Below are 56,148 nucleotides of genomic sequence, written 5' to 3'. Positions count from 1 at the left end.
GGCCGTCTTCCGCCTCGCCGCGGCCCGTCTCTAGTGACCCCAGGCAGCCCAGTTCCCCTTCCACCGTCACGCCAACCGCGTGGGCCACCTTCACCACCTCAGCAGTAACGGCTACGTTGTACTCATAGCTGGCCGGGGTTTTGGCATCTTCTTTGAGGGAGCCATCCATCATGACGCTGGTGAAGCCATTGCGGATGGCAGAGTAGCAGGTGGCGGGGCTGTTGCCATGGTCTTGGTGCATGGCCACGGGGATGTGGGGATAGGTTTCCACCGCCGCCAGGATCAGGTGGCGCAAAAAGTGTTCGCCCGCATACTTGCGCGCCCCTCGAGAGGCTTGCAGGATGACTGGACTGTTGGTTTCATGGGCAGCCTGCATGATTGCTTGGATCTGCTCCATGTTGTTGACGTTGAAAGCTGGAATGCCGTAGTCATGTTCGGCGGCATGATCCAGCAGGATGCGCATAGGAACAAGAGCCATCGCTTACCTCCTGAGGTGCTGACTTGATGCGTTTGAGATTTGCTTACTGTTAATCCTAAGGTATCTTTTACGTTTTGCGGGACAAGATCCCGGGATTTGGGGATCTCGCTGAACAATCCCTGCCACTGTTGGCTGCAATGCCCACGCTTAGGCGCACCAGGCGGCCTGAGAGACCCAGATACACTGGAGGAGTATTGCTTGACATTTTGCTTGCGTTCGCTTGTGCGGAGGCGTGAGAAAGTGGACTTCAATCCATGGCGGGTCTTGGGTGCCAAGCAAGGCAGGAAACTCGCCGGTCGAGATCCAAATCGCAGAAAACGGCGTTTGGCTTTGGGGGTAGGCTGGGCCCTCACCTGCTGGTCAGTGGGCCTTTCGGCAGTAGCTTGGGGGATCCCAGGGCAAGCGCCAAGTCAGGTGGCTAGCTGGGTAAAAGACAACCCGGTGCTGCGGCCCCGTCCAGGCGAGACGTTAAACATCCATCGGGTGGAGCCGGATGGATCCCGGTTTACTTTCTTGGCCTCAGTCGCCCCGCCAGGCCGGATCATCAACCCCCTGGATCGGGAGACGATCCGCTCGGAACGGATGACCTTTTTTCGCCCGCAAGGGCTGACGGCAGAGGATCTCTTTCGAGCTATTCGCGAGGTCTATGGCCCTGAGATCGCCGCCGATTTGGATCAGGCAGTGGAGGTCATCCGCTACCCGGCCCCTGCGGCCCTGGCTGGCAATCCCGGCTATAGCCTTGCCTTGGCCACGCAAGGCGTGGTGCTGCGGGGAAAGCAATTGGTGTATTGGCTAGAGCTGACGCAAAACCCCGATGGCCGCGTGCAGCAAGGGCAAGTGTGGGTGTTCCAAGAAGAATGGCTGCCTAAGGTAGAAGAGGAGCTGAGGCAGCGCTTCCCCTTGCAAGTCAAGGCCCGCTGAAGGGAGCAGCGGTGGTTTGGCTGGTTGGCCTTACGTTGTTTGCCAGCGCTTTCTGCCTCTTCTGGGGGCAGTTGTTGGTGGGCAAGTTGCTGCTGCCGCTGTGGGGAGGATCCCCCCTGGTGTGGAATACCTGCCTGGCCTTTTTCCAGCTTGTCCTGCTATTGGGCTACCTGTGGGCGGATTGGCTGGGGCGGGGCCGCCATCCCGAGCTGGGCGTGCTGATCCACGGGATCCTCATGCTGGCGGGGCTTAAGTTTTTGCCTTTTGAGTTCAGGAGCCACCCGCAGCCGGAGGAGGCCTTTCCTCCCCTAGCCCTCTTGGCCAACTTGGCAGTCGGAGCAGGGGTGCCGCTATTGCTCCTCTCGGGAACGTCGCCCCTGCTGCAACGGGGGCTGGGCAAGAGTAAGAGGGATCCCTACGGACTCTATGGAGCCAGCAATGCCGGCAGCTTGGCGGGACTGCTGGGTTATCCGCTGCTCTTGGAGCCGCGGCTGTCTTTGGCTGAGCAAACCCAGCTCTGGAGGGGAGCCTATGCGTTGGTTGCCGGATTGGTGCTCCTAGGCGGGGTGGGGCTGCTGCTAAAAAGACAGGGGACAGATCCCTCTGCCCTAGGGGAGCCAGTCGCAATCGGCAGAGCGGAGCCTAGCTTCTGGGGGAAGGGCTGGCGCTGGGCTGGCTGGGCCTTCTTACCGGCGGGTTTGGTGGTGGCAGTCACCACCCTCCTGACCACCGATGTGGCGGCGGTGCCCTTGCTGTGGGCCATCCCCCTGAGCATTTACCTAGTGACCTTTATGCTGGCCTTCGGCGGCATCCATCCCAACGAGTTGGCTTTGGGGACGACAGCTTTGCTGGCCTGCGGGGCGATAGGGGCGCAGGTCATGGGCTGGGTGAAGCCTTGGTCTGCAGTGTTGCCTCTACATCTAGGGGCTTTTGGCTTGGTGAGCTGGGCCTGCCACAGCCAGTTGGTCCGCTGTCGGCCGCCAGCCCAGCAGTTGACCCGGTTTTACCTGTGGCTGGCTTTGGGAGGGAGCTTGGGGGGCCTGTTTGCTGCTTTGCTAGCACCCCAGGTGTTTGAGGCGGTGCTGGAGTATCCGCTCCTCCTGAGCCTGGCGCTGGCAGCCTTGGCGCCCCAGGGAGGACGGTTGGGCCTAGGGCTGGGGTTGGGGTTGCTCCTGCCCCTTTTGCTGGTGCACTTTCGTTTCCAGGCGCTCTTTCACCTTGGAGCAGTCGTAGGGCTGGGCTTGGGCTGGGCGGTGCTGGCCCTAGGGGGAGAAGGCGGGAGGGGATGGCTGTGCCGCCTGGGGGTGACCATGGGTTTGGTTTTGCTGCTGGGACAGCTCTGGCTGCCGCCGGGGCTGCAGGTAGTAGCCAGCGAGCGCAGTGTCTTTGGCCTCCATCGCCTTGTGGAGTACCGCAACGAGGCGGGATCCTTCCGCAGCCTCCTGCACGGCACCACGCTGCACGGCAGCCAAAACCTGGATCCCCAGAAAGCCCTGGAGCCGCTCACCTATTTTTCCCGCCCAGGGCCGGTGGGCCAGGCGCTCCAGCGGTGGCGGGCGCAGCTAGGCTCTTCTCCGGCTCAGGTTGCGGTGTTGGGGCTGGGGATCGGCACCTTGGCCGCCTACGCCGAGCCGGGGGATGAGTGGACCTTTTTCGAGCTGGATCCCACCGTGGCCAACTGGGCAGGCCGCTACTTTGCTTACCTCGACTGGGCCAGCCAGCGGGCGCGGGTGCGGGTGATTCTGGGCGATGCCCGCCTCCGCCTGCAAGGGATCCCCGATGGCAGCTATGACCTACTGGTAATGGATGCCTTTAGCTCTGACGCTGTGCCCCTGCATCTGCTCACCCAGGAGGCCCTGACCCTCTACCTCAGCAAGCTTAAGCCCCAGGGCTGGCTACTTTTTAACATCACCAACCGCCACCTGAATTTGGCGCCAGTGTTGGCCGCCTTGGCCAGAGAATTGCAGCTTTCCGCCTGGCATCAAGCCCAGGAAGATCTCACCGCTGCCCAGCGCCAGGCGGGGCTGGCCCCTTCCCATTGGGTGCTGATGGCCAGAGGTTCCCTTGCTTTGCAGAGTTCCGACGGGGATCCCTGGCAGCCCCTTCTGCCCCAAGCCGGGGATCCCCTCTGGCGGGACGATTTTTCCAACCTGCTGCAGGTGCTCCGCTGGTCCTAGAGCTCTTGGTCTAGGAGGGGTGGAACTGGCAGAAATCGGGGAGGGACCACAGGACAGAGTTAGTATGAGTTATGATTGTTTGCAGCGTAACTGATATCTATCCGTGAGCACGGCTTATGTCTTCTTCAACTGGGCAAGCCCCCACCGCCGACTCTCAAACCGTCCTGACTGCAGCCTCTGCACCTTGCTTTGTGGCCATTGGTGGCAGCCTGCGGCCCAACTCCCTGACCTATCGGGCCCTGGAGGTAGTGCGGCGCGAGTTCGAGAAGCTGGGGATACCGCTGCACCTTCTTGATTTGCGGCAGATGAAGTTGCCCTTTGCCGATGGTTCGGAATCCTACCCCGACTATCCCGATGTGGAGGTTTTGCGGGCAACGATGAAGCAGGCCGATGGGATCATTCTGGCCAGCCCGGAGTACCACGGCAGCATCAGCGGCAGCCTGAAGAATGCTCTGGATCTGCTGAGCTTTGAGCACTTGGAGGGCAAGGTCTTTGGGCTCATCAGTGTCTTGGGCGGCGAGAGCAACAGCGACACCCTTAACCAAATGCGCCTGATTGTGCGGTGGCTGCACGGTTGGGCGATCCCAGAGCAAATTGCCATCGGGCGGGCTTGGAGTGCCTTCGATGAGCAGGGCAACCTCAGGGACGAAAACCTGCGGCAGCGCTTCCAGCGCTTTGTGCAAAGTCTGGTAACCAATACGTCCAAATTGCGCGGGATCCCTCTCGTAACCAGGCAGTGAGGACTGCAAGTTAGCTCTATTGACGGCACAATACCCTGCAGGGGCATCTCCAACTGCCTTGGAAATGTTGGCTTCCAAGAAACAGCAGGGTTAAGGTGAGCCAAGAGGTGGCTGGGCCTGCTTGCCCTCAAACCTGACCAGCCAATGCTTGAACTATGGTTCAGTCTGTTTCTCCTCACCCTAGTGGAGCGGGGGCAGTCTCTCCGCTGGTGGCCCTACAGGCAACCTTGCAGCAGATGCGGGAGCAGACCGACGCTAAGGCCCTGATTCAGCTCACGCTGGAGTATGTCAAGGCAGTGTTTGGGGCGCCGCTAATTTGGCTAGCCCTCTACGACCCTGCCAATCACCAGTTGGTGGGCCAAGGTGGCGTGACCCTGCGAGAGGAGGATCAACCTCTCTTGCAAGCTGCGTATCCCCTACAGCCGGGGGAGATTCTCGATCAGGTGGTGTTCGAGCAGCGGCCCATCAGCGTGCCCGACCTTTCCCAGGAGCCGCGCATGGGTCTTTGGCAGCGAGAAGCCAAGCGGCTGGGCGGGATCCAAGGCTGCTTCATCTACCCCTTCTCTACGGTAGGGCGGCGGCGCTGCCTGGGGATCCTGATGCTGGGATCCCAACTGTGGGGCGCTACTACCCACGAGGAGGAAAAGGCGCTCCTGGGGATTTTGCTGGGGCAGTTGGCAGCCTCTTTGCAGAAGCTGGAAGATGCCTGGAAACGGCAGGCCGAAAAGCGCTTTGAAGAGTCGCTCCTGAGATTGGGGGCGGCGATGTGCCAGGCGGGATCCTTGCAAGAACGGGTTAGCCTGGTTACCCAGGAGCTGCAGTCCTGCTTGGGCGCCGTTCACATCCAGGTGTACTGGCACAAGCCCAGGGAGGGACGGTTTGTTCCCCATGAAAGCGCCGCTAGGCCTACTCCTGCCCCCACTGCCAGAGGAACCAAAGCCGGGGTAATCCCGATGGAAGAAGGCAGCCTTGCGCTCCGGGAATTGGGAAACCTGTACTCCTCTCTTGCGGCAGGCCAGGTGGTGGTGGGCGACCTGGAGACAACCCGCGCCGAGGTTCCCCTCAAGTTGATGCAGCAGTGGCGAGCGCAGTCGGCTTTGGCCGCCCCAATCCGGCTGCAGCAGGAGCTGCTGGGGTTTATCTGGGTGCAGTCGGAGGTGCCCCGCACCTGGCAAGCTGCCGAGCGCCAGTTGGTGGCCGCTGCCGCCCATGGGCTGGCCTTGGCCACTCCTCTGGAAAATCTGGATCGTCGCCTCCGCCAGTTGGCCGACGACCAGGAGTTCGTGCACCAGGTAGGCCAGGCCCTCTCCAACCCGGCTCAGCTGCAGCAGGCTCTCCAGCAAGCGGTGGTTGGCCTGGGCCAGCGCCTGCAAGCCGCCGCGGTAGCGGTGTTGACGCTGGATCCCAACCAACCAATCCCCCGCCTCTTCTACGAGTACCGCAGCGAGGGCCAGCAGGCTTTGCCGCAGCAGTTTAGCTCCCTAAGCGAGCAAGATTGGCAGGATCTGTTGCGCAGCGAGGTGGTGGTGGCAGAAAACTACGACCAAGATCTGCGCCTGCTCTCCTGGCGGCAGGAACTGGCCCCTCTGGGGGTACGTTCCCTCATGCTCACCCACACGGAAGTCGGCGGCTCTGCCACTCCCGCTGCCCTTCCGCAAGGGCTGATCCTCGTGCTCCATCCCCAGCGGCGGGCCTGGAGCCGGGAAGAACGGCAACTGCTGCGCGGGATCGCCCAACCCGTGGGCCTGATCCTGAGGCAAATCCAACTGGAACAGCGGCGGCAACGGCAAGAGCAACTGTTCAACGGCCTGGTTGCTGCCTGTCTGACGCTGCAGAACCTGACTACCCTGCCGGAGCTCTACGCCGCCACCGTCCAACAGACGGCCCAAGCGTTGGGGATCCCCTTGGCGCTGGTGGTGAGTTGGCAGCCAGGGGAGAGCCGGGCCCGCTTGCAGCCGCCTTTTGCCGCCGCCCCCGCGTTTTACCCCACCGGCCCCACTGAGATCGATCGCCAGGATCCCTTGCTGACCCGCGCGCTGCAGGCAAGAGGACCCCTCCAGCTTTCCCAAGACCAGATCCCAGCTGCCAGCCGCACCTGGTTGAACTCGACGGGCCTGGGATCCTGGCTGCTGCTGCCGCTGGGCGAGGGCGGCCCCGAGACTGGCGACTCCCCTGGTCTGGAGCCACTGGGGGTTTTGATCCTGGGAGCAGAGGCAGACAAGGTTTGGGAGCCGGAGGAGCAGGCGGCAGCGACGGTGATTGCCCAAACCTGCGGCTGGACGCTGCGGCGCTTGCTTTGGGTACAAACGCTGCAGGAGCGGCAGGAGGTGCTCAGCGAGCTGAACTGGTACAAGCACCGCCGCCTGCTGGATCTGCAAAGCGCCTTGCTGGACAGCCTGCGCCGCCTAGGCCAGGTGCCAGCAACGCCAGGAGACGAGGCCACGCGCTGGCAAAAGGTGGTGGAAATTGCCAGAGGGCTGCGGGATCTGGCCGCCTCCGTGGAGCCCTTGTTGCAGGCAGAAACCTGGCAGGCGCAGCCGCAGTTGCAGTCGCTGTCTGTGGCTACTTTGGTGCGCAAGAGCCTGCGCCGGCTGGAGGGTCTGGCCCAGAAACGCAAGCTGTGGCCGCGCGCCCACGGCGACCTGAGCCTTACTGTTTGGGGGGATCCCGGACGCCTGGAGATGGTCCTCTGGGAGGTGCTGGTTGCCGCTGCTTTGCGCAGCCCGGAGGGGGGGCGGCTGGATCTGTGGAGCCGGGTCGCCGTTGGCGAGAGCGGTGCGGAGCACTCTGGCTATGCAGAACTGCTGGTGGTGGATCAGGGCCGCTTTGACCCCCACCTGCTGGCAGCCCTGCAAGGGGATCCCCGGCAGGTCGTCTCTGCCGATCCCTTGTTCCAGTCCCCGCTAGCGGCCAGCCCCGGCTTGGAGCTTAGCCTTTGCCAGCGGATTGTGCAGCGCCTGGGGGGGCAGCTGTTGTTCTACCTCTCCTCTGATGGGCGCTCGGTTTCCCAGCTGCTCCTGCCGCTATCTTTAGGGCGACAAAGCTCTCAGCAGCCAAAACAGGGGCAGGAGGGCCAGCGCTCCTCGATCTAGCCGCCGTAGCTGCAGACGGTGCCAGCGCAGAGGATGGTCGGGACCAGTTAGCCCTCGAGCTTGCATGGCCGCCGCTATCTCCTGCGCTCGCAGGAGCAGGTTTTCAAAAAAGCGCTCCACCAAAGCCAGAAGGGTTTGCATTCCACCCCGAAAGCTGAGGGATCCCCAACGCACATCGCGGGTGCGCACCGCCCGCACCAAGTTCTGGACTTCCTCCATCACCAGCGGCAGGAAGCGGAGGGCCAAGGTGAGGGTGAGAATCACCTCCGCAACCGGCCAGCCCCAGCGCTGGAGAGGCTGTAACAGCCGGGCAATCCCCGCCGTAATTTCCTCGGGGGCGGTGGTCAGCAAGAACAAATTGGTGGCATAGAGCAGGGTAAAGATGAGGGTACCCAGCCGCAGAGCTACGGAGAGGGAACGCCGCGAGACTTGAAACGTTCGCCCTAGCAGGGAAACCTGCAGCAAACGGTAGCGGTAGGGAACTGGCCAGGCACGGGTTTGCTGCTGCCAGGCCTGGCTGGCCGCTGCCCTCTCCTTCACCTCCAGGTTGGAGTTGGAGATAAGTCCATAGCCCACCACCTGCGCATCCTGCCGCTGCGGCTGGGGGAAGACCCCTAAGCCATCGGGGGCGAAGCTGGTGATCCCAAAAGCAAGCAGGCTGAGGGCCAACACCAGCGAAAGCTGGCCCGACCAGACCCGGCGCGGCAGACGGGCTGCTACCGTCAAGAGCAGGAGAACCGCCACCACGGCCAGCCGCCAGCCACTGCTGGCCAAAATTGGGCTGAGGAGAAAGCTAAGCAACCAGGCCAACTTCACCCGCGGGTCAAGACAGTGCAGCCAGGTGCGCGGCTCTTCCAGATAGATCCCTAGCGGGGCATTGCGCAGAATATCCACCACCGGAAAGCGGGAAACAAGCTATTGCCTGGGCAAGGCAAATGGCAGAAAAGGCTTAGAGTCGCTCGACCAAGCGAGTTGAGCCCGATTGAGCGGCAATCCACCCTCCTGGCGCCCCCTCTTGCTCGACGCGCAACCAGACAGGTACCCGTCCTTCACCTACTCGCACCTCTACCACCCGCAGTAAAGCTTGGCGGGGGGCCGTCCCGACAATGGTTCCGCTTAGGCTAGGCTGCTGGCGGATATTGATGCCATCGTTGGAGATCACCCGCACCCGTTGGACTCCTTGCCACTCAGCCAGGGGGCCAATCAACTCAGGCTCAGGCGAGGGCTTGGCCTGATCCGAATTCTCAAGAGCAACCGGTGGCTGCTCCAGTTGCACCTGGGGCTGTTCCAGCGGCGGTGGTGGGGTGAACAGGCTGCGCAGTATCTGCCAGCTAACCACGAGGGAGAGAATGCCCCCGCCGACCACGGCAGCCAAACGAAGGTGGAGGGAGGGGGCAGGACGCTCAGGCCGACTTCGTCTAGAACCCAAGTGGCTGCGGTGGTGACGCTCCACCTCCTGCAGCCCCCTCTTGTAGGCCTGAAGGCTCCCTTCTGATGGGGGAGAGCTGGCTGGCTCCCCGTCCCATGGAGCAGGCCACTTGGGCAAGTGCGACGGCTCTTGGGAAACTCCCTGCGGGAAGGGAGCAGGCGGGTGATTAGCACCCCCAGCAGCGGGCGGTTGGGATAGAGGCAGGGTAGGAGGTGGAGATAGGGTACCTGCTGGCGAGCTCTCGCGGCTAGGCATCTCGTCCAGGTAAGCCTGCACCTGAGGGTTGTCGAAGTAGGCTTTCAGGCTAGCCTGGGCAGGATCCAAGGCGTAAAACTCTGGGAATACCTCATCCTGGAACCACTTTTCCGTAAAGCGACAGAGGCCTGGCAATTGATCCGGGGATCCGGCAGAGTGCTCCTCAATAAACTGCAAGGCTTCGGTTTCCTGACTGGCGCGTAGGTGACTAAGGGCTTCTTCAGTTTGCCCCAACAACAAGCTGCAGATAGCTTGCTCCAGATGCACATCTTGCCGCTGGGCGAGGCGAATCAGGTAGCCGCGCGCCCGCCGCACTAGAGCTGGCCGTTTCTCCACGTAGCCCGCTGTCAGCAGCACCTGCGCAGCCAAGTAGGCAGCGACCAAGGAAGGGCGCTCCGCCTCTTGTTCAAAAAGCTCCTGCTGTTCTTTCAGGGTGAGGTAGCGGCGCACGCGCTGGATGAAGCGTAAGAAATCTTCCGTACTCAAGCCAGAGCCATCTTGCCCACCGCCCTCAATGCCGCCCCGCTCGTCGAGCATGGCCTTGAGGAGAGCCAGCCCCTGCTGCCGCGCCAGGGCAGGAGCTGCAGCTACTCCTTTGCCCATGGCAGCTGGGGCATTGGGGTCAAGGAGCTGCAAAATGCGGTAGGGGCGCAGCTTGCCCAGGTCGATGCGGAGCTCTGCCTGGAGCTGAGGAAAAGCCTGACACTCCTCCAGTTCGGCCAAGCCTGTCTGCAAAGAGTGCGCGGCTTCTTCATAGGCTCCTTGTCGCCAGGCTTCCCGGCCTAGCTCTAAACGGGCCACGGCCCGCCCCAAAATGGCATCAGAACGGGCGGGGTGTCCTTGATCAAGCATTTGCTGAGCCAAGCTTAAAGCCGCTGGGTACTCTCCAACTTCACAGCACAGGCACAGCACTCCCGGCAGAAGGGCCTCGTCCACCGTCAGGGTGGGATGCGCTAGGGTTAGGTGTTCGTCGTAGCTGCGCCGTGCCTCAGGGTCGAGCAGCACAGAAGCGGCCTCCTGGACAAGCTGGGCACGAGCCTCCACGGCCTGCGGCGAGAACCCCACTAGCCAAGAACGTTCGCCTGGCCTGAGCTCGCGGCGCTCTTGGTAAGCCTGTTCGATCTGATGCTTGTCTGCCCGTGGCGACAGCATCAAGATTCGGTAGTAGTCGAGGGGCACCCGCACCGTCATCATCTCTTACGTTGTTCTCCTGCTTGGGTCGTCGGGGTGGCGTTTTTGAACACCTGACCCGCCTCGACCTTAACTGTAGTCCTTTTCCTTAACAAAAGGGATCCCCCTGGAAGAGCTGGGGCAAGAGGCTGATCAACCCCTCAGCGCTTTGGTTTGGAGCTGGGATCGTGCCCTAGGCCAACGCTTGCCACGACAGCAAGAACGAGCTGACCAAAAGCAGGGATCCCAACAGCCGCCGCCAGCCCCTCCAGGGAATCTCCGCCAAGACACCGCCAGCGCTCAGGCACAAGAAGGGCAGGGCCACTAGGCCCCAGCGGGCGCTTTGTTGCAGGAGGTACAGGGGCGGCTCCCCCCGACCCTCCAGCCAAGTTGCTAGCAGGCCCATCCAGAGGGCATGGCCCAAGCCGGCCAGGCTGAGCAAAGTTTGTTGGCGTTCTTCCCAAGGCCAGCCCAGCCGCACCAAGGCTAGCCCTAGGGGCAACATCAAAGTAGCTAGCGTAGGCAGGCCAGTTGGGCCTCTGGGCGAATAGGATCCCATGGCTGGAGAGAGAGTCTCTGTTCCCCGGAAGCGATCCCCAAGCCCCTCCGCCCCCCCGAGCCAGGAGAGGCCCATCACCAACAGCAGCAAGGCTGATCCCTGCAACCCTTGCCGCGGCCGGTGTTGGCTAATCCACAGCAGCGCCCAGAGCAAGGCCAAGGGCCAAACTCGGTAGCTCAGCCCACAGGCCAGCGCCAACCCCTCCCAGCGCAGGCGGGATCCCGGCCTAATGCCGCTGCTAGTTAGTAAGACCAGGAGAGCGAGGATCTCGCTGCTCGGCTCCAACCCCTGGGTCAGCACCCAGGGGCTAAGCCCCCACAGGCCAGCGCTCCAGAAATTGCCCCAGCTCCAACACAACAGTAGGATGGCCAGACAGGCTAGGGTCGACAAGGTTGCCAGCAGTCCTTGCGGCGGGATCCCGCTTTTTTGCCCTAGCCAAGGCAAAAGTTTCTCTGCCAGCCAGTGGTAGAGGGGGAGTTCCAGCGGAGCAAGGGATCCCCCAGAGCTACTGGCAGGCAAAACGCGCCACCACGCTTCCTGAGCCGGTTCTGCTAGAAGGCGAAGCCGTTGCCCAAAGAGCAGTCCTACTCCCCCGCACAGCAGGCAGGGGCCTATCCAACTCAGCTTGGCCGGCTGCCGGCGCCGGAGTAGCCGTTTGCCCTGAGGAGGCATGGCGGGAGGAAACCTCACGGAGAAGAGGGCCTAGTCAACTCTAGATCGCCTGCTGAGGGACACCCCGACTGCTGCCAACGGCGGATAGCTTGGGCGGTGAGCCCGTTGGTAACATCGCGAACGGGGATCCCGGCTCCAGTTACTCGGAGGCGCACCAACTGCCAGGGATCTCCTGGTTTATCCCGCAATACACAGGCCTCATAGGCCAGATGCAGGGTTTCGCTGCGCCGTCCCGCTAGAGGGTTGTCCGGCTGCGGCGGCTGCCGAGGGAGAACCAAGCGGCGCTCCAGCGTGGTGAAGTAGAGGCAAAAGCCCTGGGCAGTGGAAGCGGCTGGGCTATCCGCCAACTCCTTGGCAGCAAGAGGCTCGACCTGCGGCTGGCCCACGAGCACCACCTGAAACTCTGAGCGGGAGCGGCTCAGGGCTAAATTGAGAAACAAAGGCAACTGGGCCGTCAGGGCCTCAGACCAAGTTTGGGGATCGCTGGCACAGACTTCTCCCCTGGCTAGTGTAGGAGCGAGGCCGGACAGTCCCAAAACCACTGCTAGAGCGGCTCCCCGCCTGCCTCCCAACGCCATTTCCCCAACCCTCAGCCCGCAGTCTCCACCAGCGCCTGGAAGCGTTGCCAGGCTGCCAGAGGATCGGCAGCGGCCGTGATGGGGCGACCCACCACCAGATAGTCCGCCCCCGCCCGCAGGGCTGTTGCAGGGCTACAGACCCGCCGCTGGTCGTCCCCCGCCTCTGGATCCCCCAGTCGGATCCCTGGGGTTACCAGCAGAACCTCCGGCCCCAGAGCTTGGCGCAGCCGCCCCACCTCCTGGGGAGAGCAGACCAGCCCCGTCAAGCCCTGTTCCAAGGCCAGCTGGGCCAACTGCAACCCATAGTCGCCGGGATCCCGCTCGATGCCCAGCTCCCGCCGCACCTGTTCAGGGCCAAGGCTGGTTAAAAGGGTAACTGCTAACAGCCGACAGGAACTGCCCTGGACGGCCGTTGCGGCTGAGTGCAACATGGCGCTCCCGCCGGCCGCATGGACGGTCAGCAAGTCCACCCCATGGCCAACGGCTACTCGGACTGCCCGCCCCACTGTGCGGGGAATGTCGTGCAGCTTGAGATCCAAGAAAATGCGCTTGCCCCGCTCCTTCAGGGCTTGCAGAATTGGAGGGCCAACTGCCGTAAACAGCTCCAGGCCCACCTTCCACCACTGCACCTGGGGTAAGCGCTCCACCCACTCCAGCGCCTCCTCAAGGGAGGAGGTATCTAGAGCAACAATAAGGCGGCTATCCTGCATAGCCCACGCCCTCAGGCCGGCTAGCGCGTAGAGCCCTCCTCCCGCGGCTCATAGTGAGGACAGCCCTTGCAAGGGCCACAGGGGTTGACGGCACAGCGCAGTTGCGGGGAAAGGGCATTGTAGCGACAGGTGGGATCCCCAATCCAGCCAGGCGGCGAAGCGATATAGGTATAGACAACTACGCCTCCAAATCCCCAGGGGCTGACGAAAAAGCGGCTGGTGCTAAAGGACTGCCCCTCGGCAGGGTTAGACGCTTCCTCTGGGCGCTCGGGTTCCTCCTCCAGCCGCCAAAAGGTTTCCCACTGCCTGAGGGTTTGCTCGATAGGGGTGGCCAGCTGTTCTCCCAGCTCCCTCAAGGCGGCTTCTAGAGCAGCAAGGCCTGCCTCTGCCGCCTGCCTAAAGGCTGCCACCCATTCTTCCGAGAGCTTCTCCCAATCCATTCTGCAGCGACCTGAGGGCTTCCTTTAATACCTTAGCCGCTTGCTTAGGCGATACGGCCAACTTTCTCCGGCAATTGCCCCTGCAGACATTGGCGCGGGTATGCCACTTCGCCTGCCTCTGCGCCGAGGGAATGCTGGGCTCGCGACTTGAATTCTTCTCAAGGTTCAGTTGCCGTACGCTGTCGCGGTTAAGGCCTGTCACAGAGGTCTGGGCTGCAGCTTCCCGGCCACCAACAAGCAAGAGGGACAAAACTATCCACGATAATCCCCTAAGGGCAGCACGGCGCATCTTGGGACTGGGCAGCGGGGGCAGTTCAATCGTAGCAGCTCTCTTGGGCAGCTGGCGGCTTGTCCAAGGCCGCTTTGGGCAGCCCAATCCCCGACCACTGCACGCAACGGCGGCCCTCTTCATCCTCCAGGGATCCCTCGCGGCGATAGGAAAAGAAATCCTGGGGCTGGCCAAAGGTGCAGTGGGGACTGATGGCAATGTGCTCAGGCGGGATCCCTTGCGCTTGGGCCTGGGCAGAGTTGACCCAGCGCAGATCCAGGCGAACCTTGCCAGGGATGGGATCAGGCCAGAGGGCAAGCTGCGGATCCACGCCTGCCGGCAGCGTCTGCAGCACCTTGTCAGCCACTGCTTGGGAAACTTGGTAGGCTGGCCCGGAAATGGCTGGCCCCAGGGCAATGCGGATTTCCTCGGCAGGGATCCCCCCCCCAAGAAAGACCTGGAGCACCTTGGGCAAGATGCCGGCAGCCGTCCCCCTCCAGCCAGCGTGAACTGCTGCCACCCACCGGCGACTGGCAACCAGAATCGGCACACAGTCAGCAGTACCAACCCAGGCAGAGTCTTCTGGGCAGCGGGCAATTACGGCATCGACTGCGGGACGCTGAACCCTGCTTTCTGCTTTCCCTGCCGGGATCGTGGTGAGGGCATCGGCCCACATCCACTGACAGCCGTGGACCTGGTGGCCCCAAGCTGCCCGTTCGGGGGTCAGCCGCAGCTGCTCAGCCAGTTCAGCCGGTTGATAGAAGGAGCTGCGCCGGCACCCAAAAGCATGCGGCCAGTCCGCCAAGAGCTGACACCGCAACCACCGCCACCCCCCTTGCTCTTGCCAAACCCAGCCCTCCGAACTGCTCATCGGCCCACGCCGCGAAAAGGGGATCTCTGGGCGTGCAGATGTCCCACGTGCTCCTCTAGGCAAAGTCGCAGCTCAACTGGGTTAAAGAGCATTGGCAGAAAGTGGATGCCTCGGCTTTCCCGGAAGAAGAAGAGAATGGGTACAGGTCGCCAGAAAATCTGCCAATCCTGCCATTCGCTGTAGGGGAACTCGCGGATGCGCCGGGAGCCGCTGTAGACTTGCAGGGCTGTGCGGGTAAAGGCCAGCCCGATAAGACAAGTCTGCACCAGCAAAAACAGGCCAAACAATCCCATGGCCAGCCCTGCCCAAAGCGAAAGCCAAAACAGCGGCACTGCCAAAACTAGCACTGCCAGACTGAGGCGAAAGTCGGGGGTCAACAAGTGGGCAGAGTAGGGTTTGATCACGCCTTGCTTCTCCTCCGGATCCCAGGGCTATTCTAGCCCCTCCCAACAGCGCTCCCTGGGGTTTCCCCACCTAATCTCCAAAGAGCTTGATGGCCGGCGGCCTGGGATCGAAGACCTCATTGGGATCCACCCGCGGCTGCCCCACCCCTTGCAGGGGATAGAGAGGACGACCCGTGTCGAATTGAAAGAGATAGATGGGCAACTGACTGCTCCCCAAAGACAAAAAGGCCATGGTATCGATCTGGGTGAGAGCATTGCGGCTGGCCGGTCGGGTGAGGTTAAAGGCGGCGATGCGGTCTTCCAAGGGGGTCTCTGCAGCAGTGCGTCTGCCCAGGCCAATTCTAAACTGCTGGTTCCCCTGCTCATCCACCCCCAAGACCTGCACATCCCCCAGCTCCAGTTGGGGCGTGCTCTCCGGCAGGCCGGCCACCACTGGCGGCGCATCCAGCGGCGGCTGCGAGGGCAAAAAGCGCAACTGCACTCCTTCCGGCAAGATGCGATAGTCCTGGTAGTCGTGCCGGATGGCAAGGGATCCCCTGAACACGCGGCGGGTCAGGCCCTCCAGCGTCCAAAACCCATAGCTCAGGTTGATGCGGGTGCTCTCCGGCAGCCAATAGCGAAGGCCTCCCTCGGGCGCGGGCACTGCCGTAAACCCCATGAGGACGTAGGCCTGTCCCCACACCCCTGACAAAAACAAGAGCACCTGCCGCGGCAGCCCCGACTCCGGATCCAGCCACAGCTCCCGCACCTGGCCCTCTTGGAGAGGCTCTAAACGCAGATGCTGGACAGGGGATCCCGCCAGATCCGCCCGTTCTGAGGAGAAGACGTGGTAGCGGGTGGGATCAGCCTCTAAGTGAAAGTTCACCGAGGGCAGGAGCGCTTCGGGCCGGCTCACGTACACCGAATACAGCCTGAGTAAGTCCGATTGGTTCACCGCTTCCAGTTGCCGCGAATCCAACAGGCGGACGCGATCCCCTTCGGCTACCCAAGCCTGCCAACTGCCGTCGCGGCGGCGGAGCACATCCAGGGTGGCTGTAAAGGTCTGGGATCCCTCAACCCGCACCTGCTGGCGGTACTGCAAGTTGGGCAAAGGGGGCAGTTGCTTCAAAGCAGCGTTGTAGCGCTCCAGCCAAAGCTGGGGATCCTGGTCAGAGCCTCTCGAGGAAATGAGCTCCGCTTGGGCCAAAGCCAAATCTGCTGAGGGTAAGCCAACTAGCCCCGCAAGCAAAAGCACAACTCCGCCAAGATAGCCATAGAGGGATCCCTGCCGTCGCCACCTTCTTACAGATTGTCCGGGGGGCATCAGCTCACCTTGGCCTACTTTGCTGAATGGGGAGGCTCTCTCCTGTCTCCATGCCTACTCAATGGCAATAGACTGGGGGCCTTGCGTGGAGGCCGGCGGATCCTCCACCCTCAAGCCCTGCGACTCTAGCCAACTGCGCAGCGGATCCTGCCTTACATCCAAACGCAGCAGGCCGCTGAGAAAGCCCCCGCAGAAGACAACAGGGTTGCTCAGAAAGGTCTTCCAGACCTCGTTGTGAGTAAACATAGTTGGCATCTCAAACCCTTCCCCATCCTAGCAGGGCCCACAGGGAAGAACCCCCTACCCTGCTAGACGGCAATCAATTTCTGGCGATCTATGTTTTGCAGGACACTGAAGATGTTGCTGCCGAGGTGCTGGAACTCCTTGCCGCTCTTGTCAGCAAAATGAAGTACCCAGGGAAGCCTACAGGCTTGGAACCCACTGGCAGGATGAAGCTGGGAAAGGTGGTAAGTCTGCAGGGCCAAGATCTCCAAAGGCGTACTGCCATATTCGTGGACAACTCGCAGGGGTCTTGCGCTACCAATGGAGCCCGTGCCTTCCCTGCTAATGGGCTGGCTTGTGACCAGAGTAAACGACTTTCGCGAGCGGTCGAAAACAACAGTACCTATTTTGGCATCTTTGTACTTACCTTCTTCCTCTATCCCCATCCTTCCTGTACCGCTTTTGCGTATTCCGACAACATCCACAGCAATCTTTTCTTTTTCTAACTCCTCAATTGTCTTTCCAAATTCACCTTCCTGCACTAAACCATCCCTCATTAAGAGAACCTTGGTGGGATATCGACTGAGCCTTTTATAAAACTTATTGACAAGCTTGGACACAGTCTGATAAATTGCATCACCAGAGAAGGTTTCTCCTCTTTGCACAGCAGGGAGCTCCCAACCTAAGCTCTGCCCATCAGCAAGAACAGCGAAGGCAGAGGCTCCGTAGTACAGCTGTCGATCGGTTCCCACATCGAAGCCAATGATCAGCTCAGGGCGTTCAGGATGGTCGAGGGGTTCCAGGAGTACGGGCTGCCATGCTGCCTTGCACAGAAGGCCTAGGACGACGTTTAGGGCTTTGTAGGAATCAGCGCCAGAGATCATAAACTGAGTTGCTATCCCCGCTTCGAGAGCCTCCACACGGATCTTTTGCTTGTCCTCATTGGGTGGCCACGGCATAACGACCAAAACGGTTTTGATCCCTTGCTCAGCCCAGCTTTGCCAGAATCTTTTTCGGGCGAGCTCGTTCTTAGGCAAGTAGTCCTGCCGAGTAGCATAGAAGTCTACTTCGACTTTTACTCCGCTTTTTTGGGCTACCTCAAGCAAGCACTTGTGCACTTCGCTAGGATACTCTTGCTTGTCGTCGCAGAGGTTTAGACATCCAAACTTAGTCTCGCCTACCTTCGCACATCCCTGGTACCTAACCCGGGCGGGATTTTGGACTTGCCTGTGACCCGATCCCAATAGCTTTGGCTTGGGCAAGATGTAGCCCTTAGTCTTCAGTGGTTCAATTTCCCTTCTGGTAAGGTTGTAGACGCTCTCTATAATAGTCTTTGCTGTCTTTTTAGACTCTTGCAGTCGTTCTTGTAAACTTTTTCTAATACGCTCGGTAACAGCGGCGCTAACCTTTTTAGCAAGGCTACTTCTGCACTCTAGACTGGCTAGTATTTCCAAGGTTAGGACAGGCGATAGTCTTCGAGAAAGATGGGGAAAACGCCCTTCCCTTGAAGCTACCTCGACTACCCAAGAGCTTTCCACCTCTTCTAGAGGAGCATTGTATTTTCGCAAATGAAACTCCGCCAGACTAATGTTCAGCCCTGCCAGCTGAACCTCCCGCGGCGACCGGTTGGAAAGAATACCCAGATATTTCCAAGTCCGGTGTTTATCGTATGTGTTCCGAACCAACTTGATTGGAACATCTGGATAGTTTTCCAGCCATTCATGCAAAGTCCACGGTGTGTAGAGACGGTAATGAATATCGACTTCTAAATAAAGCTTTCCGTCTGTTTCAACAGCAACATCTATCATTCTTCCTCTGTGGATTTCCCAGCCATCCCCGAAAAGTTCTACCCCTTCCTGACTAGTGATCCACCAGAGCAAGCCTCCCCCTGTTGATTCAACTTCAGTTTTTTTGAACAGAGACTTAAGGCGAGACTCTATCCTCTTGCGCTCAAAGCTTTCGAGAGCGCTTCTTTCTTGGACATCGGTACAGGTTAAAACCCTAGGCCCTAGCTCTTTTAACTCCCAACCCTCTGTCCTGAGCTTACTGATTGGAACTTCTTCCCGAGTTATAATTCGATTTCCCAGACGAACAGCTAGCACTTCTAGCTGATTACAGATCCTGGAGATTTTGGAAAAAGTTTTCCGCACATCCTCTGGCTCTGGGAGGGGGTTTAGCCTACAGTTGTACTCATAAAAGGTGAGGTCTTCCTGAGTTAGCTCCTTAACAAGAAAGCGATTGAGGATAACTGGGACTTCCTGCTGAAGCAGTCTCATTGGCAAACTCTGAGTTCAAGCTTCTCTCTAGAATAAGCCCTAATTTTCCCGATCGCGCCTTGGGGATCCCCCTAGGTTAGAGCTGAAACAACTCGGGCGGAGCCAGGTCGTGGCTAAGCGCCTCAGCCTCAAAGTGGCCGCTCATGCCCACCACCTGCCACTCAGCACTGCGATTCCCCTGACGGAAGCGCAGCCGTCGAGCCCGCAACGGCACCACGGCTACAACTTCTACTGGAAATTGTTGGTATTCGCCCAAGTACTCCCGGTAGTCCGGCGGCAGGTCGGCACTGCTTTCGATTTGAATCCAAAACACCCGCCCTGCCTGGTTGCCGTAAGCGCGGATCTGCTCCTGACCCTGGTACTGCTCCACGCCGCGTAGCCGCTGCCGCCCCACTTGCATAGACTGAGCCCACTCCGGCAAGGGATCTCCCAAACCAATTGGCCAGGCCGGCCCGCCCAACCCCAGCCAACACACTAGGAGCAGAACCCAGATCCAGGGCCAGCGACGTGCCCTTCTGCGCGCAGGGATCCCGTCCTGGGCAAGCATTGGTTTCCTCCCCAGTTCAACTCAAAACTTGGTCTCAACGCAGGCGAAAGCCAATCCGACCACGTTCAATATCGAAAGCAACGTCGGCGTTGAAAAACAGGGGCATGCCCAACAGTTGCACGCTCTGGTTGCCGTTGACAAAGATCCGATCCCGGCTGGGCGTTACCGGAAAGCCAACCCGGATGCGGTAGTCAAAGGCTCCTCCCAGCACAGCTCGCCACTCCGAGCCTGGGGGTAGGGTGGCGGTGGGAAAAGGAGCGGATCCCAACAGTCGAACGTTGAGGAAGATGTCGGAAGCGCCGCTGTCAAATACGGTGGGGCTGAGGACATTTTGGATAGAAGTATTGCTGATGCGGTAGGCCACTTGCAGAGCTTCATCCCGCCAGATGGGCGTGCCATCGGGAAAACTTCCCACCTGGGGCAGTTGCCGAAAACTGAAGCCAGCGGTGTTGGCCTCGGTCAGGCCGACGGTGAAAAGGCCCTGAGCAGACTCAAAGCCGCCGGTTTGGATGATGTACCCCGAGCGAAAATTGCCCGGCAGGCGAGTGAGAGGGCTAAACAGGTCGCGGTCAGGGCTGCGCTCGTCCAAAGAGGTGCCCAGGATCCCAGCAAAGGGCCGCCCTGGTCCAAATAGATAGTCGGAACAGCTGGCCACCAGCGGCTCCACACAGGTAATTTGGTCAATCAACTGAATCGTGACCGGCTCTCGGCTCTGGATCCCACCCAAGCTGAAGGGAGCGCGAGCCAGCACGCCAATAAATCGCGTGCCATCGGCGAAGGTTACCGTGGAAGGGATCCCCGTCCGCTCTAAGCCAAAGCGCCCTGCCACCGACGACAGAATACGCAGCCCTGCTGAGCCGGTATCCAGAAGCACTTCAGCCTCGCTTCCAGCCACACCCACTGTCAAGCCCAGCAACTTAAAGCGGCTGGTGCCCAGAGTGCGCACCGCTAGAGGAATCGACCGGCTGCCCGGCTCAGGCGGAGGAGGGATCAATCCAGGAGGGGAGGTCCCAGAGCCCTTGAGGCTAGAACAGGCGATCCCCAGCAGCACCGCCAGCGCCAGCACCAGCCCCCTTAGCCTGCGCCAGATTTCCACCGTCCAGGCTTTCCTCGGGAGCTGCGCTCCTGTCTGCATCAGATCCACTCCTCCAGCCACCAAGCGCTCGAGCAGGGAAAACCGGACTGTGCCAACCCCCCCTGCCCCTAGCTTGTCGAGGGGGCTGCCAAGGCGCGCAGTGCTCGGATTCCCGGCCAAGAACAGTGTAGCCAGAGCCCGAGGCGGGATCCCCCCCTCTGCTAGCGGGACGGGTTCTCGCCCTGCGGGCTAGCCTCCGGCATCAGACAGCCGAGGGCATCACACCCTGCTGGACCCTCTGCTATTAGGGCGAGGTTGCGGTCATAGCGCGCCAGCGCCTCGTAAAAGTTGTCGGTCTTTCGTCTTTGCTTGACCTCGGCCATCAGCCGCTCGTAGGTGGCCTTGTCGATTTTCTCGAAGGGCAAGCGGGGGAAGGGAGCGTCGAAGCGGGCCAGCAGTGCTGCGCTGATGTAGCCCTCGTCGTCGCGGATGGCCTCGTAAATGCGGGATCCCAGCGCTTCGATCTCGTCCTCGCGCAGCTCGATGGTGGCGGAGGTGTTGTGGGTGGTGTAGTACTTTTGCACCTGCATGTAGAAGTCAAACTGAGCCAGGGCAGAGAAGCGCTCAACCTCAATCTCCTCGGCGCCGGGCAAATTGGCCCACTCCACCTCCACCGGCAGCTCTACCAACCACTCGGTGCAGCGGGGATCAAAGGGGTCGTTGAGCAGGTTGCCGTGCTCATCCTTGTCAGACTGGGCGGGCACCACCGAGTAGCCGTAGTCCAGGCAGGCCAGGGCCACGGGGTCGTTTTTGGCAAAGGTGATGCGGCGAATGTAGCGCTGAGCCTTGGGCGGGTGCCAGCCGGGAGAGGCGTTAGTCAGGAGCGACTTGGTGCCGGCAGGTTGAACGGTGGTGCAGCGGTTGGGGCGGCGCAACCCGTGACGGTCGCAGTAGTCCCAAACCACGCGGTGAACGACCTCCTTCCAGAAGCTGAGGTATTCCCGCTCCTGCTGCTTAAACTCCCGCCCCAGAGGCGTATCGGGCCTCCCTTCCTGCCACCAGCGCAGCCAGTCCACCCCAAAGGCTTTGACGCAAAAGTCAAATAGACCAGTAAACGAGACGCCGACAATGGGATCCCATTCCCTTGAGCGCTGGAAGCGGGGCTCAACAAAGCGGTGGTGCAATAGCGCCGCAGCCGACAGGGCCCCTGCCGTAAAGGCCTCCTCTTGCTCCTGGCGGTTGTGGGGATCTAGCCGGTTGAGGTGGATCTCGGCCAGATTGCAGTGGAAGTCGCATCCGATGATCTCACCGCAGTTGTGGACAACCAACCCATTGGCATCAAAGCAGCTTGGGCCGGGCACGGTGCAGTCATAGACCGGTTCCACGCCGTCAGGCTCCAGGGCTGCAACTGTAACCGTAAACCGCTCCCGGTTGAGCCGGCGCTGGTAGCTGCCGAGCAGTTCACCTAGCTTCTGAGCTTTGCGCGGTTCTCGAAAGCCCACCACTGCCTGAAACTGGTGCAGGTTGTCCCCGCTAATGACCAGCTCGTGCTGCACCTTGTAGGCGTAGGGGGCTGGCTGGCGCTTGCTATCAGGCAGCAGACGATACCCAGCGGGACGGCGATTCTCGTAGATGACCGAGACAATCCCTAGACGCGCCAGCATGCGCTGCACAGCTTTGAGGGTGTCCAGGTTGCTTTGGGAAAGCCGCACACTAACTCCCTTCTCTTGACCGCCCTGCACACTGCCGTCTGCGTCAAACAGGCCGCACAAAAAGCCGCGGTGGAAATCAAAGCTTGTGGCTTCCAGTGCCGCAGTCATTTGCTTCTGTCCTGGAGCCATGCCGAACTTAGCTGCCAGCTTCGCCAAGCCGGTGGAATGGATAACCCGGCCCTTCAGCTTGGGGTGATAACAGGTCTCTGGCCGGCGAGGTTCGTACCCTACCGCAGCCTGCAACAACTGAGCCGCATGGAGGCTCATCTCCTGCTGCGTATCCTGCCCATAGCGCAGTACAGCCGTGTCATTCCACTGGGTTGTGGCAAGGCTGCCGTCGCCCAGCCAATTCCCCAAGAGCCAGCCTTCCTCCCAGGTCCCCTCACCATCCCAGGGGGTTAGGTCGCGATGGTTGTGCAGCAGAATGCGGTCGCCCGGGCGGAGCTCTTCTGCCGGCACCCATTCCGTGTATTGCGCCTTTGGAGTCTGGGCAATGACTTTGAGAACACGATGGTTGCCCGTCAGCCGAAGAGAGAATCCCTCCTGGGTCACCAGCTTGAGCACGGGCTTGGTGCCGGAGTAGAAAAACCCCTCTGGGGTCGTGCTGAATAGCTCGCCGTTGACGTAGGTGCTGTGCTGCTTGCCAATAAGGTCTTTCACCTGGCGCGGGCCGTCGCCCGTGTGGATCCAAGTGTCTGCGGTAACGCAGGGGTTCAGCCCATACCGTTGCACCCTATGCCACGTTGGCGGTTGGACAGACGGAGAGCTACTAGCTGCCTGCCGCTCCTCTATCCAGCGCCTAGCTCCCTCGGGTCCCTCCGAGGCATAGACGTTGAGGAACTCCCGCTTCAGCTCGGGGGTGTTGATTAGGTCGGCGTTGGCCCGCGCTACGGCTTCCCCAGCCCACTGGATAGCCCCCTCGCCGGAGTAAAACTGCTTGCGCACGGCAGCAATGCACTCTTCCCGCGTTGGCTTGCGGTGAAATACCCGGGTGTGGTTGGCCATGCGCAGGGCATCTCGCTCAGGGTCAATTCTCCAGTTGCCCTGCTCGTCCTGCTGCCAGAGATTGTCTTTGGCGCTAGATCCCAGCTCGTCGTCGGCGGCAAACTGGCGCATACCTGCACTACGGCGGATATTCCCCGCCACCACCGTTGCGGCCGCCTCATCAATGAGCAGGCAGCACTCCACCGAGTTCAGTTGCCTGCCCACGGCTTTGTTGAGGATGGCGGCACAGCGCTGGTACAAGCCGGGCAGCTTGATGGGGTTGGCCACGCCCCCAAACCCTTTTAGCCGCTCCCCAGCGGGGCGCACATGGCTGAGATCCACCGTCACCTCCACCTGACCCCCAAAACTGGGATCCGCCGCCAGCTCCAAGAGAGCTTGGTAAGACTCCACCCAGCCGCGGCGGCTATCGCCCACCTGGATGTGCACGTGAGAGCCCTGGCGCTGGATGCGGGTGTGTTCCTGCCGCGCTTCGGGGGGGGTGGCACCAATGGATCCTACTACCTGCACCTCTAGGCGGTTGAGGATGGGGGGCAACTGGCTGATGAACTGAGGCTCCAGCACCGCTCCCGTGCCACAGCCCATCATGGCCAGATCCATCATCAGGCCAAAGGAGCGCCAGTCCACCACGGTGAGGCTAGTGCAGTTGTAGGCGCCGGAGTAGTTTTCCGGCTTCTGGATCCACTCGGTGCCCATCACCCACAGGGCCCGACCTGAGATCAACGCTTTCAACTGCCGCTGCAGACGTTCCAACAGCTCCCGCTCCTGGGGAGTAAGGCGCCCTAGGCGGGCAATATCGGCCAGGGTGCGATCGCAGACGTCACTCCAAGTCTCGCGGCTGCCATCGGGGCGGCGCCGACTATAGGTGCGGTAGAACACTGGGGCAGCCGTTGGGGCTGTCGCGGGGAACTCGTCTACAAAACCTGGCACTTGTTCCTGGGGCGAGGGTACCGCTTTGCTCTGCTCGTAGGAGGAAGTCGATACCATAGCTGTTTCCGTCGTCCCCCAGAAAGAGGGACAAAAAAATAGGGTCACTGCGGCTAACCCGGCCGCTCTAGCAGGGTTGCCTGGTTTGCTGGACAGCTACCCAGGGTACCACAAGGATTCGCTGCGAAGCCCCGGAAAGGGCTAGAGTGGAAAGGAAGGGATCCCAAGGAGAAAGGTTGCCTGCTGTCCTAAAAGCCCTCCTGGGCAAGAGCTGTGTAGGAGTTAAGGCCATGACCAGTCGCCTGCGCATCGGGAATTTGTGGGGGATCCCCTTGTTCCTCGACTACACCTGGTTTCCAGCGGCTCTGCTGCTGGTGCTCTCCTACGGGGTGGTGCCAGCGGTGGGGCTTTTTCTTTCGCTATTGGCCCATGAGTTGGCCCACAGCCTAGTCGCCCGGGCCTATGGAGTACGGGTGAGCTCCATCACCCTGTTCATCTTTGGCGGCATGGCGGCCATTGAGCGAGAAGTGCCTCGCCCCCTGGGCGCTTTTTGGGTGGCTTTGGCAGGGCCCCTTCTCAGTTTGGGCTTGTTTGTCCTCTTCAGCGTGGCTGGAGCTTGGGCGGGGCCAGGGTCGCCGCTGACCTCAATGCTTGCCAGCTTGGCTGCCATCAACCTAGTGATTGCCCTGTTTAACCTGCTGCCAGGGCTGCCCCTGGATGGGGGGCAGATGCTCAAAGCAGCCATCTGGGGTTGGACAGGGGATCGGCAAAAGGGCATGTTGTGGGCAGCTCGAGCTGGCCAGGGAGTGGGCTGGGGCTTGGTGGGCCTGGGTCTAGTAGGGGTATTTTTGGGGAGCCTCAATGGCCTTTGGACGGGGCTCATTGGCTTGTTTATTTTAAGTAGCGCCCGTCGCTACGAGCAGTATGCGCAGCTGCAGCGGGTGTTGGCTCGCCTGAAGGCCGCAGATGTCATGAGCCGCCGCTTTCGCGTGGTGGATGCGGGCATGAGCCTGCGGGAGTTTGTCGATCGCTACCTGATCCCTGCCTCCCTCCAGCCAGAGACCGCAAGAGGCGTTCAGGAAGTGTACTTTGCCGAGGAGGACGGTCGCTACCGGGGCCTGGTTAGGCCGGAACTGCTCAACGACATCGAGCGCAGCCAGTGGGATCACCTCACCCTCAAAGCCATTCTCAAGCCGATGGAGCAACTTCAAGGGGTGCGGGAGGAAACTCCCATTGCCCAGGTCATCCAGATGATGGGCCAGGCGGAGCCGCGCCAAGTCTTGGTCTTCACCCCCAGCGGCGCCATTGCCGGCCTGATCGATCGGGGAGACGTGGTGGCCGTAGCCGCGCGGGAGCTGGGAGTGACCCTGCCTAAGGAAGTGGTGCAGCGGGTGCGCGAAAGTGAAGAATGGCCGCCTGGCTTTCAGGTAGAAGAGAGCCTAGTTGGCGAGGGATCCCCCAGCTTGTCGTGGCCAGGATCAACGGATACCCCTTCCCAAGACTAGTAAAGATAAACCCAATTGCTCCCTGAAGGCTCTCAGCGGCGGTTGTGCGGGTAAGATTAAGTTTGTTCTCTGCTGATTAAGAACTTTGACCTTGAGCCGCGCACCGCGTCTTCTTCCTGCTTACACCCATCGCCTAAACAACGGGCTAAGCGTCATTCTTCACCCCCTTCCCATTGCCGATTCGGCCACGGTGGACGTCTGGGTCCAAACAGGCGGGCGCAACGAGCCGTTGCAGTGGCTGGGCATATCCCACTTTCTGGAGCACATGGTCTTTAAGGGCAGCGAGCGGCTGGCCCCCGGGGAGCTGGACCGGGTTATTGAAGGGCGGGGAGGGATCACCAACGCTGCCACCGGCCAGGATTACACCCACTACTACATCACCGTAGCTGCCACCGACCTGCCGGATACCTTGCCCTATCTGGCGGAGGCAGTGTTGCGGGCTGGGATCCCTCCGGAGGAGATGGAGCGGGAGCGCCAGGTGGTTTTGGAGGAGATTCGCCGCGCTGCCGACAACCTAGGGCACACGGCCTATCAGCTTCTCCTGGAAACTGCCTTTGGGGTGGAGCACCCCTATGGGCGACCCGTGCTGGGCACGCCAGAAAGCCTGATGGGGTTGACCCCAGAGCTGCTACGCGCCTACCACCGCGGCTGGTACCGACCCGAGTACATGACGGTGGTGGTGACGGGAGGCATCGATCCGGACCAGGTGCTGGCGCTGGTGGAAAGAGAGTTTGGGGATCCTGCCAGCGGCTCTGCCTGGACAAGGCCCCCAATCCCGCCTCAGCCTCGTCCCCAAGGGATCCTGCGCCGCGAGAGCACCCATACCCGCCTGGAGCAGGCTCGTCTAAAATTGGCCTGGCCCACCGTCAGCCTCGAGGCCTGGGAGCAGGTTTGCGGCCTGGAGCTGTTGGCCGCGGTACTGGGGGGAGGCCGCACTTCGCGGCTGGTGCATCTGTTGCGAGAGCAGCGCGGCTGGGTGAGGAGGGTGGGCTGTTCTTCACTGGTGCTGAAAGAGGGGGGGCTTTTTTGCATTAGTGCTCGCCTGGAAGTGGAAAACCTGGAGCGGGTGGAGGCAACCATCTTGCGCGAGATTGAGAAGCTGCAGCAGGAGGGTATCGGTCAGGCTGAGCTAGATCGAGCGCGGCGCCTGCTGACCCACGAACTCCTCTTCTCTGCCGAGTCGCCTAGCCAACTGGCAAGCATCTACGGCTACTACGAGACCCTGGTTGGGGTGCAGCGCCTGCAGGAGTACCTGGAGCTGTTGCAAGCGTTTACCCCAGCCCAAGTCCGTGAGCTAGCTCAGCAGTACCTCTCTCCGGAGGCTTACGTGGTGGCCTTGCTCAAGCCGGCTGCCTCTGGCGCTGCTGCGGCTTCGGAGCTGCAACTGGCCTGCCGGTAGATCCCTTGCCCCTAGGAGCTTCCCTCTCTTTGCCATGCAACGGGGCCGTTTACAGCGCCTTCGCCTGAGCAACGGCATCACGCTGCTGTTGGGCCAGAATCCGGCAACGGAAATCCTGGCTGCTCACTGTTTTTTTCGCGGCGGCAGCCGGGTGGAGCGACCGCAGCAGGCAGGCTTGAGCCACTTGCTGGCGGCTGTCCTCACCAAGGGCACCCAGCAGCGCGACTCCCAGGCCATTGCTGCCTGGGTGGAATCCCTAGGGGCTGGGCTTGGGGTGGAAAGCTCTGCCGACTGTCTCGAGGTCGGGCTGCAGTGTGTGGCGGCTGATTTCCCCGAGCTGCTGAAGTTGCTTGCGGAAATCCTCCGGGAGCCCAGCTTTCCGGAAGCGGAGGTAGAGCGCGAGCGGGAGCTGCTGTTGCAGACCATTCGCGCCCAACAGGAGCGACCCTTCAGCCTTGCCTTCAACCAGGTTCAGCAGACCCTCTATGGGGATCACCCCTATGCCCTTCCCGAGCTGGGATGGTTGGAGACGGTGGGATCCCTGACCCGGGAGGACTTGCTGACCTACCACGCCACCTACTGCCGCCCGGAGGGAATGGTGATGGCGGTAATCGGTCCAGAGCCGCCGGAGACGATGGCGGCCCAAGTGGAAGCTGTCCTGGGAGATTGGGTAAGCACCAGCCCGCCTGCTCCTGAACTAGACCTGTCGCTGCCCCCTTTGGAGAAGCCGCAACTGCGAAAGCTATTCCAACCCACCCAGCAGACAACGATTGTGCTTGGCTTTCGCGGATCCCCCGCTGCTTCTGCGGATTATCCGGCCCTGAAGCTGCTGGCCACTTACCTAGGCAGCGGCCTGTCCAGCCGCCTGTTTGTGGAGCTGCGGGAGCGCAGTGGCCTGGCCTATGAGGTCTCGGCCTTCTTTGCCACCCGCCGGGATCCTGCCCCTTTTGTGGCCTACCTGGGCACGGCGGCGGAGAACACTCCAGTGGCCCTGGAGCGCCTGCAGGCGGAGATCCATCGCCTACACAAAACCCTCCTTAGCGATGAGGAAGTGGAGATGACTCAGCGCAAGCTCTTGGGCCAGTATGCCCTCAGCAAACAGACCAACGCCCAGGTGGCGCAGCTGGCCGGCTGGTACGAGATTTTGGGTCTGGGCATGGAGTTCGACCAGCAGTATTTGCAGAGGGTGAGGCAGCTCACACCTGCCCAGCTCCAGCAGGCCGCAAAAACCTACCTAGTTAACGCCGCCATTGCTCTGGTGGGGCCGGAAGAAGCTCTGGCAGCGGTTGAATTGTAGGCACGTGCCCCAATAAGGGGTTGGCATTCTCCCCAACCCTGGAGGTGGGATTCTTTACTTGCTCCCTGCAGGCTACACCAGTGCGCCGAGGTGGATGCCACCACCTACCCCTGAAGGGCGCTATTTTCCCGTTACCGAGGTCTGCACACCTCTTGCGCAGCGCGGGGAGACTAAGCCAAGTTCGGCGGGAACAGGATTGAGTTTTGGCAGCGGCTGTCTCTTCCAGGGCACAACTAGCGGAGGATTTCCGCGTCTGATGGTTCCTCCGCACCTCCCATCAAGGTCGTGTTTTTGAGGACAGCACGACGTTTACACCGGCTGGCGGGAAAGGCCGAGCAGCCTGCCCGCAACGGCATCACGCCCTATCCTCCACCGTAACCAAGCGATAGGGGTGATGGGGACGACCAACGGAGCGGTAGAAATCGCTGCAGACATTGTGAGTAAAGCGATTGCTGAGGCTGCGGGTAACCTGCTGCACCACTTGGCTGCCCACTTTCTGAACCAACTTGCGCGGCAGAACGTGCAAAAACTTGGGCAAATGCAGGCGCACATCCAGATGGAGATCCCAGTGGACACGGGTGGTGGCAGGGGATCCCGGCAGCTCCTCCAGCCGGAAGCTGGCCTGACAATCCACCCGATAGGGCAGGGCAGCATCCCCCGGCAGCTCAATGGAGGTGAGCCGAAATAGGTAATCTTCCTCCGGCCAAATCTTGATCCCAAAGCTGGGCTCCAGCTCAAATCCTAGGCCGCCCATGCGGAAGAACTGCAGCCTGTAGGTTTCAGCAGAGAGGGGCTCCACTCGCAACGGCTGGAAGCAGCGCTGGATCCACTGGCCATGGCCCCGCAGGTAACAAGCCAACGTCTCCCGATCGGTTTCCAGATCCACCTGGCCCCGTCGCCCGGCCTGCAACTCCAAGGGGGTCTTGGCTGGGGGCTGATCCATCTCCTCCAAAAGCGGCTCCCCTCCCTTGGACAGAGCACCTTCACTGAGGGGAACGACGGGCTTGGAGCTGGCGATAGACATCCCGAATATCCACCTGATAGTGAGCAAGAGCCACAAGGCAGTGGTACCAGAGATCCGCCACCTCGCGGGCCAGGGCTGTCTTGTCCCCCTCCTTTGCCGCCATCACCACCTCAGCCGTCTCCTCGCCGAGTTTTTTCAGGATGGCGTTGTCTCCCTTGGCCAGCAGGCTGCTGGTGTAGGAATCGGGCCGGGGATCCGCCTGGCGGGCTTTGACGACGGCAAACACCTGCGACAGGGTATCGGCTGCCGGAATGGGATCCCCTTGCAGCGTGCGGAAGAAGCAGCTCCGCGCCCCCGTGTGGCATGCCGCATCCCCCACCTGCTCCACCAAGATGACCAGCGCGTCGCTGTCGCAGTCGTAGCGGATTTGCTTGACCCACTGGACGTGGCCAGAAGTTTCCCCTTTGGGCCACAGCGCCTGCCGCGAGCGGCTCCAGAACCAGGTGCGGCCCGTTTCCAAAGTTTTCTGCAGCGACTCCCGGTTCATCCAGGCCATCATCAGCACCGTCCCATCCAGGTAGTCCTGCACGATGGCCGGGATCAAACCCTGTTCGTTGTAGCGGAGGCTGTCTAGACGAGCAACCTCTGCTTGTAGAAGAGGGCGGGGCAGATCTGCTGAAGCAGAAGAAGCCATAGGAAGCAGCAGAAAAGTATTGAAAGCAAGATAGCAAAACCAGCTTCAGAAAGGATATCCCTCCAGGTCCCAACCCCCCTTGGCCACTTTCAACAGTCGCAATCAGCCCGGCTGCTGTCAGAACCCAGGGGGTGACAAACTTCACCCCGCAAACCAAGGGAACCTGGCCTAGCTTTGTTGGCCTCAGCTTGAGGTTAAATGCTGCGCTCACCGACTCTTTGCAGCCATAGCTCAATCTAGAGCCACCCTGGGCAGCAGTTTCCGGGTTGGCTTGCGCTCCAGAGGCCAAGTTGGCCGCTCCAGGCGCGTATCCACCAGTACAGCGCTAGGAGAGAAGTCCACCCGCTCCAGCAGCTGCTTCAGCAGTTGGGCGTCGATGGCGTCCCCGCCTCCAGACAGAGGGGCAGTTCCCGCGCCTAGGGGTGTAGGGGTTGCTTGAGGGGATCCCTCCTCACTGCGCCCAGGTTCGGCTAGCAGCAGTTCCGCCACTGCCTGGGCCAGTTCTTGGCCGTACACGCCATCGGGGCCAGAGGGGAGCAGATCCAGCCGTCCCTGCTGAGCAGCCAGGTGGCTCAACCCCAGTTGCACCGCCACTACCGCCGGGCCCCGATCCCCCTGCCTCAGAGTGCGCTGGCCGGCCAGAATGCTTTTCAGTTGGGCCCTGGCTGCCTCTTGGTCGCTAGCCGGCAAAAGTTGCACCAGCCCCTCCAGCCGATCTCCCTCAGAGCCAGCCTCGGCTTCTGGATGGGGATCCCTTGCCCATAGGCGGTTCAGGTCGTAGAGCAGAATGGCATGGGGCACAGGGCGGCTGGGCTGGTTGGGGCCGGCATGGCCAGTAGCGAGGATCTCCCCTTGGTAGACCAGCGAGGTGCTAAAGCCAGAGTCCAGCAGCACCGCCTCGCGGATCCCACTTTTGGGCAGAAGACGGGCCAGGATGGCGGCGTTGACGTGGGTTTTGGTAACTCCGATCACTACCTGGTCTTGGTTGTCCACCCCAAAGAAAGCCCTGGGGCGAAACTCGGCGGCGCTAGAGAGGCGGAAGGAATCGATCTCCGCCTGGGAGAGGGCATGGCCGTCCTTAACCAGCCACAGGCCCGCCACAAACAGATCCGTAACCTCCGGCATCAACTGGCGGATGTTCTCAAGCCGGGTCATAGTATCGGGATCAAAGGGCACAAAGCGCAGCCGATCCCTGCCCAGCAGCACCAGGGGGCGACCGCGCAGCACCTTGTCATCTTCGGGGCGACCGGGGATGAAGGTCTTGTGGTTGGCAGCCATCACCGGCCCCACCATGACGTTGCTAGCGGAGTTAATCCAGGGAATGGAGAAGAAGCTGCCGTTAATGCCCGCATCGGCCTGGTAGCGCCGGACTAGCGTCCTTACCTCGTAGCGCCGTTCTGCATGCACTGTGGCTGCCCGTCCGCCGCGGATGGTGAGTACCCGCACCCCGTCGATCACTTCATCGGTCAAGGCCAACGGCTGAGTAACATCCAGCCAGTAGTCGGGGCTGCGGCCAAGGGTGAAGGTGCGAGCGCCAATAATGGCTTCGGCAAGGCGGAACTGGTTAAAGCGGCGCACCTCCAGCAAGTTGGGAGACTGGCCTGTAAAGCCAGGATCCATGGTGAAAGCCATCCGGTAGCCCGCCTCGGCAAGAAACCGCTTCACTCGCTCGTCCCGATTGCCTTCGGGATAGGCAAAGTAGTAGATGGGGTGGCCCAGCTCCTGCTCCAGCTTGGCCTTGCAGTCAAACACCTCTCGCCGCAGACGGTTGTCGTCTAGCACCCGCAGGTCGGGAGGATGGTTAACGGTGTGGGCGGCAAAGTCGATCAACCCACTGGCGTCCATCTCCCGCATCTGATCCCAGGTAAAGTGATCCTTGCTGGTGGGCACGCCGACAAAGCCAGTTTGCACAAAGTAGGTGGCAGGGTAGTTGTACTCCTTCAGGAGGGGGTAGGCGTTCTCGTACAGGCCCAGGTAAGCATCGTCAAAGGTCAGCAAAATGGCTTTTTCCGGCAAGGGATCCCCGTCGCGTAGGTGTTTGTACAGTTGGTCAATGTGGATGGGGGTCAGCCCCGCCTGCTTAATGGCCTCGAAGTGCTGCCGCAGCTCGGCTACCGTGGTGTCAAACCACACCTGTTTGCGGCCAGCTACCACGTCGTGGTACATGATGGCCGGCACGTAAGAGAGGCTGGCTGTGGGATGAAGGGCAAAGGGATCCCGCTTTTGGGGGAGGGTCAGGCGCTGTTGGGCCGCCTTGGCTTGGGCGCGGGGAGCAGGTATCTCGGCTGCAGGCCCTAGCCCCAGTAGGCGGCTAGCCCAGTTGGGATGAGCAGTTACCCAGGCCACTAGGGCGCCGGCGCCAAACCCTAGCACCGTGACCAATAAGGCCAAGAAGCCGAGGAGCCGGAAGCGCAACTTCGTTGGCGGTTGCTGTACGGGAGCAGAAAAACTTCGGTGGCGGAAGGCGGAGGGAGGGAACGGGGTTCCCCTTTTTGCACTGGGGACTGGATAGCCACCCCGGCGCCTCGGCGGCTGTCGAGACGTCATGTTCTCCTCCTCACCGGCAAAACCAGCGTTAGCCTACCACCCTCATCTGCTGGTGGGGATCCAGCAGAGCCACAGCTGCCTTCTGGGCAAGTTAGCTGAGGTTGCTCAACAAATTGGACTCCGTAATGCTGACGATTTTGCCTCCCATTTGGGTAATCCGCTTAACTTCTTGGGAGAGCCGGCTGAAGGGCACTTTGTACTCGACAACGCTCTTGCGCACGCCTCCTCCTACCAGGCCGGATACCTTGATGGTAAAGACCTTATCGCGGTTGGGCGCCGAGGGGCCTGAGGCAGGGCTAGCTGGGGCAGCCTTGGATGGGGAAGCTGCTGCCGCCTGGGCAATCTCGGCACTTGCCCGCTCCAAGAGGAGTCGCCAGCTGCGGGGATAGGCAGGTGCCAAACGATAGACCACCTTGTAGGAGCCCGCTATGTGGTCATCCTCGGACTCCACCCTCACCACCGTTCCTGGGGGGATATCTAGCTTAGCTCCCTTGGACATGACTTTAATTCCAGGCCAATTGGTGGGCACATCCGTCAGTAGCTCCACCTCAAAGGACTGATCCCCCAACAACAACTTGGCCATGGGAATAACTCCGTTGTGCTCGCTAGCGTCTGCAGCCAGGGATCTGCCCTCGGCCGCCCCTTCACCGCTAGACATTTTACCGTCGCCAGGTGTTCCCCTGAAGCCTCTGGCTAGCCGCTGTCATCCAGGGTAGGTTTGTTGTAGATTTGTTACAGACTGTGGGTTTGTTGCGCTAGTGGAGGGATCCCTATGTTGGGCTTGGCCTTGCCCGATCTGTCGGCAGTTTCCGAGTCGTTGACGGCTGCCTTGCAGCCAGTAGCCCAGTTCTTTGCTGGCTTCAACCTGCCCCAACCAGTTGTGCAATGGGGACATCCTCTGATGATGGGCATTGTGGTAGTGGTCATGGGCAGCTTTGTTGGCCTAACGGGCTGGCGGGGGCGGGTCTTGCGCCTGGCAGGCGGGGGCTCCCTATCGGAATCGGCCCAAAAGCCCCTCTTGGATCACCGCAAAGTAGCCCCCTGGATGGCCACCTTCATTGCCTTGGGCTACACCGGCGGCCTTCTTTCTCTTGTGATGCAGGGCCAGCCCCTGCTGAGGAGCCCTCACTTCTGGACGGGATCCCTGGTGTTGCTGCTGCTGGCGGCCAACAGTGCTTTGTCCCTGAGCGGTTTTGGCGGCAACCGTGAGACCTGGCGCACAGCCCATGCCTATTTGGGCAGCCTCATTCTTTGCTTGCTCTTTACCCATGCCCTGCTGGGCCTGAAGCTGGGTCTATCTCTGTAGCGAGTCCTTAGTAGCCCCTGGAGCCAAACCTAGCGAAGGTACTGCACCAAAGTTCGCGAAGAACGGCCCACCCGTAGCTTGCGCAAGGCATCCCGTTCGATCTGCCGAATCCGCTCCCGCGTCAAGTTAAAGTGATCCCCCACTTCTTGCAGGGTTCTTGCCCTTTGCCCGTCTAGCCCATAGCGCAACTCCAACACTTGCCTCTCAATGGGCTTCAGGGTCTGCAGGGCAGAACGCACATCTTGCCGCAGGGATTGCTCCAGGATCTCCTCAAAGGGTTGCTCCTGCCGTTCATCCGGCAGCAGATCTCCCAGGCGGCTTTCCCCTTCCTGGCCAACCGGCACATCCAACGACAGAGGCAAAGCGGCAGCCTGTTGGATCAGGCGCAACTTCTTGATCTTGATGCCCAGTGCCTCAGCCAGCTCGGCTTCGGTAGGCCGCCGTCCTCGGGCCTTCATGAGCTCGCGGTTGGTGCGCTTGAGCAAGCGCACTTTGTCCACCATGTGCACTGGCAGGCGGATGGTTCGGGCTTGGTTGGCAATGCAGCGGGTAATGCCTTGGCGAATCCACCAGTGGGCGTAGGTGCTGAAGCGAAAACCTCGCTCGGCATTGAATTTCTCAGTGGCTCGAATGAGGCCCATGTTGCCCTCTTGGATTAAGTCCAGAAAGGGCACCCCCCGGTTGAGGTACTTCTTGGCCACACTGACCACCAGACGCAGGTTGGCGTTGATGAGCTTGCGCTGAGCTTGCTCTCCCTGGCGGATGCGCGAGCGCAGAGTAGCTACAGGGATCTGCAGGGCTGCCGCCAATTCCTCATCGCTGGGATCCTGCCCCCGCTGCTGCCGCCATTCCTTGCGGGCTTGATCAATGAGCAGCTTCTGCTGAATTTTGCGCGCCAGCTCAATTTCTTCCGCGTGATCGATGCGGGGCACCCGGCCAATCGTATTCAAGTAGTGGTCGACCGCATCTTCATTGAGGCGCCGGCTACCGGCCTCTAAATCAGCCTCTGCAGCCGAATCCAGAGCCTCCGGCCAGGGCTCCTCGAGCTCTTGAGGGGATAGGGGACGAGAGAAAACCACAGCCACCTGAGGAGAGAACTTCACTCCCTAGTCTAGGAAAGTTTCTCCTCCTGTGTAAGCGAAAATCGATCATGCTAGTCATTCTTGCTAAGAATTCTCCTCTCTGTAGGCGGGAGTAACAGAGACTGATAGGTCAAGCATCCTGGACATAAACGGCTGTGAGCAATTTTCGATCCAGAGCTTGATGTAGGATGCCTAGGAGACCGCTAGGCTACCTGCTCCGACAAAATCGTGCTAGCTTAGGCTACCATGGGGCGCCGGAGAAGCCATCAGACTCCCCAGGCTGGAAAAGACCAGCACCGCCCTGCGGCCAACTTGATTGGAGAGCGGGTGCGCTGGGTACGAGAGAAGTTGCAGCTAACCCAGGATCAACTGGCGGGTCGCCTGGCCAAGTACGGTGTGCATTTGGACTACGTTAAGGTTGGCCAGGTGGAAAAGGGCAAACGGCGGGTCATCGACAAAGAACTGGTGGCTTTTGCCAAGGCGCTGGGGGTCTCAGTTACTTGGCTGCTGAGCGGCGACGAGTCCCACCTCTAGTTTGTTGGGGAAGGCCCGCCGTACTCCCCGGCAGCGCGAGGGCGGCTAAGAAGAGCAGCCCCTGCTGGGGCTGGGCTTAGTCTGGCCTGTAACTGGTAGCAATCGTTACAAATAGTTGAGAAGCTGCAGCAGAGCAAAGCAGAGACTGGCGCTGCCCAATGGCACAGTCAGATTGTCCAGCCCCCACCAAGACAACATCTCCAAGCCCATGGCCACCCCCCCCACCCCGACGCTGACGGCAAGCAACAAGGGGGAGAAGCCAAAGTACCCCACAAGCAGCAGCGCCATCACCAAGCTGCTCACCACCCACATGGTCAGGGATCCCTCCCAGCTTTTTTGGAGAGATCCCAGTCGATACAGGTGTTTGCCCCAGCTTTTGCCCACCAGCCCTGCCAGGGCATCGGCCCAGGTCATCACCAGAATGCCGATGACAGCGAAAACTTGTTGCTGGGGCCGCCAAAACCAGAAGAGCAATAGACCAATGCTGACAGCGTAAAAAAAAGTACCGAAGCTGCGCCGCCCAACGCCGTTTAGGCTAGGCAAGATGGCCACGCGGTAGGAGAGCAGCGCCAAGCCCGCAAACACCAGGGAGAACCCCACTCCCACCCAGCGGGGCACCTGGAGGGCCCAGGCCAGCAAGATGATGTTGCCTACGCCAATGTGGATAACTTTGCGCACCCATTCGCCGTCTACCTGCTGGGAGCGCAGCCATTCCGCAAAAGCAAAAACGGAGGCCAGCCAGAGAGCATAGCAAGCAAGCTGCTGTGTCAGGCCCATGAGCCGGCCTCAGAGCGTTTTCAGGTAGCTAAGCAAGTCTGCCATTGCTTGGGGATCGGGCTGAAACTGGGGCATGGGCGGAGTTTTGCCGCTAGTTACTCGGTCAATGATAAACCGGTCGGAGCGGCGGCTGCTTACTCCCCGCAGGCTGGGGCCCACACGGCCATCCCCTTCTTCGCCATGGCAAGCCGCACAGTTAAGGGCAAATAGCGAGGCTCCCCTGCTGGCTTGTCCTTCTAGACTTAAAACAGCCTCGGTGTAGGGATCCGGCCGCATGGCTGCCGCTAGCCAACTCCAGCCAAAGACCGCTAGACCCACAAGAGCTAGACCCAGTCCCAGGTTCCTCGCCCAGTCAACTGACCACATCGCCTGCAGGAGGGCAAAAAATGGGCTCAGGGGCTGCCACCTGGAGGGCTGAGAGCAGGCTTGCCCTCCTCCCCCGCCAGAAGCCAAGCGAGGGCTACCGGAAATGTCGAGGTGGGGGAAAAAGAAAGGCACAGCCGACAACCCTGAGAGAGACGTTTCAATTTTTTACATTTCCACCAATACAATAGCTTAGGAGCCCCTTCCTGCCAACAATCCGTAACGGCATTTACTTTCTCTTAATGATCTGCAGCAGCTTGCTGAAGCCTGCCCTTCTCCAGCAGGGGTCGGCTGGGAAACAGGCGTTGCATGACTGCCAATTGAGCGAGGGAATCGGCGTTGAGGCTGTGGATGGCGTTGGTCCATTGGAAGTAACTCTGGAGGCGATGACAAACCGCCAAGTTTCCATAAGTAACAACGGCTGCTATCCGCTCCCGCCACCGCCTTAGCCAATCCACCACGTAGTTGGGCAGAGCCTCGTGGACAAAAGCCTGGAGAATCAACTGGCCGCCGCTGCTAAGGGCTGCCTCCAGCAAGCTCAAGGGGGTAAGGGAATGGCTGAGTAGGGGCGGAAGACCCAAGCTCGCGGGAATGCTTAGGGCAGGGGACTCGGCTAGGAGCACTGCCTCAGCGCCCAGGGAGAGATCTTGCCAGATCCAGTTCCAACTGCCAGGCGGCAAGGGGAGAGGCAGAGGCTGACCGCCGATCACTCCGCCGCGGGCCATGGCTGCCTGACAAGGGGCAATGTCGCTCTCGGCTAGAAGAGATCCCAACTGGGCAGCCCTAGGAAGATAGGAGCGGGCGCTAAACAGCTTGGCAAGGGGTGAATCTTTGGCGAGGGGATCCCCCAGTAGCAAGGGTTTTAAGTGCTCGTCGGGAAAACCGCGGTTGACCTGAGCCCCCATCCAGCCAGGCAGCAAGCTAAAGTCCGTTTCTGCCAGGGGCGGCCACACCTGCTTGAGTAGGGCGGAGGCGGAGGGAAAAAGCCGCTGCTTAGCCCGCAGCAGCCGCGTTACCGACTGGGCAATGGCCTGGGGGTCTAGGGATCCCCGCTGCACAGCTTCCACAACGGCTGCGAGAGCCGCCAAAGGGTCGGGAGGGGCCAAAAGGAGGTCGGCGCCGGCCTGGAGAGCCCGCACCGCCAGCAGGGGGGGATCAGCCAGGTTGGCTAGGAAGTTTTGGTCGAGGCCCTCTGCCACAATGAGACCGCTAAACCCCCACTCTTGGCGCAGCAGCTGGGTCAGCCGCCCCGGCAAAAGAGAGAGCGGCCAGCGCTCGTCCCACTCCGGCAGCACCACTGGCGCAACCGAGATGGCTCCTACCTGGTCCACCAGACCGCGGAACGGCAGCCAGGGTCCTGCTTGCAGCTCCTCCAAGGTGAGGCTTAGGCGAGGACACCAGGGGTCAGCAGTTGGCTTTAGCAACAGCAGGGGGTTGGCCCGCCCCTCTGCCCAGCCCTGGCCGGGGAAGGCTCTGGCGGTGGTTAGAATCCCCTCCGGAACCGCTTGCTCGCAGCCGCGCACAAAGGCCCGCGCCAGTTGCAACGCCAGCTGTGGCTCCTCCGCCAGCGCCAGTCTTGCTAGACCCTGCCCCAGGGGCTCAGCCACCGGGCCAAGCAGCCAGTTGATGCCGATGGCCGCCGCCTCCCGCGCCGTGATCCTTCCCCACTGTTCCGCCCAGCGCTCGGCCTCAGAGCCCAGGCGGCTCAGGCCCAGGGGGTGGGGGAAGGAAGTGGCTCCCTGCAGAGCCAGGCCGCGACTGGCCTCGGCTGCCACAAGAAGGGGCAGAGTCGCCCAAGACTGCGCCTCCTCAATGAGGAGCAGGGCCTCAGCCACATGGCCATCGGTAATCCAGATGCCTCCAATCCCCACCTCTTGGATCAGCCGCTTGAGAACCTCTCGGGGAGGAGCCTGGGATCCCAGGCGGGCCGAGACCGGCACCACTAGCAGTTGCGCCACCTGCTTTGCCAGGGACAAGGGCTGCTCAAGCGCTGCAACTGGGGATCCAGAACCACCCATGGACACTCCAGGAAAGCCTCAGCGAGGGGATCCTAATCGCTGGCCACAAGGCTGGGCAAGCACCCATCAGCGCCTTTGGGAAGCCCGGCAGCGGTCGCAGGTGCCGCAGGGCAGACCAGGCTGGTTCTCAGGGTAGCCAAAATGCCGCAGGATGACCTGCCAGCGACAGCCGCGGCTGTGGATGAAGTCGTCCATCCCCTGCCAGGGATCCTGCCGCGGCGGCGGCTGCCAGCGGCGGTGCAGCACTTGAAAGTGAAAGGGATCTGGCCAGTGCAGACAGCCCATCTCCTGCAGCAGGCCCAGGGCCACCCGCGTCTCTCCGGGGGGCAAGTCGGCGTAGGATCCCTGGGGGGGCAGCGTTTGCAGCAAACGCCGCGCCTGGGCCAGCAAGCGCTCCTGCTGGGAATAGAAATAGGCTTGGCGCTGGCGATCGGTGGGATCCAAGAGGCCTGTCGGCTCGGAGACCAACATCAGGGCCTGGCAAGGGCCGCCATCCCGCCCGCCCCGCCCCACCTCCTGCAGGTAGTCCATTAAGTTGGGGGGCGGGTGAAAGTGCAGCACCCAGCGCACGTCGGGCTTGTTGATCCCCAAGCCGAAGGCGTTGGTGCAGACCAGAAAGCGCAGCTCGCCCTCCAGCCAAGCCCGCTCCAGCCGACGGCGGGATCCCGCCTCCAGGCCGCCGTGGTAGGTGGCGGTTTTCTGGTTGCGGCAGCCCAACCACTCGGCCAGCTCCTCTCCATCCCGCCGCGTGCGCACGTACACCAGGCCCGAGCCGGAGTTTTCCGCCAGAAAGCGCAGCAGGCGCCGACGGCGATCCGCTGGGCTCCAGGCCACCGCCACGTTGAGAGAAATGTTGGTTCGCAGCGGGTCAGCGCGAATGCATTCCGGATTCTGCAGGTCGAGGATGTGGCGCAGGCGGCTGAGGGTTTCGGGATCGGCAGTGGCGGTAAAGGCAGCAATGGGAAAGGCAGGCTGGCCCAGGGCAGGGCGCACCAATCCCAGACGGCGGTAGTCGGGCCGGAAGGATCCCCCCCAGTGCACCAAGGTGTGCGCCTCGTCGACCATGAGGCCGTTGAGGGGCACCTGCTGCAGCCGCTCCCAGACTGGCGGGCTGAAGAGGGTTTCCGGCCCCAGATACAGTAGACGCAGCCGGTTTTCCTCCAAAGCCCGCAACACCCGCTTGCGCAGAGCTGGATCCAGCTCGCTGTGCAAACAGGCCGCCGGCAGACGGCGCTTCCAGAGATCCTGCACCTGGTCTTCCATCAGGGCAATCAGAGGCGAGACCACCAGGGTCAGCCCTGTCTGCAGCAAGGCCGGCAGTTGAAAGCACAGAGACTTGCCGAAACCCGTCGGCAACACCACCAGTGCATCCCGCTTCTCCAGCAAGGCACGGATGACCCGCTCCTGAGGTGGGCGCAGTGCCTCGTAGCCCCAATACTGCTTGAGGGCCCGTTGAATCTGTTGCCAATCCTGCAAGGAACACTCTCCCCCTCTGCAACCTGAGCCCGCCTGCCCCCCTGGCCAAAGACGCTGATTCTGGCACCCCTACCTGTGCGATCCTAGAGCTGGACTTCCTAGTGCTCCCCTACCCTTGCCATGACAGCCATCGACTCCCCCCGCCTGCTGCAGCCCAGGACGGCCTCGGTGCACCGCCGCACCAACGAAACGGACGTTCAAGTGCATCTCAACCTCGATGGCAGAGGGCAGTACGAGATCGACACCGGGATCCCCTTCTTGGACCACATGCTGGCCCAGCTCAGCACCCATGGGCTAATTGATCTCCAGATCAAGGCCGTGGGGGATCTGCACATCGACGACCACCACACCAATGAGGACGTGGGCATTGCCCTGGGACAGGCGCTGGCGCAGGCGCTGCAGGATCGGCGCGGCATTTACCGTTTTGGTCACTTCTGGGCTCCGTTGGATGAGGCGCTGGTGCAGGTGGTGCTGGACTTTTCCGGGCGCCCCCACCTCAGCTATGGTCTGGAGCTGACCGTCGAACGCATTGGCCGCTACGAAACCCAGTTGGTGCGCGAGTTCTACCAGGCGGTGGCCAACCACGCCCAGCTTACCCTGCACATCCGCCAGGTTGCTGGTCTCAATGCCCACCACATCGTCGAGGCCAGTTTCAAGGCCTTTGCCCGCGCCCTGCGCATGGCCGTAGAACGGGATCCGCGCCGACAAGATGGGATCCCCAGCTCAAAAGGGGTGCTGTAACTCTCGCCCAAGCCGGGGACGGCGCGACTGGCCAAAACAGCAGTGCCGCAAGCGGGCCAACTCCGCCTCGCTGAGATCCTGCCACTGGCCAGGAGCCAGACCTGCTAGGGAAAGGGGGCCTAGTCCTACCCGCACCAGCCTCAGCGTTGGGATCCCGACCGCAGCAGTCATGCGGCGCACCTGGCGATTGCGACCTTCCCGCAGCGTCAGCTCCAGCCAGGTGGTGGGGATGGAGCGGCGAAAGCGAATGGGCGGATCCCGCGGTGGCAGATCCGGCTCCTCGGCCAGAACTCTAACCTCAGCCGGTCGGGTCTTTCGCCCCTGGATGATCACTCCCTCTTGCAACTGTTGCAGAGCCTGCGGCGTAGGGATCCCTTCCACCTGCACCCAGTAGGTGCGCTTGTGGCCAAACTTGGGATCGATCAGGCGGGCGTGGAGCTGGCCGTCATCGGTGAGCAAGAGCAGTCCTTCGCTATCGCGATCTAGCCGCCCCACTGGATAGACCCTGGGCACTGGGATGAAGGCCTTGAGGGTGAGGCGCCCTGCCGGGTCGGTAAACTGGGTGAGCACGCCGTAGGGTTTATAAAACTTGAGGTAGCGCATGGCAGACGGCTTCCGTCTTTGGACTAGGCAGTGCAACTTCAACGGTAAGATTCAGGAAGCAGCATTTCTCCACAGGCAGCAGCGTTTGGTGGATTGCACCTGATGGCGATAGACAACACTCTACTCTGGGTTTTAGTGGCAACGGCAGGGCTCTCCCTTCTCAGCTTGGTCTACGTCTGGGTGGACGAAGCCCTCAAACGGCGCCGCTACGAGCGGCAAAAGCAAGAAGAAGCCGTTCCCCCCACCGCTGCTGCTTCTGAACCCGAAGCCGGGATCCCGCCTGCTGCTTCTGACACTGGATCCGCTGCCCTAGAGCCAGAAACCGAGCCTAGCCCTCCTGCTCAGGAAGTAACGGCAACCCCTGAAACCCTCGACACCACGCCCGAGCAAGTCGATAAACCAGGGGAAACGCCGGAGACCTAAGGGCAACCCCCTTTCTAACCTCGCTCCAGGAGCAGCTGCGCTAACCTGAGACAGAACTGCCCTAGCCACCGCTAGCGACGCCTCGGGCGACAGATCCCTATGCTGAGCCTGTTGCGGATTGAGAACTTCGCCCTGATCGAGCAGTTGGAGATCCCCTTTGGGGCAGGGCTCAACGTGCTTACCGGGGAAACGGGGGCAGGTAAGTCCATTATTCTCGAGGCCCTCGATGCGGCTTTGGGCGGGCCAGCGCGGGCTTTGCGCAGTGGCAGCCAGCGGGGCCTAGTGGAAGCTATCTTTCAACCCAATGCCGATCTGGAAGCCTGGCTAGAGCAAGAACAGATTGAGCCCCTGGAAGAGGGCCTGGTCTGCAGCCGCGAACTGGCGGTGCGTAGCGGCAAGCTCACCAGCCGCCTGCGAGTCAACGGGGTGGTGGTCAACAAAGCTCAGATGCTCAGGCTGCGCTCCCAACTGCTGGAGATCACTGCCCAAGGGCAAACGGCTCAAATTCAGTCCCCTCAAGCCCAGCGCCGTTGGCTGGATGCCTTTGGCGGCGAAGAGCTGCTGCGGGCACGGACCCAGGTGGCAGCTTGCTACCAGACCTGGAGCCAGCTCAAAGCTGAAATGGAGTCCCGGCAGCAGAGTCAACAACTGCGCCTGCAGCGCCTAGATCTGTTGGAGCTGCAAGCCCGAGAGCTGGCTGCCCTGCGCCTGGAGGATCCCGAGGAGCTGAGCAAACTGGAGCGGGAGCGGGAGCGCCTAGTCCACCGGGTGGAGTTGCGGCAGCAAAGCCATGCCGCCCACCAACTGCTCTACCAAAATGACAGCGGCTCGCCAGCCATCGCCGATCTCTTGGCCCAGGCCGAGCGGCTGCTGCGGAGCATGGCTCAACGGGATCCCGAGCTTGCCCCCTTGGCGGAAATGGTTAGCAACGCCCTCGTGCAGGTAGAGGAAGCGGGGCGGGAGCTGCTGCGCTACGGCGAGGCCCTGGAGGCCGATCCCAGTCGGTTAAGCAAAATTGAACGGCGCTTAGCTCAACTGCGCCAGGCCTGCCGCAAATACGGCCCCACCTTGACGGAGGTGATGGCTCATGCGGAGCGGGTGCAGGTGGAGCTAGCCCGCCTGCGGGACGAGAGCACCGACTTGGAGGAACTAGAGGCGCAGCTGAACCAAGCAGCCCAGGAGCTGGAGCACCACTGCCAGAGGCTCTCCCAACTGCGGCAGCAGGCAGCCCGGAAACTGGAGAGAGCCCTGCTGGAGGAACTCAGGCCCCTGGGGATGAGCGGCGTGCAGTTCCAGGTGCAGATTCAAGCCGGATCCCCCACTGCCGAAGGGGTGGATCAGGTGAGCTTTTGGTTTAGTCCCAACCCTGGGGAGCCCCTGCAACCGCTAGCCGACATTGCCTCCGGCGGCGAGATGAGCCGTTTTCTCCTGGCCTTAAAAGCAGTCTTCAGCCGCGTCGATCCGGTGGCTACCCTGGTCTTTGACGAGATCGACGTCGGCGTATCCGGCAAGGTAGCACAGGCCATTGCCGCCAAACTCCACCAGCTTGCCCGTAGCCGCCAGGTTCTCTGCGTTACCCACCAACCCTTGATTGCTGCCCTAGCGGATCACCACCTGCGGGTTCACAAAGTGGTGCAAGAAGGGCGAACTTGCGTGCGGGTGGATCCTCTGGGAGAAGAAGAGCGCCGGGAAGAATTGGCCCAACTAGCTGCCGGCCACTCCGCCCAGGAAGCGATGAGCTTCGTGGAAGCCCTTCTCAAGCAAGCAGCCCAATTGCGCCAGCTGCAGCTGGCTAGCTCTGTTTAGCCCCTGCCTCAGCCCCCTAAAAACAGCTCCAGCACCTGGGGATTGCGCAACAAGTTGGGGCCAGTATCTTCAAAGCGGTTTTCTCCCATCGAGAGGACGTAGCCCCAGTCCGCTAAGCTCAGGGCCTGCTTGGCATTTTGCTCCACCATCAGGATGCTGACGCCAAGGCGCTTGATTTCTTGCAAGAGGGCAAAGGTCTGCTCGACATACAGCGGCGACAGGCCGGCTGTCGGCTCATCCAGCAACAACAGTCGCGGCTCCGCCATCAACGCCCGCCCTATGGCTAGCATCTGCCGCTGCCCGCCGGAGAGGGATCCCGCCGCTTGCTTTCGCTTTTCCCTTAGCGGCGGAAACAGCTCGTAAACCCGCTCCCGTTGGGCAGTGTAGTCGTCGCGCCGGATAAAGGCTCCCATCTCCAGGTTTTCCTCGACGGTGAGGGAGGGAAAGACATTGTTGGTCTGAGGCACAAAGCCGATCCCCCGCCGCACCAGTTGCTCGGCAGCAAGATGCGTGATGTCAGAACCTTGGAACAGCACTCGGCCCGAGCGGATGGTGGCCAACCCAAAGAGGGATTTAAGCACTGTCGATTTGCCTGCTCCGTTGGGGCCGATGATCACCACGATTTGCCCCGGGTTGACCTTGAGGCGGATCCCTTTGAGGATGTCCACGCCGCGGTAGCCGCTGTAGAGATCTTGAATCTCGAGCAAAGGAGTCATGGCGGGGATCCCTCCGGCGAGAGGGTGGAGGCCGGTTCCGAGCTGAGGGCATCTGCTAAAGCGATGGATCCCAAATAGGCCTCGCGCACGGCAGGGTTTTGCCGAATTTCCTGCATGGGTCCCTGGGTTAACACCCTTCCCCCCGCCATGACCACCACGTGGTGGCAAAGGCGGGTCACCAGATCCAGGTCGTGTTCAATGATGCAGAAGGTGCAGCTGCGCTCGCGGTTGAGGTACTCAATAAAGCGGATTAGGTCTGCCAGCAACGTGCGGTTGACCCCAGCCCCCGGCTCGTCCAAGAGGATGACCCGCGCATCGGTCATCAGGGTGCGTCCCAGTTCCAGCAGCTTCTTTTGCCCGCCCGAAAGGTTGACTGCCAGTTGATCCCGCAGGTGGATGAGGTTGAGCCGTTCCAAAACTTCTTCAGCCCGAGCCTGAAGCTGGCGCTCCTGCCGCTGTACTCGCCGCCAGCGGAACCAGGCGTTAAATAGGTTTTCTCCAGCCTGATGGGGAGGAACAACCATTAAGTTTTCCAGAACGGTCATGCGGCCAAACTCCCGCGGGATCTGGAAGGTGCGCACCAGCCCACGTTGAAACAACTGGTGGGGAGGCAGGCCCGTGACGTCTTCCCCATCTAGCCAGATGCGTCCGCCATTGGGCCGAATAAAACCGGCAATGATGTTGAAAAGAGTTGTTTTCCCCGCCCCGTTGGGACCAATCAAGCCCGTGATCCGACCAGCTTCGATGCGGAAGGAACAGTGATCTAGGGCATTGACGCCGCCAAACTGTTTGGAGATGTTGTCAATAACGATCACACCGCTACCCTGGGAAAGCTCCATTCCCTAATGGATTCACTATTTTATGAGCTTTCATCGTAGGGTAAAGAAGCTTATTTAACCAAACTCGCCGATAGGCTTGCCAAGAAGCCCCCTGGCAGGGGTTGGGTTGGCTCTTGGAGGGAACCCTTTGAGGTGGGCTAACGTCTACTTCTATACCATCGACCTTTGAGAATTGCAGTTTTATTCCCTCATTGGAGCTCATTGGAGGTTCTTGGTTATGTCTCCCATGCACAAACTGACCCGGCGGGCCTTCGCGACGGCGGCAGCCCTGACAGCAGCGGCGCTGGCCACCACCCTGCTGCCAAGCACAGCTCAGCAAGCAGCCAAAGCCCCGATTAAGATAGGAGCGCTGCTGTCTTTGACGGGCGACCTGCAGGCCTATGGGGAAAACTGCCTCAAGGGCATCAAGCTGGCCCTCCAGCAGATCAACGAAGCTGGCGGCGTCCTTGGATCTCAAATTCAAGTGGTGGAGGCGGATGACCAAACTTCAGCGCAGCCGGCTATTGATGCGGCCAAGCGGTTAGTGAACGTGGAGAAGGTGGCCGCCATTGTTGGCGCTTTGGGCAGTGGCGTTACCATTCCGGTGGCCACGACAGTCACGGTTCCCAGCAAGATTCCGCAAATTTCACCGGCCTCTACCGCGCCCACCATCACCACCTTGGACGACGATGACTTTTTGTTCCGCACCGTTCCTTCCGATGCTTTCCAAGGGGTAGCCCTAGCGCAGATTACCCGTGAAGAGAAGCTGGATCGCCTGGCTGTTATCTACATCAACAACGACTACGGCCAGGGTCTAGCCGACAGTTTCAAGGCTGCCTTTGAGAAGCAGGGGGGCAAGATCACCAAGGCCGTCCCCTACGAGCCAGGCAAAGCTTCCTACCGCGGCGAGCTGGATCAGCTCAAGGAAGGGAACCCCCAGGCGCTGGTGGTCATTGGCTATCCAGAAAACGGCGCGGTTATTTTGCGGCAAGCCTTGGAAGGGGGGCTATTTAAGCGCTTTGTCTTAACAGACGGCATGCGCTCTCCTGATCTGGCTGCCCAGGTGGGGGCAGACAAGCTAGAGGGATCCATTGGCACTTCGCCCCAGGCCCGCACTGACACCAAGGCTTACCAGAGCTTTGTTCAAGCCTACGAAGCTGCCTACGGGGAAGTGCCCCCCACTCCCTACATCGACACTGCCTACGATGCTGCCTTCCTTCTGGCTCTGGCCATCCAAAAAGCGGGCAGCACCGATGGCACTGCTATCCGCGATGCCCTGCGGCAAGTGGCCAATCCCCCTGGCACCGAAATCCTGCCTGGCGAGTGGGCCAAGGCGGTGGAGCTGCTGAAGAAAGGGGAAGACATCAATTACACTGGCGCTTCTGGCTCGCTGGACTTCGATGAAAAGGGAGACGTAGCCGGAACCTTTGCCCACTGGACCTTCAAGGGCGGGAAGATCGTAGACTTGAAGGTGTTTGAGCCGAAGAGCTAAAGACTGGGCTGCTGTTTTCGACGAGTAGGGGTTTGCTGGGGAGATGACTGGCAAGCCCCTGCTTTTCACTGCCAGCGCAACTCCCACTCGTTGGATTTTGGGGTAAGGCCAACCTTGATTGAGGGGAGGACGTCACGCGTACTCGGCAACAACGACCGTGATGTTGTCCCGACCCCCTCGCTCTTTGGCTGCCTCGATTAACTCCAGGACAAGCTGCTCCAGGTCTGGCACCTTCAAGCAATATTCGGCAATGACTTCGTCGTCCAGCTCCTCGGTTAGTCCATCGCTGCACAACAGGAGGCGATCCCCAGGAAGCAGGGTAATGGGTTGGATAGCAGGTGGCCCTGTGTCAAGCCGGCCCAGGCAGCGCTCAAGGATGTGCCGCCAGGGGTGGATGCGGGCCTGCTCTTGGGTTAACTCCCCCTGGCGAACCGAGCGGGCGACTAGCGTGTGATCTTCCGTCATCTGCTGCAGCTGGGATCCGCGCAGGCGGTAGAGGCGGGAGTCGCCGATGTGAGCACTCCAGCAATTGTTGTTGGGATCCACCATCGCCACCACCACAGTGGTGCCCATGTCTGCCCGTTGCGGGTTTTCCCGCTGATCTTTGAGAATGGCCTCGTTGGCGGCTTCCACTGCTTCGCTGAGGAGCTTGGGCGCCGGCACCATCTCCCAGCCTCGATCCAAATAGGCTCGAATGGTCTCAACTGCCAGCTGGCTGGCTACGGCTCCTGCTGCATGTCCACCCATGCCATCGGCAACGATGAAGTAGCGACCTTCCGGATCGCAGTAGTAAGCATCCTGATTGCCGCTGCGAACCTTGCCCGGATCCGTAGCGCCAGCATAGCGTCGCATCACCTCAGCCGATCCAATTCCTTTGCCTTTAAGAGTACCCTGAGCAGCGCCGCGGCAGCCAAGACAGCCAAGGCCAGGGTGACCATCGCTAAAGTAGCATGCCCAGCCAAAAATAGCTGCGTGGCGCTAAGAAAAAAAGTTGCAAACAGCACCGCGTAAGTGGTGCCCCAGCCCGTCGAGTTGAGCTGACGCAGCAGGCGTTCCGTCTCACTGGAGCGAACCCGCAGGCGCAGCTCCCCCTGTTCCAATTTACTTAAGGCCGTCTCCAGGCGGCGGGGCAGGCTGAGGCTGGTGCTGGTAAACTCTACCGCCTGGCGGCTGACCTGAGCCAGCAGGGTTTCCCTCTCGGGGTGGCTACTGTTCATGAGCTCCTCTGCAAAAGGCTTGGCCACCTCAATAAAGTTAAACTCTGGATCCAGCCCTTTTCCCAGCCCCTCCAGGGTCGTGAGGGCTCGCAGGACAAAGGTAAAGGTGGCGGGGAAGCGAAACGGCTGCTCATAGGCCAGCTCGTAGAGGTCTTCGCTGATGGCCGCCACCGAGATCTCGTCCAGCTTGCTGGAGAAGGGTTTGTCTAGGAAGTGATCCAGAAGGTACTGCACCGAGCGGCGTACTGGTGCCAGATCGGCAGTGGGTACTAGAACACCCAGCTCCACCAGCAGGGCCACCACCTGCTCGGCATCTTTGGCCACCACCGCTGCCAGCATACCTGCCAGTTTTTCCTTGATGCCGGGGCGAAGGCGCCCCATCATACCGAAGTCGTAGAAGATCAGCGTGCCATCTGGCTTGACGGCAATATTGCCAGGGTGGGGATCGGCGTGGAAAAAGCCGTCTTTGAGCAGTTGCCGCAGATAGGCCTCCGCCCCCAAGCGGGCCAAAGCCTTGCGATCCAATCCCGCCGCGCTCAGTGCCTCGTAGTCGTTAATTTTGATCCCTGGCAGGTATTCCAATGTCAGCAGACGGGGGGAGGTGTAGCGCCAGTACACCTTGGGAACAGCAATCTGGGGCATGTCGCGAAAGTTGCGGCGGAAAGTGTCGGCGTTGCGGCCCTCGTTGAGATAGTCCACCTCCTCCCAGAGGGTGCGGCGACACTCTTCGTAGATGCCAATCCAGTCGCGGCCCGCTCCACCCCACGGGGTGTGGTGCTGAAAAAACTCAGCAATGCCGCGACCGATCTCCAGGTCAATGGTAAATAGCTGCACCAAGCCCGGTCGCTGTACCTTCACCACCACTTCTTCGCCGCTTTTCAGCTTGGCGCGATGCACTTGCCCCAAGCTGGCTGCTGCCAAAGGGGTGGGATCGAAGTAGCTGTAAATCTGCTCAATGGGCTTGCCGAGCTCCTGCTGCACGATGGCCGCCACCTGTTCGTAACCAAAGGCGGGCACCTGGTCTTGCAGCTTGGACAGCTCCTCGACGTACTCAGAGGGGAAGAGATCGGCGCGGGTGGAGAAAAACTGCCCCACCTTAATAAAGGTAGGGCCGAGGTGGAGCAACGTCTCGCGGATCCAAATGGCTCGGGCGCGGCGGCGTTTAGCCTTTCGCTCTGGCGTGGGCTGCCCCCCATAGCTCCAGGCCTGCTGATCCAGCCAGAGATAGAAGAGCCAGGTCAGCACAAAGCGCCAGATGTCGAAAAGACGGCCCCAGCGGCTGTAGTTCTCTCGGGCCCACCGGTAGGCGGTATAGGGCTTAGCAGGCTTGGATCCCTTTGCTGTGCTTGCCTTCAAGCGTTTCGATTCCGGTACTTCTGCAACTCAGAGCGTAGCTGCGCCACCTCGGCCCGCAGGTCATCTAGAGTTGCCTGCAAATCCTCCACCTTGTAGGTGGACGAGGCCATCTCTTGGGTAGCTAGCGATGCTTCCGCCTCAGCTCGGGCCATGACATCCTGGGCAAAAGTCTGCCAGCCCTCCTGCAGCTCTGCCCACAGCTTGCCCACCTCCGCAGCAAGGTCGGCAAGAGCGCCCTCCCAACGCTCGCGCAGAACATCGGCCACTGCTTTGCCGACGAAAAAAGCTCGCACAACGGGATTCCTCATGCAGCCCAAGTGTTAAGAAGCATCACCCAGATTATAACGAATCTTGCCGCAACCGAACTGCCGAGCCCCCCCAGCCAAACAGCCTCGGAGCATCGGCCCGGCAGTCCCGCAAGCAATTGTCCTAGAGAGCTTGTCTAGGGCTAGCGACGGTTGGTGGTCATGTCGGGAATCTTTAGATCGAAGACGCTAATGTTTTGCCGCGCTGCCGGCTTGGGATTGAGCATGCGAGCCATGTTGAGGAAGTTCTCCGGATCGCCGGGCTTAGGCAAGCGGACGGCCCGATAGGTGCGCACCACCTCCCGAGCCGAGGGCCTCACGCCGGAGATATCCCGCCAACGGGCTCCGTAGCGGGGGGTAACCAAGTTGGTCGGTTTCTCCGAAAGGCGGCGGCGCTGGTAGGGCACCACATCGTCCCCAAACGCAGCGTCGTACTCCTCGCTATCGACAATGGCGTCGATAAAGCCGTCTAGGCCGCGGGTGGCCAGAATGATGGAGTACTTGATGCGCTCCATTTGGCTGTAGGTGGGCCGACCCAGGAAGCGCTGGAAGGTGATCTCAACGAAGCGGTAGTTGTCGTTGGGAACCATGACCAAGTCGCGGTAGACCTCCGACTTGCCCAGGCCCCGGATAAACTCTTTTACCGAAATTGCTCCATTGCGCAGCTGGGATTCCAGCGCTTTCTGCCGGTAGCTCTCCAGCATCAGGTGCTCGCTGAAGATTTGGCGGTAGGCGGCGCGGATAACATTCTCAATGCCCGCCGGGTCATCGGGGCGGTAGACGGGCGGAGTTTCGTCGCTGGGTACAAAGTAGCGGTTTACCCGCTCGTTTTGCGTAGTGGGGCGATCGGCAATCAACGGAAGAGACATAGGCTGTGCTCCTAACAAGAAACAAACAACAAAGAAGAGAGCCTACGCCTCGCTAGCCAGTTCCTGCTGGCTTAGGCGAGCGCGGAGAGGGATCAGAGGATCCGCATCCTGCAAAGCTATCTGAAGGGCTGCCTCGGCAGCAGCTCGCAGAGAAAGTTCTCCCAGGCGGGCTAGATCCGTTAGGGCTGCAACGGCGGCATAGCGCACTCCCCAATCGGCATCCCCCAGGCATTGCCGCAGTAGCTGCAAAGCTTGCTCTTGATCGGACAGGGGTCGCTGGGCAGCCACCCGTCCCAGCCCGCGCGTTGCTGCCCGCCGCACGCTGGGGGCAAAATCGGCCACAATGGCCTCGACCAAAAAGGGGTAGGCATCCCCATGGCCAATGCGGGCTAAAGCTCGCACCGAGTAGGCCCGCGCCCCGTAGTCAAAGCCGTCAATGTTGGCCAGCAAGGGCTGTACTGCCGCTTCTCCAAAGCGCAGCACCTCCTCCAGAGCCGCCTCCCCTACAGCAGGACGGTTGAAGCCAAAAGCGCGAATGAGCAGGGGGATCCCTTCTACCTGTCCTAGGGATCCCAGGGCTCGCACCACCCCCAGCAGCTCTGCCTCTGAAGTGGCCTGCTCCAGCTGGGTAGCCAGTTGGGCCACAGCAGGAGGAAGCCCTTGTGCAGCTGATGAAGAGGACATGACCAGCCTAGAAGCTAAGGTAGTAAGGTTAGAGGTTCCAGGTCTAAAACAGCTTGTCCAGCTGGGGGATAATTGCCGCTGCCACCTGATCTGGCGGCACCCACCCCAACTGCAAGGCCACGTCAAACAGCCGCTTTAAAGCATTGAGGCGCAGGTTGAGGGCTACGTTGGCGGTTGCCAGCAGGGATGCCCCCGCCAGCCAGCCCGATTCAGCCAGATCAAAGAGGGCCGCCTGGCGCAAGCTAAAGTTAGGGTGGGCTAGCAGCGCCACCAAAATCTGGGTCAGCTCCTCCGCTTGGGTAAAGCGATAGAGTACCCAAGCTGCTGCCGAGCGCACTCTTTCTGAGGGGTGATCTAAGAAGGGCCGAATGGCTGCTTCCGCTTCTGTGGCGTTGAGGTGGCCCAGCGCCTCAATGAAAGCCTCCCAAGGCTGCTCCTCTTGCGACCTTAACAAAGCTAAAAGAGGCTGCACCGCCCGTTTATCTCCCAACTGGGCTAGAGCGTAGGCCGCCTCTTCTCGCACCAGCAAATCGCTACAGCTAAGCGCCTCAATTAGCCCAGGTACCGCCCGGACATCGCCAATTTGCCCTAGAGCTTTAGCGGCACTACGCCGCAGCGGATAGCCTCCCAACGCCGTGCGATCCCGCTCGTCCTGCAGCGCCAATAGCAAAGGCTCCACTGCCCGCGCCTCGCGAATCGTGCCCAAGTACCAGGCTGCATAGTAGCGATCCTGCGGATCGTCTCCTTGCAGCCAGGCTATTGCCTGCTCCCAGGTAAGCTGCTGGGGCAGCACCGCCGTGTTGGAGGCTATGCGAGCTGTTGCCGAACCGTTCATGTAACTAGGGCAGCTCTCTCAACGACTGCTTGCCCAGAGCCACGCTCCAGCGCAGCCAGATCCTTCACTGGGAAGTAGGAGATCCCGTAAGAGGAGTAACCCGGAGAACCTTGCCACCCATCCGGAGAATGCGCTGCATCTCAGCAGACAGCCGGCTGTAGGGAACTGTAAGCGTAGCAGTGCTGCGGCGTACCTTCGCTGAGGTGGTCAGGGCATCGGGCGGGTTAAGGAGGCCAGTGTACTCAATCTTGTAAACCCGGCTACCGGCTTCCGTTAGAGCTTCCGGGCTGCTGGTGCTTTGACCAAACATGGCTTTCCCCCGCTGTTAACACTCCCGCTTATCAAAGTCGCATGGGCAAAAAGGAGCTTTTCCAAAGTGCTATCAAGCTGCTTCGCAGCAAGTTTAGGAATGCCTTCCCTCTGGCTTGAGCCTGCAGGCAAGCAACCCGGCTTTCTCCAGGCTGCTGCCTGCCAGGCAAACTGCTAGAAGGAATTGCCCTCCTGCCTAAGGAGGCCTAGCTTAGCCTCCCCTAGCTAAGGGCGTTGATGGCGTAATCGAAGTAGATGGCAGCTTCATTGGCCGCTTGGCCCTTCAGCATGCCCAGAGCACGGCTCTTCATGTGTTGCAGAGCCACAATGTACCAGCTGGGGGAAAGGTTAAAAGCGCGGTTCACTTCCCGCAGACCGGCCACCAGGTATTCATCGAGAGGACCAGTGCCACCGGCAACCAGCGAGTAGGTGATAAAGCGCAGGTAGTAGCCGATGTCACGGGCACACTTGGCCTGGAAGACCTCGCCATGCCCCATTTCACCCGGCTGGCTCAAGTAGGGGAAGCGCTTGAACACTTCCTGCACCGCTTCGCGCACCAGCGTCTGCTGGTTCTGGGTCAACACCCGAGCCGCTTCTAGGGAGGCAGCAGCCCGCTGGTAGCGACCGCTCACCGCCTGCAGCTCGCTGGCGTTGAGAAAGCGCCCTTGATTGTCAGCAGCGGCAATTGCTTCGGTGATAACGGTTTTCATTTGCAACTCCTCAATACGTTGACTGTTAGTAAAGGCAACCAACAGGCAGCTCCTTTACTGCCCCGTTAGATTCTCGGCTGGCTATGAAAGAAACTGACCCTCACCGAAAACCGAGATACCTTACAGAATGGCAGCAGCCGCCTTATCGAAGTAGCTGGCCACTTCGCTTTGGATTGCTGAGCAGTCGCCAGGGGTGATGCCGTTTGGATCCATGATCTTGGCCAGGGCTTCCCTCTTCATGGCCGCAATGGCATTGGCCATGGAGCTGGTGGGCACCCCCAGGGCAATGTAAGTTTCTCGCAGACCGTTCAGGCAGCGATCTTCCAGCACTGAGCTGTCCCCTGCCAAGGTGGCGTAGGTAATGTAGCGCAGGATAATCTCAAGGTCGCGCAGGCAAGCAGCCATGCGACGGTTAGTGTAGGCGTTACCGCCAGGAGCAATGAGATCTGGCTCCTGGGCAAACAGAGAACGGGCTGCGTTGACCACAATTTGAGCAGCGTTGCTGGTCATGCGATTGACGGCATCCAGGCGCTTGTTGCCTTCTGCCACCAAAGCTTCCAAACGAGCAAAGTCTTGTTCGCTTAGAAAAGCCCCACGTGCATCTGCCTGAGTAATCACCCGGGTAAAGGCGTCTTGCATAATGGATCTCCTTTTGTTTTTTTTCCAAAGTCAAGGATGAGCGACTGGCTGATCCTCTCAAAAGCCAGCTACCGAGCCTTGCTGGATGCGGAATCTGCTTCCCAAAAACCGGGGATCCCGTGGAGGTTGCTTGAAACTCCCCCACTGAAGCCCCAGAGTTTGAGATCGGTCGAGAACTCCTGCAACCTTCAGACAGCCGAGCATCCAGGTCAATTTTATAGCGCGGGAGCGATGAGGATTTTGTGAAGATTTACAAACAAGCCGACACCGAAAGGTCTAGTCGGCTGCCGAGTTTCCAGTTCTAGCGTCCAGCGAGCAGGGAATTGGCCGGCAGGGGGCCAAAAGGATGTAAATATTTGTTTCATTCCCTTTGAGGGCTCCGGCTGCAGCCGTCAAAGGTGCAGAGTTCCCACTCCTTGCAGGGCAGCCTTGAGATCGCGGCAGAAGTAGGCAATCTGTTGCAGCCCCTGGGCAGGGGTGGGAGCTCTGGTCAGCCGCTGCACAAAGGCGCTGCCAACAATGGCTGCATCTGCTCCCCAGAGGGCGATCTGGCGGGCTTGCTCAGGGGTAGAGATGCCGAAGCCCACCCCAATCGGCAGGGAGGTGGATTGGCGCAACTGCTGCAGCAAGGCAGGGAGCCGCTGCTCCAGAGTGGATCGCTCGCCGGTAACGCCGGTGGTGCTGACCAGGTAGACAAAGCCGCTGGAGTGTTGGGCGATGCGCCTCATGCGCTCAGGGGGGCTGGTGGGGGCCACCAGTAAGATGAGGTCGATCCCCTCTGCCTGCGTCGCTTCCCGCAGGGGTTCAGCCTCTTCTAGGGGTAGGTCGGGGACGACTAAGCCGGCACAGCCGGCCCAGCGCAGCTGCTGCACAAAGGTGGGAATGCCGAGCTGGTAGATGGGGTTGTAGTAGGTAAAGAGGATGAGAGGGGCCTGCAGCGAGAGGCCCTGCAACCCCTGCAAAATGGCGCCCAAGGTCACGCCCCGCCGGAGAGCACGGCTAGCTGCTGCTTGGATCACCGGCCCATCGGCCAAGGGATCCGAGTAGGGTACCCCCAGCTCGATAAGATCGGCGCCGCTCTGATCCAGAACCTGCAAAGCCTCAAAGGTGGTTTCCAAGTTGGGATCCCCAGCGGTGAGGTAGGGGATGAGGGCTTTTTCACCACGGCTGCGCAGCGCCTGAAAGCAGGCTGTGATCCGAGTGGGCATGGGATCCATTCGATTCTGAGGAGATTGAGAGCATCCCCCACTGTAGCGTCTGCCAGGATCCCTAGGGGAGAGGCACAAAATCGTAGCCGGTACCGGAGCGGTTGCCGGGCTCAACCCGCACCAGCACATGGGGAGCATTGCGGTCGCCGGAGGGCAAGAAGCGCACCTCTCCCGAAGCCCCGTCCTGGAGGAGGAAGTTGGGATCCTGCAAACGGGCCAGCACAGCGTTGCGGCTGGTGGCTCCTTGGCTGAAAGCTTGCAAGAAAACCCGGGTGGCATCATAAGCCAGAGCGGTGCGCCAGCTCACCTGCCCTCCCCAGAGCTGGGCTGCCTTCTGGGCAAACTCACGGTTGCGCGGCACCTGGGGATGCCAGGGTACCGCCACCACCAAGCCCTCTACCGCTGCTCCCCCTTCTTGCAATGTGGTGAGGCTGAAGAGCACATCGCCGCCCAGAAGAGCAAGGGGCTTACCAGCTACAGCGTTCTCGCGGGCTACGGCCAGCGCTTTTTCGGCTACGGAAGCCGTGGGAGCTAAAAAAGCTACCTGGGCTCCTTGGCCGACGGCCCTTTGCAGGCTGGCCTGGGGGTTGAAGTCCGACGCCGATAAGTCGAACTCCGCCAGCACGATGCCCCCTTCGCTGGTCAGGGTGGAGGCAAAGGCGTCCCGCAGGCTGGAGCTGTAGGCGCTGTTGGGGTTGTAGAAGATGGCCACCCTTTGCAGCCGCAACGTGTTGAGAGCATAACGGGCCAGTTGCGTGCCGGCCACTTGATCCGAGGGCACGGTGCGAAAAATGGCATCCCCCAGCATGCTGATGCGAGTGCTGGTGGAGGTGGAGGAGATCATCGCCAAGCCGGCAGGCTGATAAACCTCGGCTGCAGCCAGGGTGGCATCGCTGGTGTTATGGCCAATCACCCCCAAGATCTCAGGCTGCGCCACCAGGGCTTTGGCCACCGCTGCTGCTCGCTCAGGGTTATCGCCATCGTCGGCAATCACTACCCGCAGCAGCCGTCCTCCGATTCCCCCCTGTTGGAAAAGCTCCTCCTGAGCTTGTGCCACCCCCCGCAGGGTCTCTTTGGCGCGGTTGGGGTTGCTGGAGATGGGCACCACCACCGCCAGGCTCAAGGGACTGCCTTGCTGCTGGGCGCGGGCGTTGTTCAAGAAAATGCGAGCTTCTGGGTCGTTGCGGTTGCTTTGCAGACCCATTTCCAACACCGAGATGGCCGCGCTGAGGTTACCTTGGCGCAATAGCTCTGCAGCGGCAACGGCAGCGGGGCTGCTATCGGCAAACAAGGTGCGCTCGCCGCTGGTCAGGAGCAGATCTTGTGCTCCACCCCCCAACCCTGGCAGCGATACTGGCGGTAGAGAAATGCCTTCCGGCCAGCGAACATAGCCCGCCTGCCAAGCGCGATGACCGCCCCAGAGTAGCAATAGACCCAGGACGATGTAGACAATGGGTGGCGGAGACTTGACAACCATGATTCAGGGAAGAAAACGCCGACCTTCGGCCAGCAAAGACACTGCTCGCGCCCTCAGGGATCCTCTCAAGGATTTTCAGAGGCTTCTCGAAGAATAACTTAAGGGTGGGGACGGTAGGAAGGGCTGTTGCGGTATTGGCGCTCTAGCTGC

The 56,148-nt window shown here is 60.9% G+C and carries 51 protein-coding genes (1 of these 51 only partly in view); 13 read left to right on the top strand and 38 right to left on the bottom strand.

Features of this window, described 5'->3' with window-relative positions; genetic code table 11:
• Positions 1-478: the 5' portion of a class II fructose-bisphosphate aldolase gene (gene fba / locus NW814_RS05390; RefSeq protein WP_414393205.1), read on the bottom strand. 602 nt of this gene lie to the left of the window's left edge; the window shows 478 of its 1,080 coding nt (coding positions 1-478); its start codon is at positions 476-478; its stop codon lies off the left edge, out of view.
• 324 nt (positions 479-802) lie between these two features.
• On the opposite strand from fba, the gene NW814_RS05385 reads away from it, so the two are divergent.
• The 4 genes from NW814_RS05385 (at position 803) to NW814_RS05370 (ending at position 7,408) form a co-directional block, all read left to right on the top strand.
• Entirely contained in the window at positions 803-1,399 is a 597-nt protein-coding gene (locus NW814_RS05385) for a hypothetical protein (RefSeq protein ID WP_414393207.1), read from the top strand.
• 11 nt (positions 1,400-1,410) lie between these two features.
• Positions 1,411-3,576, top strand: coding sequence for a fused MFS/spermidine synthase (locus tag NW814_RS05380; RefSeq protein ID WP_414405488.1), 2,166 nt, complete (start codon positions 1,411-1,413; stop codon positions 3,574-3,576).
• Positions 3,577-3,692: 116 nt separating this feature from the next.
• Positions 3,693-4,316 carry an NADPH-dependent FMN reductase gene (locus NW814_RS05375; protein WP_414405487.1) on the top strand — a complete coding sequence of 208 codons (624 nt, stop codon included), beginning with the start codon at positions 3,693-3,695 and terminating at the stop codon, positions 4,314-4,316.
• Positions 4,317-4,471: 155 nt separating this feature from the next.
• Complete coding sequence (locus NW814_RS05370) at positions 4,472-7,408, top strand: GAF domain-containing protein (RefSeq protein WP_414405486.1); 2,937 nt, start codon at positions 4,472-4,474, stop codon at positions 7,406-7,408.
• On the opposite strand, the gene NW814_RS05365 is transcribed toward NW814_RS05370, so the two are convergent.
• The 14 genes from NW814_RS05365 to nrdJ all read right to left on the bottom strand — a co-directional run bounded on the left by NW814_RS05365 (position 7,346) and on the right by nrdJ (position 23,888).
• Complete coding sequence (locus NW814_RS05365) at positions 7,346-8,302, bottom strand: energy-coupling factor transporter transmembrane component T family protein (RefSeq protein WP_414393214.1); 957 nt, start codon at positions 8,300-8,302, stop codon at positions 7,346-7,348. The two genes, NW814_RS05370 and NW814_RS05365, sit on opposite strands and share 63 nt — an antisense overlap.
• A 55-nt stretch (positions 8,303-8,357) precedes the next feature.
• The gene (locus NW814_RS05360; protein WP_414405485.1) at positions 8,358-10,286 is read right to left on the bottom strand and encodes an SH3 domain-containing protein; all 1,929 of its coding nucleotides are present in this window, start codon (positions 10,284-10,286) and stop codon (positions 8,358-8,360) included.
• Positions 10,287-10,455: 169 nt separating this feature from the next.
• The gene (locus NW814_RS05355) at positions 10,456-11,511 is read right to left on the bottom strand and encodes a hypothetical protein (RefSeq protein ID WP_414405484.1); all 1,056 of its coding nucleotides are present in this window, start codon (positions 11,509-11,511) and stop codon (positions 10,456-10,458) included.
• Entirely contained in the window at positions 11,508-12,071 is a 564-nt protein-coding gene (locus NW814_RS05350) for a hypothetical protein (protein ID WP_414405483.1), read from the bottom strand. The genes NW814_RS05355 and NW814_RS05350 overlap by 4 nt, the downstream gene beginning before the upstream one ends.
• 11 nt (positions 12,072-12,082) lie before the next feature.
• Complete coding sequence (gene pyrF, locus NW814_RS05345; protein ID WP_414405482.1) at positions 12,083-12,781, bottom strand: orotidine-5'-phosphate decarboxylase; 699 nt, start codon at positions 12,779-12,781, stop codon at positions 12,083-12,085.
• A gap of 20 nt (positions 12,782-12,801) precedes the next feature.
• Positions 12,802-13,221, bottom strand: a complete 420-nt coding sequence (locus NW814_RS05340) for a DUF6464 family protein (RefSeq protein WP_414405481.1) — start codon at positions 13,219-13,221, stop codon at positions 12,802-12,804.
• A 314-nt stretch (positions 13,222-13,535) separates the two neighbouring features.
• Positions 13,536-14,360: a polyphenol oxidase family protein gene (locus tag NW814_RS05335; protein WP_414405480.1), complete on the bottom strand. Its 825-nt coding sequence runs from the start codon at positions 14,358-14,360 to the stop codon at positions 13,536-13,538.
• Positions 14,357-14,764, bottom strand: a complete 408-nt coding sequence (locus tag NW814_RS05330) for a DUF3119 family protein (RefSeq protein ID WP_414393224.1) — start codon at positions 14,762-14,764, stop codon at positions 14,357-14,359. Before NW814_RS05330 ends, NW814_RS05335 begins: the two co-directional genes overlap by 4 nt.
• Before the next feature lie 70 nt (positions 14,765-14,834).
• Positions 14,835-16,067: a hypothetical protein gene (locus tag NW814_RS05325; RefSeq protein ID WP_414405479.1), complete on the bottom strand. Its 1,233-nt coding sequence runs from the start codon at positions 16,065-16,067 to the stop codon at positions 14,835-14,837.
• A 54-nt stretch (positions 16,068-16,121) separates the two neighbouring features.
• The gene (locus tag NW814_RS05320; RefSeq protein WP_414405478.1) at positions 16,122-16,322 is read right to left on the bottom strand and encodes a hypothetical protein; all 201 of its coding nucleotides are present in this window, start codon (positions 16,320-16,322) and stop codon (positions 16,122-16,124) included.
• A gap of 53 nt (positions 16,323-16,375) precedes the next feature.
• Entirely contained in the window at positions 16,376-18,565 is a 2,190-nt protein-coding gene (locus NW814_RS05315; RefSeq protein WP_414405477.1) for an argonaute PAZ domain-containing protein, read from the bottom strand.
• 76 nt (positions 18,566-18,641) lie between these two features.
• Positions 18,642-19,112 carry a hypothetical protein gene (locus NW814_RS05310; protein ID WP_414405476.1) on the bottom strand — a complete coding sequence of 157 codons (471 nt, stop codon included), beginning with the start codon at positions 19,110-19,112 and terminating at the stop codon, positions 18,642-18,644.
• A 34-nt stretch (positions 19,113-19,146) separates the two neighbouring features.
• Positions 19,147-20,247: a hypothetical protein gene (locus tag NW814_RS05305; protein ID WP_414405475.1), complete on the bottom strand. Its 1,101-nt coding sequence runs from the start codon at positions 20,245-20,247 to the stop codon at positions 19,147-19,149.
• A gap of 161 nt (positions 20,248-20,408) precedes the next feature.
• Complete coding sequence (gene nrdJ / locus NW814_RS05300) at positions 20,409-23,888, bottom strand: ribonucleoside-triphosphate reductase, adenosylcobalamin-dependent (RefSeq protein WP_414405474.1); 3,480 nt, start codon at positions 23,886-23,888, stop codon at positions 20,409-20,411.
• A gap of 230 nt (positions 23,889-24,118) precedes the next feature.
• Here nrdJ and NW814_RS05295 point away from each other — a divergent pair, with 230 nt between their 5' ends.
• From NW814_RS05295 to NW814_RS05285, 3 genes are all read left to right on the top strand, one after another.
• A complete protein-coding gene (locus NW814_RS05295) occupies positions 24,119-25,333 on the top strand; it encodes a site-2 protease family protein (protein ID WP_414405473.1) in 1,215 nt (404 codons plus the stop codon).
• A gap of 91 nt (positions 25,334-25,424) precedes the next feature.
• Positions 25,425-26,732 carry a M16 family metallopeptidase gene (locus NW814_RS05290; protein WP_414405472.1) on the top strand — a complete coding sequence of 436 codons (1,308 nt, stop codon included), beginning with the start codon at positions 25,425-25,427 and terminating at the stop codon, positions 26,730-26,732.
• Positions 26,733-26,766: 34 nt separating this feature from the next.
• Positions 26,767-28,029: a M16 family metallopeptidase gene (locus NW814_RS05285; RefSeq protein WP_414405471.1), complete on the top strand. Its 1,263-nt coding sequence runs from the start codon at positions 26,767-26,769 to the stop codon at positions 28,027-28,029.
• A gap of 355 nt (positions 28,030-28,384) precedes the next feature.
• Here NW814_RS05285 and NW814_RS05280 read toward each other — a convergent pair whose 3' ends face one another.
• The 4 genes from NW814_RS05280 to NW814_RS05265 all read right to left on the bottom strand — a co-directional run bounded on the left by NW814_RS05280 (position 28,385) and on the right by NW814_RS05265 (position 32,892).
• Positions 28,385-29,053 carry a DUF1997 domain-containing protein gene (locus NW814_RS05280; protein WP_414405470.1) on the bottom strand — a complete coding sequence of 223 codons (669 nt, stop codon included), beginning with the start codon at positions 29,051-29,053 and terminating at the stop codon, positions 28,385-28,387.
• Positions 29,013-29,687 carry a bifunctional phosphoribosyl-AMP cyclohydrolase/phosphoribosyl-ATP diphosphatase HisIE gene (gene hisIE, locus NW814_RS05275; protein ID WP_414393245.1) on the bottom strand — a complete coding sequence of 225 codons (675 nt, stop codon included), beginning with the start codon at positions 29,685-29,687 and terminating at the stop codon, positions 29,013-29,015. Before hisIE ends, NW814_RS05280 begins: the two co-directional genes overlap by 41 nt.
• Positions 29,688-29,918: 231 nt before the next feature.
• A complete protein-coding gene (locus NW814_RS05270) occupies positions 29,919-32,102 on the bottom strand; it encodes a polysaccharide deacetylase family protein (protein WP_414405469.1) in 2,184 nt (727 codons plus the stop codon).
• A gap of 223 nt (positions 32,103-32,325) precedes the next feature.
• A complete protein-coding gene (locus NW814_RS05265) occupies positions 32,326-32,892 on the bottom strand; it encodes a phycobilisome linker polypeptide (RefSeq protein ID WP_414405468.1) in 567 nt (188 codons plus the stop codon).
• Positions 32,893-33,006: 114 nt separating this feature from the next.
• Between NW814_RS05265 and NW814_RS05260 the strand changes: the two genes are divergently transcribed.
• On the top strand, positions 33,007-33,540 hold the full coding sequence (locus NW814_RS05260; RefSeq protein WP_414393251.1) for a DUF4079 domain-containing protein: 534 nt from the start codon (positions 33,007-33,009) through the stop codon (positions 33,538-33,540).
• Positions 33,541-33,569: 29 nt separating this feature from the next.
• Here the strand turns inward: NW814_RS05260 and NW814_RS05255 are convergent, their stop codons facing one another.
• Entirely contained in the window at positions 33,570-34,643 is a 1,074-nt protein-coding gene (locus NW814_RS05255; RefSeq protein WP_414393253.1) for an RpoD/SigA family RNA polymerase sigma factor, read from the bottom strand.
• A 225-nt stretch (positions 34,644-34,868) separates the two neighbouring features.
• On the opposite strand from NW814_RS05255, the gene NW814_RS05250 reads away from it, so the two are divergent.
• Positions 34,869-35,156, top strand: coding sequence for a helix-turn-helix domain-containing protein (locus tag NW814_RS05250; RefSeq protein WP_414405467.1), 288 nt, complete (start codon positions 34,869-34,871; stop codon positions 35,154-35,156).
• A 105-nt stretch (positions 35,157-35,261) separates the two neighbouring features.
• On the opposite strand, the gene NW814_RS05245 is transcribed toward NW814_RS05250, so the two are convergent.
• The 4 genes from NW814_RS05245 to NW814_RS05230 all read right to left on the bottom strand — a co-directional run bounded on the left by NW814_RS05245 (position 35,262) and on the right by NW814_RS05230 (position 39,790).
• Positions 35,262-35,933 (bottom strand): diacylglycerol/polyprenol kinase family protein, encoded by a 672-nt coding sequence (locus NW814_RS05245; RefSeq protein WP_414405466.1) that lies wholly within the window; start codon positions 35,931-35,933, stop codon positions 35,262-35,264.
• Between the two features lie 9 nt (positions 35,934-35,942).
• A complete protein-coding gene (locus NW814_RS05240; RefSeq protein WP_414405465.1) occupies positions 35,943-36,299 on the bottom strand; it encodes a c-type cytochrome in 357 nt (118 codons plus the stop codon).
• Positions 36,300-36,535: 236 nt separating this feature from the next.
• Positions 36,536-38,272, bottom strand: coding sequence for a glycoside hydrolase family 3 N-terminal domain-containing protein (locus NW814_RS05235; RefSeq protein WP_414405464.1), 1,737 nt, complete (start codon positions 38,270-38,272; stop codon positions 36,536-36,538).
• Positions 38,273-38,380: 108 nt separating this feature from the next.
• On the bottom strand, positions 38,381-39,790 hold the full coding sequence (locus tag NW814_RS05230) for a RecQ family ATP-dependent DNA helicase (RefSeq protein WP_414405463.1): 1,410 nt from the start codon (positions 39,788-39,790) through the stop codon (positions 38,381-38,383).
• Between the two features lie 120 nt (positions 39,791-39,910).
• Here NW814_RS05230 and hisB point away from each other — a divergent pair, with 120 nt between their 5' ends.
• Positions 39,911-40,531 (top strand): imidazoleglycerol-phosphate dehydratase HisB, encoded by a 621-nt coding sequence (gene hisB, locus NW814_RS05225; RefSeq protein ID WP_099812743.1) that lies wholly within the window; start codon positions 39,911-39,913, stop codon positions 40,529-40,531.
• On the opposite strand, the gene NW814_RS05220 is transcribed toward hisB, so the two are convergent.
• Positions 40,514-41,134 carry a pseudouridine synthase gene (locus NW814_RS05220; protein ID WP_414393262.1) on the bottom strand — a complete coding sequence of 207 codons (621 nt, stop codon included), beginning with the start codon at positions 41,132-41,134 and terminating at the stop codon, positions 40,514-40,516. The two genes, hisB and NW814_RS05220, sit on opposite strands and share 18 nt — an antisense overlap.
• 102 nt (positions 41,135-41,236) lie before the next feature.
• On the opposite strand from NW814_RS05220, the gene NW814_RS05215 reads away from it, so the two are divergent.
• The gene (locus tag NW814_RS05215) at positions 41,237-41,557 is read left to right on the top strand and encodes a hypothetical protein (protein ID WP_414405462.1); all 321 of its coding nucleotides are present in this window, start codon (positions 41,237-41,239) and stop codon (positions 41,555-41,557) included.
• Positions 41,558-41,656: 99 nt separating this feature from the next.
• Complete coding sequence (gene recN, locus NW814_RS05210; RefSeq protein WP_414405461.1) at positions 41,657-43,363, top strand: DNA repair protein RecN; 1,707 nt, start codon at positions 41,657-41,659, stop codon at positions 43,361-43,363.
• Positions 43,364-43,371: 8 nt separating this feature from the next.
• Here recN and NW814_RS05205 read toward each other — a convergent pair whose 3' ends face one another.
• The gene (locus NW814_RS05205; RefSeq protein ID WP_414405460.1) at positions 43,372-44,079 is read right to left on the bottom strand and encodes an ABC transporter ATP-binding protein; all 708 of its coding nucleotides are present in this window, start codon (positions 44,077-44,079) and stop codon (positions 43,372-43,374) included.
• Positions 44,076-44,894, bottom strand: coding sequence for an ABC transporter ATP-binding protein (locus NW814_RS05200; RefSeq protein WP_414405459.1), 819 nt, complete (start codon positions 44,892-44,894; stop codon positions 44,076-44,078). The genes NW814_RS05205 and NW814_RS05200 overlap by 4 nt, the downstream gene beginning before the upstream one ends.
• Positions 44,895-45,144: 250 nt before the next feature.
• On the opposite strand from NW814_RS05200, the gene NW814_RS05195 reads away from it, so the two are divergent.
• A complete protein-coding gene (locus NW814_RS05195) occupies positions 45,145-46,389 on the top strand; it encodes an ABC transporter substrate-binding protein (protein WP_414405458.1) in 1,245 nt (414 codons plus the stop codon).
• Between the two features lie 132 nt (positions 46,390-46,521).
• Here the strand turns inward: NW814_RS05195 and NW814_RS05190 are convergent, their stop codons facing one another.
• The 11 genes from NW814_RS05190 to NW814_RS05140 form a co-directional block, all read right to left on the bottom strand.
• On the bottom strand, positions 46,522-47,241 hold the full coding sequence (locus NW814_RS05190; protein WP_414405457.1) for a Stp1/IreP family PP2C-type Ser/Thr phosphatase: 720 nt from the start codon (positions 47,239-47,241) through the stop codon (positions 46,522-46,524).
• On the bottom strand, positions 47,241-48,962 hold the full coding sequence (locus NW814_RS05185; RefSeq protein ID WP_414405456.1) for an ABC1 kinase family protein: 1,722 nt from the start codon (positions 48,960-48,962) through the stop codon (positions 47,241-47,243). The genes NW814_RS05190 and NW814_RS05185 overlap by 1 nt, the downstream gene beginning before the upstream one ends.
• Positions 48,959-49,270, bottom strand: a complete 312-nt coding sequence (locus NW814_RS05180) for a DUF6825 family protein (protein ID WP_414393277.1) — start codon at positions 49,268-49,270, stop codon at positions 48,959-48,961. The genes NW814_RS05185 and NW814_RS05180 overlap by 4 nt, the downstream gene beginning before the upstream one ends.
• A 140-nt stretch (positions 49,271-49,410) precedes the next feature.
• Positions 49,411-50,136: a phycobilisome rod-core linker polypeptide gene (locus tag NW814_RS05175; RefSeq protein WP_414405455.1), complete on the bottom strand. Its 726-nt coding sequence runs from the start codon at positions 50,134-50,136 to the stop codon at positions 49,411-49,413.
• A 42-nt stretch (positions 50,137-50,178) separates the two neighbouring features.
• Positions 50,179-50,820, bottom strand: coding sequence for a HEAT repeat domain-containing protein (locus tag NW814_RS05170; RefSeq protein ID WP_414405454.1), 642 nt, complete (start codon positions 50,818-50,820; stop codon positions 50,179-50,181).
• Positions 50,821-50,863: 43 nt separating this feature from the next.
• Positions 50,864-51,655, bottom strand: a complete 792-nt coding sequence (locus tag NW814_RS05165; RefSeq protein ID WP_414405453.1) for a HEAT repeat domain-containing protein — start codon at positions 51,653-51,655, stop codon at positions 50,864-50,866.
• A gap of 64 nt (positions 51,656-51,719) precedes the next feature.
• On the bottom strand, positions 51,720-51,965 hold the full coding sequence (locus NW814_RS05160; protein ID WP_414393284.1) for a phycobilisome linker polypeptide: 246 nt from the start codon (positions 51,963-51,965) through the stop codon (positions 51,720-51,722).
• Positions 51,966-52,185: 220 nt separating this feature from the next.
• The gene (locus NW814_RS05155) at positions 52,186-52,674 is read right to left on the bottom strand and encodes a phycocyanin subunit alpha (RefSeq protein ID WP_414359365.1); all 489 of its coding nucleotides are present in this window, start codon (positions 52,672-52,674) and stop codon (positions 52,186-52,188) included.
• A 120-nt stretch (positions 52,675-52,794) separates the two neighbouring features.
• The gene (locus NW814_RS05150; RefSeq protein WP_414393286.1) at positions 52,795-53,313 is read right to left on the bottom strand and encodes a phycocyanin subunit beta; all 519 of its coding nucleotides are present in this window, start codon (positions 53,311-53,313) and stop codon (positions 52,795-52,797) included.
• A 392-nt stretch (positions 53,314-53,705) separates the two neighbouring features.
• Entirely contained in the window at positions 53,706-54,521 is an 816-nt protein-coding gene (gene trpA, locus NW814_RS05145; protein ID WP_414405452.1) for a tryptophan synthase subunit alpha, read from the bottom strand.
• Between the two features lie 61 nt (positions 54,522-54,582).
• Complete coding sequence (locus tag NW814_RS05140) at positions 54,583-55,998, bottom strand: ABC transporter substrate-binding protein (RefSeq protein WP_414405451.1); 1,416 nt, start codon at positions 55,996-55,998, stop codon at positions 54,583-54,585.
• Between the last annotated feature and the right edge of the window lie 150 nt (positions 55,999-56,148).

Origin of the sequence: Synechococcus sp. R65.1 (assembly GCF_047461755.1) — a bacterium.
In the GTDB taxonomy this organism is placed as follows: Bacteria; Cyanobacteriota; Cyanobacteriia; order Thermostichales; family Thermostichaceae; genus Thermostichus.
This window is presented reverse-complemented; position numbering and strand designations above follow the sequence as displayed.

Bases quoted from the DNA above. Each gene is read 5' to 3' on its own strand.
- NW814_RS05175 (WP_414405455.1), bottom strand. From the start codon at position 50,136: ATGTCTCTTCCGTTGATTGCCGATCGCCCCACTACGCAAAACGAGCGG.
- NW814_RS05335 (WP_414405480.1), bottom strand. From the start codon at position 14,360: ATGAGCAGTTCGGAGGGCTGGGTTTGGCAAGAGCAAGGGGGGTGGCGG.
- NW814_RS05165 (WP_414405453.1), bottom strand. From the start codon at position 51,655: ATGAACGGTTCGGCAACAGCTCGCATAGCCTCCAACACGGCGGTGCTG.
- NW814_RS05370 (WP_414405486.1), top strand. From the start codon at position 4,472: ATGGTTCAGTCTGTTTCTCCTCACCCTAGTGGAGCGGGGGCAGTCTCT.
- nrdJ (WP_414405474.1), bottom strand. From the start codon at position 23,888: ATGGTATCGACTTCCTCCTACGAGCAGAGCAAAGCGGTACCCTCGCCC.
- NW814_RS05375 (WP_414405487.1), top strand. From the start codon at position 3,693: ATGTCTTCTTCAACTGGGCAAGCCCCCACCGCCGACTCTCAAACCGTC.
- NW814_RS05155 (WP_414359365.1), bottom strand. From the start codon at position 52,674: ATGAAAACCGTTATCACCGAAGCAATTGCCGCTGCTGACAATCAAGGG.
- NW814_RS05340 (WP_414405481.1), bottom strand. From the start codon at position 13,221: ATGGATTGGGAGAAGCTCTCGGAAGAATGGGTGGCAGCCTTTAGGCAG.
- NW814_RS05215 (WP_414405462.1), top strand. From the start codon at position 41,237: ATGGCGATAGACAACACTCTACTCTGGGTTTTAGTGGCAACGGCAGGG.
- NW814_RS05205 (WP_414405460.1), bottom strand. From the start codon at position 44,079: ATGACTCCTTTGCTCGAGATTCAAGATCTCTACAGCGGCTACCGCGGC.
- NW814_RS05325 (WP_414405479.1), bottom strand. From the start codon at position 16,067: ATGCCCCCCGGACAATCTGTAAGAAGGTGGCGACGGCAGGGATCCCTC.
- NW814_RS05320 (WP_414405478.1), bottom strand. From the start codon at position 16,322: ATGCCAACTATGTTTACTCACAACGAGGTCTGGAAGACCTTTCTGAGC.
- NW814_RS05195 (WP_414405458.1), top strand. From the start codon at position 45,145: ATGCACAAACTGACCCGGCGGGCCTTCGCGACGGCGGCAGCCCTGACA.
- NW814_RS05350 (WP_414405483.1), bottom strand. From the start codon at position 12,071: ATGGCGTTGGGAGGCAGGCGGGGAGCCGCTCTAGCAGTGGTTTTGGGA.
- hisIE (WP_414393245.1), bottom strand. From the start codon at position 29,687: ATGGCTTCTTCTGCTTCAGCAGATCTGCCCCGCCCTCTTCTACAAGCA.
- NW814_RS05265 (WP_414405468.1), bottom strand. From the start codon at position 32,892: ATGTCTAGCGGTGAAGGGGCGGCCGAGGGCAGATCCCTGGCTGCAGAC.
- NW814_RS05180 (WP_414393277.1), bottom strand. From the start codon at position 49,270: ATGAGGAATCCCGTTGTGCGAGCTTTTTTCGTCGGCAAAGCAGTGGCC.
- NW814_RS05315 (WP_414405477.1), bottom strand. From the start codon at position 18,565: ATGAGACTGCTTCAGCAGGAAGTCCCAGTTATCCTCAATCGCTTTCTT.
- NW814_RS05220 (WP_414393262.1), bottom strand. From the start codon at position 41,134: ATGCGCTACCTCAAGTTTTATAAACCCTACGGCGTGCTCACCCAGTTT.
- trpA (WP_414405452.1), bottom strand. From the start codon at position 54,521: ATGCCCACTCGGATCACAGCCTGCTTTCAGGCGCTGCGCAGCCGTGGT.
- NW814_RS05250 (WP_414405467.1), top strand. From the start codon at position 34,869: ATGGGGCGCCGGAGAAGCCATCAGACTCCCCAGGCTGGAAAAGACCAG.
- NW814_RS05160 (WP_414393284.1), bottom strand. From the start codon at position 51,965: ATGTTTGGTCAAAGCACCAGCAGCCCGGAAGCTCTAACGGAAGCCGGT.
- NW814_RS05245 (WP_414405466.1), bottom strand. From the start codon at position 35,933: ATGGGCCTGACACAGCAGCTTGCTTGCTATGCTCTCTGGCTGGCCTCC.
- NW814_RS05170 (WP_414405454.1), bottom strand. From the start codon at position 50,820: ATGTCCTCTTCATCAGCTGCACAAGGGCTTCCTCCTGCTGTGGCCCAA.
- NW814_RS05360 (WP_414405485.1), bottom strand. From the start codon at position 10,286: ATGATGACGGTGCGGGTGCCCCTCGACTACTACCGAATCTTGATGCTG.
- NW814_RS05305 (WP_414405475.1), bottom strand. From the start codon at position 20,247: ATGCAGACAGGAGCGCAGCTCCCGAGGAAAGCCTGGACGGTGGAAATC.
- NW814_RS05285 (WP_414405471.1), top strand. From the start codon at position 26,767: ATGCAACGGGGCCGTTTACAGCGCCTTCGCCTGAGCAACGGCATCACG.
- NW814_RS05260 (WP_414393251.1), top strand. From the start codon at position 33,007: ATGTTGGGCTTGGCCTTGCCCGATCTGTCGGCAGTTTCCGAGTCGTTG.
- hisB (WP_099812743.1), top strand. From the start codon at position 39,911: ATGACAGCCATCGACTCCCCCCGCCTGCTGCAGCCCAGGACGGCCTCG.
- NW814_RS05280 (WP_414405470.1), bottom strand. From the start codon at position 29,053: ATGTCTATCGCCAGCTCCAAGCCCGTCGTTCCCCTCAGTGAAGGTGCT.
- NW814_RS05140 (WP_414405451.1), bottom strand. From the start codon at position 55,998: ATGGTTGTCAAGTCTCCGCCACCCATTGTCTACATCGTCCTGGGTCTA.
- NW814_RS05190 (WP_414405457.1), bottom strand. From the start codon at position 47,241: ATGCGACGCTATGCTGGCGCTACGGATCCGGGCAAGGTTCGCAGCGGC.
- NW814_RS05310 (WP_414405476.1), bottom strand. From the start codon at position 19,112: ATGCTTGCCCAGGACGGGATCCCTGCGCGCAGAAGGGCACGTCGCTGG.
- recN (WP_414405461.1), top strand. From the start codon at position 41,657: ATGCTGAGCCTGTTGCGGATTGAGAACTTCGCCCTGATCGAGCAGTTG.
- pyrF (WP_414405482.1), bottom strand. From the start codon at position 12,781: ATGCAGGATAGCCGCCTTATTGTTGCTCTAGATACCTCCTCCCTTGAG.
- NW814_RS05240 (WP_414405465.1), bottom strand. From the start codon at position 36,299: ATGTGGTCAGTTGACTGGGCGAGGAACCTGGGACTGGGTCTAGCTCTT.
- NW814_RS05295 (WP_414405473.1), top strand. From the start codon at position 24,119: ATGACCAGTCGCCTGCGCATCGGGAATTTGTGGGGGATCCCCTTGTTC.
- NW814_RS05150 (WP_414393286.1), bottom strand. From the start codon at position 53,313: ATGCAAGACGCCTTTACCCGGGTGATTACTCAGGCAGATGCACGTGGG.